Genomic DNA, 57,671 nt, shown 5'->3' with positions numbered 1-57,671 from the left:
TGCGCGTGAGCGTGGCGCCGGGATAAGCGGTCACGGTGCCGCCGGAAGCCACCTGCAAGCCCGGCAGCGCGCCGAAGAATCTGCCGTAGCCGTTGGTCCACGTCTGCGTGGTTTGATTCAACACCACGGTGTTGTGCGCAATGCTCTGGCGATACCAGAGCTGGAGATTGGGATTGAAATAGGATTCATTCAAGGGATCGACGATCCAATTCTCCGCCAGCGCATAGTAGCCCATTTGCAGACGATCGGGATGACCGTGCTCGCCGCCCATCAAGCCGTAGTCGAGATAGAGATAGCGCCGGTTGTCGCCCGCGCGATTGCGCAAAATGGCAAAGCCATTGCCTTCGAGGTTGAAGCTTGCTTCGGGATAGATGCTGGTGGTGTCCGCGGGAAAGGGCAGCACCGGCACGAGGTTGAACATCGAAATCGGCGAGCGTTTGCTGCCCAAACCGGATTCTTCGCCGACTACCTGGGTGCCGCGCTTCACTTGCGTGAGATGGAGCAGCGCCAGATAGCGCGGATCGCGGTAAACCGCGTAGCCGATCTCATAGAACGTCGCATATTCCAGAATATTGCCGCCGCCGCTGTCTTTGATGCGGGGGAATTCATAGTTCGGTTTGATCAATTCGAAGGGCACGTCGAACATCTTTTTCATCGTGCGGCCGGCGATGCTGCGGCGGTACAAATCCATGCCGTTGTGGCGCGCCATTTCAGCGAGATGAATCATGCCACGTAAGGCGACATAATGATAACCCGGGCCCTCGGCCCAAAAGCCGCTTTCCGGCGTGGCCGAGCCTAATTGCCATTCGAAGCCGTACTGGCCTTTCATCGCAAAATCGATGAGCGCCGGATCTTCATACAAAAAGCCGACTGCCGCCGAGACGTTGTTGTACCAAAGCTGGCGGTTCGAAGCGGACTCCGGAAATTTCTGCGTAATCTCCGCCAGGGGATAGAAGAACTTCTCCTTGAGCTTGCGCCGATCGGCAGGCGTGAAGCCTTCATAATCGTAGAGCAGGTCATAGCCGTAAGCCATGTCCACGCCCCAGAAGGATTCCGACAGCGTGCCGAAGAAAACATGCGCCGGCCCGAGAATGGTGTTGGTGGTGGGATATTTCAGATAGAGATCGGCGAACTGCATGAGAATCTCGCGGCCGGCCTCGGCGTATTTCTTTTCGCCGTGCACTTGATACAGCATTCCCATCCACACCAGATAGGTGGCCAGCTCGCGGTTGTACCAGCCCGACCAGGCGGAGTCGTATTTCTCGCCGCGATGGACTTCGGTGGTGTCCACCGGGCAGCGATGATCATGCGGCCGGAACAATTCGTACTTCAATTCGACGTCGTGCTTGGGGCAGGTGTACATTTTGTACTGATACGTCTGCTTCACCGGCGAGACGTAGATCGGCCGGCGCTTGAGAAAACGGTCGAGCTCCGCCTGCTGACTGTCGAAAATCTTGCGATACCAGGCATGTTGCTGATACCAACGCCGGGCCTGCGCAATGTCAGCGGCATCGGCCATCAGACGGGGATGAGAAGGTTTGGCCATGAGAGATCCGAATGAGAACAGAAGCAGGAGCCACCAGAAGGTGGCGCGGGAAAGAGGTAATGGTCGCATGAATCATCCGTGGATTGGTTGGTTTCCGGTTTGGCCAGGAACGCTTATGGCGCTTTTCGTGTATTTCGAGTTACAAGTTCAAATGCGTCTCGATGGAATTACAGCCCGGTCAGAAGCCAAATTCCACCAACGCTGCGGCATTCGCGATCGGTTGAATCATCGGCTGCGGTTGTGACCAATCGATCACACCGAGAAACAAACGAAAGCCGTCCGAGCGATGCCCCACGCCCAGACGAAAGTAAGCCACCAGCCAGCGCGCCCTCGCGCGCTTGATGACTTCCATTGCCGTCATGCCCAAGCCAACTGGCCGCGGCGTTTGCTCCGGCCAGTGCGCCGGGTCGTCCGAAATCACATACGACCAGGATGCGAGGTGGCCGCCGAAGAAGAGCAGGTACTGGTTGCGCCATTCCTGCACGTTGCATGATTCCGGGTGGGTCAAATCCTTTTCGAGATAGGCCGGGCCTTGATCCTGCCAATCGATCAGATTGGTGGAAGTGGCGCGTGCGATGCAGGCACGGCCGGTGTTGGTGACCGCGGTGTAGTAAAGCCAAAACTCATTGCCCCGTTTGATCACATGGGGATCGCGGCAGGCCGCGCCCTTTGCGGTGGGACAAAACGCCCAGCCGAATTCTTCCGGCCGGATCACCGGCCGCTGGCCCACGCGCTGCCAGTGAAACAAATCGTCCGAAGTCGCCAGCCCAATGCGCTGCGTGTTCTCGAGGGTGACGCCGGTGTAGAACATCCAATAGCGGCCCTGCGCTTCGATCACAAACGGCGCGAACACATGGCCATTGTCCCAACCTTCAGGATTGAGGTAGAAGCAAGGCTCATGCGTCTGCCAGGTTTGGAAGTCGGCCGTGGTGGCGTGGCCGAACCAGATCTCGTTACCGGGCAGGCAGCAGCTCACATTCGGCACGCCGGCGATGTGAAAGAGATGGTAGAGGCCGCCGCGTTGGATCAAACAGAAGTCTTTCAGATAAAAACCGCGCGGCGCATAGCCCGTCCTCAGCCAGTCTTCCTGATGATTGCGCTGGCTGTTGACGGCCTCGAGATAGCATTCGTAGTCGAGATTGCGGATGGTCATGGCGTGCGGTTCAGCAGGAAATTTGTGAATCAAAGAGAACGGCACTAGTGCTTCACCGGATTGCCAGCGGCAATCTTCTGACAAGAATTGAATTCACCGTGTTTGCAGTGCAAATCGTGCAAAAGTCCAAACGGCAATCATCGCCCTTCACCACCTATCGTCTCGAGGAGTCGAGCGAGGTTATTGCGGCCTGCGGCCACGCCCAGGCGCAGCAGGGTTTCGCACGTTTCACCCGGGGCGAGGTGGCGCAAGGTGCCGCGTTCGCGCTCGGCGGCGCGGCCCATCACCAGACAGTTGGCCGGCTCCAGGCCCAGCGCGTACGTGCCGCTGCCCATTTGCTTCCATTCGATCAACTCGGGCAGTTCCCGCTGGCGATAGGAAACGTATCCCGCCAACTGCAGGCCGTCATTGATCAGCGCCGCGGTCACCATGCCGTCTTGTGCTGCCTTTGCGGCGTGAAAGAAAACCTGTTCCGCATAGCCGGCTTGCGGCGCTTCCATGACCAAATGCCGGTCGAGTCCGGCTTGGGCCGCGGCATCGCGCGACCGGACGGATTCTTGGTTGATCACCACTCGGCTGCCCTCCGCCAGCAATGGAAATCCGAAATTGCAGTGATAGAGCAGCATGAACGGCGTGGGCTTATCGCCGAGATTCTCGATGGTGTCGGCAATCTCCAGCATGCTCTCGCCGAGGCGCGCGGTCAGCCGCCGCGTCAATTGCAGATTGCATCCGAACACCGAGGTCTCGCGCACGCTCGCCGCGAGCCACAGCTCGTAGTCATCACCGCGCCAGCGGCCGCCGCAACCGAGGAGTTGCGCCGGCAGATTCGAAATTCGGCCGTGCAGGCCGTACTCACCCAGCTCATCGCGGCCAGGCGAGCCGGCGTTGGTCAGGCCGCAGGTGTTCAGCCAGCCGCCGTGAAACGTGCGCAACCAGCCCAGGCCCTCCGGCTCGAACAAAGACGGTGCCGTGATGCCGCCGGCGGATTGCCACGCCAGCGCCATGCCTTGGTAGTTGGCGTCGTGAATATCCAGGCCGCGATCGAGCAGCACGGTGAAGCTGAAGCCGGATCCGGTTTTGAACTCCGCCAGGCGCACGCCGCGGCCCGGGCCGTCGTTCAACTCGCACAAACGAATATCGGCGAGCTGGCGAATATCGCCGACATGTGCGAGCAGCTCGGCGCGCGTCCAGGTTTTGCCGAAGAGGGTTGCCATGGGGTGATCCCAATGCAAGGCAAAATGATTTGACGGGAGAATTCTCTGCGCGTGGCAATGATGGTGTCGCCGCGCGCCTGCACCCGGGGGACGTTGCTGCTCAGAGAAGAACACAGACAGAGACGACCATCAGCATTCCTCTGCGTCCAAAGAGAGCTAGGCCGGGTATTCGTTGCACAAATAGTACAACGGCGGCTCATCTTCCTCGATCGTCGGAAAGCGGCCTACCGGCGCGAGAAAGCGATTGTCCTTGTCATCATCATTCACGCGCGACACCTCGCCGATCAACACCGGGCCTTTGCCCGCCGCGGCATAGAATTGATGATACATGCGGGGCGGCAGCGTAATGCTTTCGCCGGGCCGCAAGATGATCTTGCCCTGCGCCGCGACGGTGCGGGCGACGCCATCGGTGAGCACAGTTACCGGCGTGTCCGCCAGTTGCTCCTCGGGCGTGGCGTTGCAGACTTCGACGACCAGGTCGCCGCCGCCGCGATTGATGATGTCTTCCATCTTGTGCCAGTGAAAATGCCAGAGCGTCACCTGCTCTTCTTGCGCGATCATGGCTTTTTCACAATAGTCTTTGCCGCCCACCTCGCCCAGTTTGCCGTTGCGCAGGGTGAACATCACCAGGCCCATTGCGCGAAACTTGCCCAGGCCGAAATCGGTGAGGTCCCAGCCGAGCTTTTTGTCCACGACTTCCTGTGCGTGGCTGCGGTTCTTCTGCCAGTCGGCCGTAGTCCAGAATGCCCACGGCGGTAAATGAAAGTGATGTTGCTCGAAAAAAGCAACGGCCTCGCGTTGCAGCGCGTTGATTTGCGATCGTTTCATGGCAGGTATCTCCCTGGGCCGGTCGAGCCGGAACCGAGAATCAACCGCGGAGTCGCAGAAAACGCTGAGCGGCTATTTGAGGTGACGGCGCTGCGCTCACCACGTCTGCGCGGTTGAAATGTTTGCTTTGTGATCAAGACTCTCTCAGCGTTTGCTGCTGAGCACTTGCAATAAACGAGTTTGCCAGGCCAATCACCATGTCATACCGCAACGGCATTGCCGGTTTTGCCCGAGTGCAGCGCCGCGGTGAGAATCTTATGCTGCAGCAGGGTTTCTTCCGGCGTGATACAGCCGAAGGGCATGTTCGGCCGCGGCTCATGAAGCTCGTCGATGAAAGCGGCCCACATCTGCAGAATGGCATCGGTGAAGCCGAATTCAAAAATGCCGCCGGTCACCGTCGTGTAGGCCGAGGCATAGCCCAGATCCTCGTGCTGCCAGACTTGCGGTCCGCCGTTTTCGTAGCGCATGGTCTGCAGCGTTTTGGTGAACTTGGTGCTGTAGCGCGCGCTGAATTTGGTGCCCAGCACTTCGAGGTACCAGGTATCGGTTTCGCCCGGCGCGATGCGATAGGTCTTTACCGTCATCGGAAAGGTATAGCCCTCGCTCGGGTGCTTGACTTCGCAGTGCAGCGTGGCATTGTCCCAGGTTTCGCAGGGCGCCATGCCGCCTTTGCCGTCCGGCCGGTGGGTGACGATCTTGGTGAGCGCAGCATACAGCCGCGTGGGAAGCCAGCGCGCGCGCAAAGGCAAATGCAGCGCGTGCATGCCGAGATCGCCCAGGCAGCCGTACTCGCCGTTGATCGCCAGCGTGCGTTTCCAATTGATGGCTTTGTTGAAATTCAGATCGGAAGAATGCAGATAGCCGCTGTTGACTTCGATGATGCGGCCCCAGGGATTCTCGAGAATGTACTTGTGCACCTGATGGCCGCCGGGGTAGAAGGGATATTCCGAGGAGCAGCGCACGAACAGTTTCGGATGCTGTGCGATGGCGGCGAGGATGCGTTGATTGGCGGCCAAATCGATGCCGAAAGGCTTCTCGCCCAGCAGATGCTTGCCGGCGGCGAGAATGTCACAATAGAATTGTTCGTGCAAGTGATGCGGCACGGCGCAGTAAACGGCGTCCACCTCTGAGGCGGCGAGCAAGTCGTGATAGTTGCGCGTGGCCAGCTTGATCGAGGAAAAATTGCCGGTGTACCAGTCGAACAATTTTTCGTTGAGATCACAGATCGCCACGATTTCAGGCCGGGCTTTGGTCTCCAACAGGGCGGGCCAGCGGCCACAGGCCACCGCAAATTCACGGCCCATCAGGCCGCAGCCGATGACGCCGAAGCGGATTTTGCGTTGCGCAGGCATGGGGTCTCACGAGGGTTTGGGTCAGTCATTTATTGGAAAGGTCATGCAGCAGCAGTTTGTCCGTCTCGCATTGAGAACATTTTCATCTGCTGGCAATCTACTTTGCGTTGCGGTCTATCCCCATGGGGATTTGGGCGTTGTGCCAAGTGACTCACAAAATCTGCTCACGCTCGCAAGCTGTACTCAGAAACAAAGGCCAGAATCCAGGCGCTGTGCCAAGTGACTCACAAGATCCCTGCGGGACGACACCGGGCAACAGAGTGCTCGCGGCGTTCTGCAAGGCAACGGCGCCAGCGGCGCGTTGGGAGCGCTGCCGGCAAGCGCCGGGAAGCCGCGAGCCGGCGCAACAGACCGCGCAATTTTGCGGCGCTAATCTTTCAGCAGCGCGAGCGCCTGGTTGACACTGGCGCCTTCGTGCACGATCGCCATCAGCGCGCGCGTCATCGCCACCGGCTTTTCGTGCTGGATGATGTTGCGGCCGTAGACAATGCCGCTCGCGCCCTGCTGGATGAGATCATAGGTGCGCTGCAAAACCTCACGTTCGGCGGCCTTGCCGCCGCCGCGCGGCAGCACCGGCCGGCCGGCAATCGTGATGACGCGATGATACTGGCTGACGTCGTCGCAGGGGTCGGCCTTGATGATGTCCGCGCCCAGCTCGCTGGCCTGGCGCACCAGCGGCAAAATCTTGTTGAGATCGCCGTCGACCTGATAGCCGCCTTTTTTCTCGTTGGGCTGCATCACCAGCGGTTCGACCATCAGCGGCATGCCGTAGCGTTCGCAGACCGGTTTCAGGCGCGCGACGTTGGCCACGCACTGGCGGTGCAAATCCGGCTGGTTGGGCAGGATCAACAAATTCACCACCACGCACGCGGCGTCGAGCACCAGCGCCTGCTCGACCGCATCATCGATGACGTAGCTGAACAGCACGTCGTGGACCTGCGGGTTGTAGCAATTCGCGACGTCGGTGCGCAACACCAGTGCCGGCTTGTGCTTGCCGGGAATGCGCTGCAGGATTTCCGCCTGGCCGACGGTGAGTTGAATGGCATCGGGCTGTGCCGCCACCAGCGCATGAATGGCGTGCTCGAGGTTCTCGATGCCGCTGAGAAAGCTCACTTCATTGAAGAAGCCGTGGTCGATGGCAACATCCAGGCATTTGCCGGAGGTGCCAAAGAGACGGTTGAGACGGAATTTTTTGTTCATACTCATGCCAAGTCTCCGTTGGATACACATGCGAAGTCGGACTTGGACGCGGAGTGAGGAGATTTCTCTGCCAGCCCTTGTGTCCAAGTCCGGCCTTGCGCCGTTGTGCTAAGCACCGAGATTGACCACAATCCACAACAACAAAACGATCAACCCAACCAGTCCCCAGGTGCCGAAGAAGCCGAGGTAATCCATCTTCATCGGCTTGTGAAACTCCCATTGGGTTCTGGGAAAGAGTTTGCGCGATTCGAAGTGCTGCATGTGTGCCGCGTTGGCCAGCACCAGCCGCGTGTCTTCTTCGTGCGTGGGCTGAATCGGCGTGTGCACTTTGGCGAAGAAAAAGTCCAGCGTCTTGCGGCTGGCGGGCCGGGTGAAATAGCTCAGCACAATCAAGCACAGCAGCGGAAACAGGGCATCGAACGCGAAGCGCGTGGCTTCGAGCTGGGCTTTGTTGAAGCCGGAAAAATCGAGGCCGAACCAGCTCAGCACCCACAACTCGGCATTGAACCGGCCGATGCCGATCAGGCGGGAATTGGGATCTTCGGGATTCTCGCGCGCCATTTTGTCGAAGAAAATCGGGTAGGGCGGAATGACGCGGGTTTTGGCGATGCGTTCGCCCACTTCGCGGGCCAGGCCGGCATCCACGTCGGTCTGCAGCGCCTTGGTGTGAACGACGATTTGCCGTTCTTCCGTTTGCTTCAGAAACGGCGCATGGCCGCGCGTCACGCCCCATGTGGTGAATAGATTGGGGATGATGACGATGATCAGAAACGAAACGAAGACTTGAATCGTCACCGCCTTGGCGCTCAGCCGGCGCCACATGAAGCCCAGCCAGATCGCGGCGCCGAAAATGGCCGGCATGCTGATGAAGTATTTGAACAGCTCCAGCAAGTTTTTGACGTAGAGCGCCATGCCGATGCCGCCGAAAATCGTGAGAAAGATCACCACGCGGCCCACGGCCATGTAGTGCTGTTCGGATTTGTGCGGCGCCAGTGGCTTGTACACTTGATTGACGAACAACGCGGCGAGCGAGACCGACTGCACATCCAGCGAGGACATGTTGGCAGCCAGAATGCCGACCATCATGATGCCGATGAAGCCCGGGCCGAGAAGCTGTTGCGTCATGTAGCCCCAGATGAGATCGGGATCATTCAATTGCCCGGCAAACAAGCCGATGGCGAGCAGGCCGGCGAATGCCCAAAAAATCATCATCACCCGCTTGAACATCATGCCGCCGATAATGCCGAAGCGCGCGGTATTCTCGTTGGTCGCCGACCCGCTCACCTGCATACCGGTGGCTACCGCCGTGATCGAGACGAGATTGGCGAACGACATCGCCGCGATGGTGTACCAGGCATATTCGCTCAGCGCCTCGGTGCCGAACAGCCAGAACATGTGTTCCGGCACCGCGGCGTGCAGGCCGGAAAATCCGCCGATCTTGATCAAGCCGAAGGGGATGAGCAGGCAGGAGAAAAATATCATCAGAATGCCCTGGATGACATCCGTCATGGCGGCGGCGGTCAGTCCGCCGAGCAGCACGTAGATGCAGACGATGGTGCCATAGGCGAAATAGAAATACACCGGCTTCACGTGGGAAATGAAAGCGCCCAATTGGCCCTTGTTGTCCATGCTGCGCAGTTCTTGATAGCGTGCCTGCTTTTCTTCCGGCAGTTTGCCCTCGGTATAGAGGACTTTGAGTTCACGATACTCGTAGTAGGAATCCACCTTCAGTCTTTCCGCCGCGGTGTAGGCCGACGCCGGCTTGGGCGTGAGCGCCATGAACGTCTTCGCCGAGACCAGATAACCCACCGCGGTGCCGAACAGCGCCATGAAGATCGTGAACACGGCAAAGGCACCGCCCAAAAACTTGCTTTCGAAGCGTTCGGTGAAGAAATCGCCGAGCGTCACCAGCCGGGCGCGGCGAAAGAGCATGGAGGTGAACCAGTAGAAGGGCGTGAGGAAGAGAACGAGGTATTGAATCCACATGCCGGCAATGCCCTGGCGGTAGATTTCGCGCGAGACGGCCGCGGCCTGGCTGGCGTCGGTGGAGCCGCCGAAATTGAGAAAGAACTGATACAGCCGGCCCATGCGGCGGCCGCCCATGAAATAGTCTTCGGTGCTGTGCATGCGTTTCTGGAGGATCTTCCCGATCCAGATCATGACCGCGAAGTAGGCAACAATGATCGTGGCGTCAAGTACGTGCATGCCGATGATGTGCATTCCTGACCTCCGGTGGGGGTGAGAGGTTCGAGTAGGTGGAGGCGGCCAGTGCGTTGAGTTGCCGGCGCTGGTCGCCGTGTCATGAATCCTCGCGTCGTGCCAAATCCGGAAGAATCCGCCGGGATGGCATAAGCAAATATTCTACAAAATGATAAGGCCGATTCACCGGCACCGCCGGCAAAGATAATCTGTCGCCTCTGCCCAGAAATGAAGAAACCGCCAAAGCGCTTGACTCCGAAGCTGCACAAGTCGATTAAAACTCGCTCTTGTTCATGACGAAGCGCCCGGGCGGTGATGCTTTTTGACGGACACTAATCTAACCGCGCCGGCGCAAATTTCATTGCCTTTCCGGTGAATTCTTTTTTGGCATCTGGCATTGAGCCGGCGGCAGGGGAGGGAGCGCGAATTCCCCTGCGCTGATCGGGCGCAGTGGCCACACGGGCGGCAAACTGGTCGCGAGCGGGCGTCCTGCGGGCGGAGACTGCGCAATGGTAACAGAGTTCGCCTCGAATAGCAAGCCGCAAATCGCTGCGATGGCCCAAAAAGCAATGCGCCAAAAAAGCCAATTTTTTCCGCAGCGGTAGCAAAGATATTGGCGGCAATAATGATTGATTTTCAGGCCACTTGGCTGATTTCCCTCTTGTTCTCCTTGTGCCGTCTCGCAGTGCCGCGGTCGAGGAAGAGCGCGGCAGTTCCTCCATAATTCGTTGAACTGGTTTTGGTCGAAAACACTCATGCAGACGAAACGGTTCATGCTCCAATCTCGACTCTTCCCCAATTCGTCAGCCGCTCCCCCACGTCGCATTTGTCAGTTCGGTGAGCAGATTCTCGCAGACCCGGTCCGGGGTGGACAGCTTTGCGGACCGGTGCGCTGGTCTTGAAATCAGTGCCCGGTCGCCGGGCCGTGTTGCCGGCTCAGGCGTCAAGAAGTGCTTCGCGTCAGGAAGCGTAACCCACGCAGGATCGAAATTCCAAAAAGGAAGGAGGTGACGGCCGGCTAAATTCTTGCGCTTCGGTAAAAGGACGGCGGTACCCACGAAACGATCTGATACTCATTTATCCCCTGGTTTCTAACACGGAGGGTCATTATGCATGATCGAACGTTGAGAAGTGTGGTTGGCGCCTTGCTGCTTGCCTTCGTTTTCCTGGGCGCGACGAGCGCCTTGGCCGGCTTGGGCAAGATAGCCGGCACGGTGAAAGATGCGCAGAACGGCGCGCCGTTGCCGGGAGCAAACATGGTGGTGGTCGGCACCACCCTGGGCGCCAGCAGTGATGCCAACGGCAACTACTTCATTCTGAATGTGCCTCCGGGGGTTTACAGCATGCGGGTCACCTACATCGGTTATGAGACCGTCACCATCAGCAATATCGCAGTGAGCCTGGATGTCACCACGCCGATCGACATTTCGCTCACGCAAACCATGGTGGCCGGCGAAGAGGTGACCGTGGTGGCGGAGCGGCCGCTGGTCGACCGGACGCTGACGGCCTCGCGCTCGAACATCGGCATCGCCGAGTTGAACAATACCCTGCCGACCTCGAGCATCGCGCAGATCGTGGAAACCACGGCCAGCACTTTCCGCGGCTACATTCGCGGCGGCCGCAAGTATGATTCCCGCACCCTGGTGGACGGCATCAACATCTCCGACACCTATTTCTCCGGCGGCACGGGCAGCAACCAGGTCTACCAGACCTACAGCGGCGTGCGCCGTTCGGAAGGCAACGAAACCAACATGGTGGAAGTCAACGCGCAGTCGGTTTCGGAATTGGCGGTGTTGGCCGGAACCTTCAATGCGGAGTATGACGCTGCCTCCGCCGGCATCATCAACATTGCGACGCGCGATGGCGGCCGCAAGCTTTCCGGCAAGCTGTTCATGCGTAGCAGCGCCGGCGGCCTGGATTATGCCGGCCCGAAGCTTTATAACGACCTGCCACGTTATCTGGCGGACAAGCAGTCCCTGCTCAACAACCGCAAAGCGGCTGACAGCGTGAAGGCCAACCTGATGACGTTCAATCAGGCGAGCGTCGATCATTACGGTTTGGCCAGTGATCCCACCGTCGACGCCGAGCTGTCACTGGGCGGCCCGTTGACGAGCAAGGGCAACTTCTATTTCACCGGCCGTTTGCTGAACTCCAATGGCCGCTTTCTCGATGAGTTCAACCGCGAAGCCAACGCCTCGCTCAAGTTGAACTACAATCTGACCAATACCCAGAAGATCACCGCCAATGCCATCGTCAACGACGGCGGCGTGCTGGGAGGCTGGAAGAATCGTTCCTTCACCAGCAAGTATAAATTCTTCCCGCTCGGCAATCCCCAAAACGAAAAGCTCGGCATTGTGAGCTACCTGGCGTGGACGAACAACATTTCGCCCAAGACCTTCTTCGACGTGCGCGCGAGCTACACCGGCCGCACCTCGCGCTTCGGCTATTCCGATGACGACGGCGACGGCATCATCGAAGAGGGCGAAAACGGCGAGTTTCTGATTCTCCGCAGCAAGGAGCAATCCGAGAAGTACCTGGGCGTGGGTGGCAACGGTGTGATCGGCACTCGCCGCACCGCCTTCACCGGCGACCCGGGCAACGACCGCTACTTCGACGTGCCCTTCAGCTCCGGCCAGTATCGCTTCGGCCAGCCCGGCTGGTACTACGAAGAATTGAAGCGCAATGCCCTGCAACTGAAAGGTGATATCACCAGCCAGATCAGTTTCCACCATCAGCTCAAAGCCGGATTCCTGTACCGTTATCACACGGTGGAGAACTTCCAGCAACGCACCCAGGTCATCAAGACCTTCGACAAGAGCTTCCCCTTCGAACAAACCTCGTACAAGCTGCATCCCAAGGAATGGGCCTTCTACGCCCAGGATCGCATCGAGTATCAGGGCATCATCATCAACGCCGGCGTGCGCGTGGATGCGTTTGACACCGGCGCCGAGCAGTTCAAAGATTTCTACAACGTTTCCCGCACCGACACGCTTGCCAACGGCGCCCTGCAACGCACGCAGTTGCGCGCCGCCAATGTACCGGTGGAATGGTTCATCGGCCCGCGCCTGGGTATTTCGCACCCGATTTCCGACAACGCGGCCATGCACTATTCCTGGGGCCGTTTCTTCTCCCCGCCGCCGTTCGGCTTGCTGTTCGAAAACTACGGCAACTGGGCCAATCCTTCCCTGCCCGTGCTGCAAGACGTCGGTTTGGAGCCGTCCAAGGCCACAGCCTACGAAATCGGCACGCAGTGGTCGTTCCTGCCGGACTATTCGGTTGACGTCACGGCCTATTACCGCGACATCAGCAACTACGGCACCGCCGGTTACACGATCAATCCGGTGGCCGGACAAGGCTTTGGTTCTTACACCTATCTGACCAGTTTTGGCTACGCCGATTCCCGTGGTATCGAAGTCACGCTGGAGAAGCGGCCTTCGGGCTGGTTGTCCGGCCGTTTCACCTACTCCTACAGCTACATCAAGGGCGCGGCCAATGCCTCTTCGATCTCCATCAACAAGAACTCCTTCTCGGTGGTGGATGGGCCGATCCCCTTCGACGATCGCTATCAGTGGAATACCTATCCGGTGAACATCACCGGCGGCGGCAACGCGCTGGATTCCGGCTTCGACCGGGAACACCGCCTGTCGTTGACCTTCCTGCTCGATCTGCCGTTTGACATCGATGTGACCGGCATCAGCACGGCGCAAAGCGGGTTCTGGTATTTCCTGACCAACACCACCACGGATCCGCGCGGCCGTGAACAAGACCGCTCGCCGTGGAGCTATCGCACCGACCTCCGCTTGTCCAAGGGCCTGAATCTCGGCGGCACGCGCTTCGCCCGGCTGTTCGCGGAAGGGCGCAACCTGTTCAACCAGAGCAACATCCTGACCTGGGACAGCTACAATATCCCGAGCTCGACCCTGTGGGAGAAGAATCAGGATCCCACCGGCGATTTGAACCGGCCGACGACGCAGGATGGTCTGCCGCTCTACGACATCGCGCGTGAGATCTATGTCGGCATTGATTTCTCGTTCTAAGCGCCGCCGCCGCGCGGCCCGCTTCAGCCGTGATTCGAACTTTGCGTTCTCCACTCTATCGTGAGGAAACCTATGAAATCAACCAAATTCCTTGTCATACTTGTCGGACTCCTGGCCGGAGTGCTGTTCCAGCAGGATCTCCTGGCTCAGAGCCTCGCCAAACCCAATGACCCCTATCCCAAGGTCGGCGTCATCACCGCCGGCGATCTCTGGGATACGTTCGCGCCCACTTGGGTGAGAAAGACGTATTACGAGCAACAGGACAATCCCAACCAGTCCTGGTATTTGGTGCGCGTCGGTAATCTCGAGCGGCAATGGACCACACCGACCCAGAACATCGCCGGCACCGACATGCATATTCCGTGGAAGCAGGCCATCGAGATGATCGAGTACACCCCCGGCATCAACAACTTCACTTCCTCGACCGATCCGCGGGCCAAGGATTATCTCTATGCCTTTGAGACCAGCAAGGTGAGCCTGCCGGCGCCCTACAACCAGCGCCTGGCGGACAATGCGGCGCAGTGGGTCGATCCCAATGCGCGCAACCAAATTCTCTATCAGGCCGAAGGCCCGACCAACATGGGCGTCTATGTGAAGATGCGCGTGCGGCAGTACGCAGTCAACCACGCCAACATGAACGACTTCATCGCGGTTGAATTCGAGTTGACCAACACCGGTGTGCTCGACGCCGACGGCAACGGCACCCCGGAGAGCACCAACAACCGCATCAACTGTTTGGTGCTCAACATGCGCAGCGAGCCGATCAACAGCATGACCAACAGCCTGGCGGGCACGCGCGGCACTTCCGGCTGGTTCACCGGCGTCATTACCGGCTACGATGCCACGCCGGACGAAAACGGCAATCCCTGGGATGTGCCGGTCAATTTCAGCGGGCCCTCGCCTGGTGATCTCACCACCACCCGGACTTTTACCACGGCCTCAGGCAAGCAGGTCACCATCCCGTGGGCGGTGGACGGCAAGCGCACGCTGGGCAATACCATGAACCCGCGGCGCTGGTATCAAGATCTGTACGTCGGCCACCAATGGATCGCGGCGAAGCAAGGCGCGCTGCCCGCCAACGGCAGCAGCGTGGCGCAACCCGACAAGAAGACAATTTACGACAGCCACCCGGTGGGCACCGGCGCGCAACGCGGCTGGTTCACCTCCGTGAGCAAAGGCTACGGCAACAACGATCACAATGCCTGGGAAAACCACATTCTTTCCATGGGCACCTGGTATGCCAACGGCGGCAAGATTTGGGACCGCACCAAGTTCGAGCTGAAACCTGATCCCAACTGGTTTGACACCAGCAAACCCTATGTTGAAGGCGATCCGCTCTCCTTCGTCGGCATCGTCAAGCCGGAAGGCCAGCGCGGCCGTCCCGATGGCAGCATGAAGTACAACAACTCCTGGGTGCAGAACTGGGAATTGGGCAACCCCAACGCCAAAGATGACTGGACCGAAGGCTATTCCTACTCCCACGGCTTTGACGGCGACTTCTACGTGGGTGTCGGCCCCTTCTCGCTCGAAGTGGGTGAGACCATCAATATCGTGATGGTGGAGTACATGGGCTTCCGGTTGCAGGGTGCACGGCAGTCGCGCAAAGCGGCGCAGTGGGCCTATGACAACAACTGGAACGTGCCGACCCCGCCGCCGACTCCCGACATGAAGATCGAGCCGAGCGTGGGCGTGAAGGTCAACGTGAAGTGGGACAACCGTGCGGAAACCGCGGCGGATTTTGCGGGCTACAAGATTTACCGCACCACCGCCTTCCCGCGGGTGAATTCGCTCGAGGTGGGCACCCGCATCATGGAGACCTATCATCAGCAGACCAAGGCCAACCCCACCGATGCCGAGCTGGCAGCGCTGGGCCGGCCCAACAATCCCAACATCAGCACCGCGGCCGATTTCTACCGCGTGCAGGATCCCAACGCCTGGGGCCCGTACAAACTCGTGCGCACCATCCCGAAGGCGGAACTGGCCAACTTCCTCAACACCGGCACCGACGCCGGGCAGTACAAGTACGTCTTTGAAGACATCAACGAGTTGGTGCAGTTCGGCTTCAAGTATTGGTACTATGTGGCCGCCTACGACAATGAAAGCGGCAACATCGCCGGCCAGCCCTTCACCAGCCTGGAGAGCCACAAGAACAACTGGAATGGCGCCTCGGGTCTGTGGGAAGGCACCTATCACTTTGCCACCGGCAACTCCTTCTTCCCGAAGACGCTGGATGGCCTGAAGAAGGTCGGTGCGGATTTCATCTTGAAGGCACCGCTGGCGGATGCGGCCAAGATTGCGTCAGGCGACTTGAAGATTCGCGTCAAACCGAATCCCTACAAGAAACAAGCCCTGCATGACACCGGCCTGGAGCACAAGATTCTGTTCTTCAATCTGCCCACCGGCACGAAGATCACGATTCTCGATGTTGCCGGCCAGGTCATCGATGTGCTGGAATTCACCGGCACCAACCCGAATGACGGCACGCTGTTTTGGGACATGTTCTCCAAAGACGGCATTGAAGTCACGAGTGGCTTGTATATCTACGTGGCGGAGTACCCTGGCGGCCAGCAAACCGGCTACTTCTCGATTCTGAGATAACCGCTGCGGTTGATTCGCGTCCGTTTTGAATTTGCGCAGTTTTCCACTTTTTTGGAGATCAACTATGAATCACATACAACGCCTCATCGCAGCGCTGTTGGTGGTGCTCGTGACTGCCGGCATGGGCTTCGGCCAGGTGAAAAAGACCGGACTCACGGGCGCGGCGTTCTTGAAGGTCGGTGTCGGCGCGCGCGCCGTAGCCATGGGGTCGGCCGCGACCTCGGTCTCCGGCGACGTCAACCAGATGTTTTGGAACCCCGCCGGCATTGCCTTGAGCAACAACCAATGGCAGGCCACGTTCACTTACAACCGGTGGATTGCCGACCTGACCCACAACGCCGGCGCCATTGCGCATGATTTTGGCGATTTTGGCACCCTGGGCATTGGCTTTGTGACCCTGGGCGTCTCCGGGATCACCGCCGATCGCGATGCCGTGCCCAGCTTCCTGCTCAACACCTTCAAGCCCTATGACACCGAAACCGCCTCAACCTATGATTATCTTGATCTGGCGGTGCAGGTGACGTACGCACGCAACTTCACCGACAAATTATCGCTCGGCGCCACGGTGAAGTTCATCCGCCAGGGCATCGATGATGTCAGCGCCACCAGCTACGCCTTTGATTTCGGCTCGCTCTACAAGCTCGGCTTCCGGGGCGCGGTGATCGGCGCCCGCATCAACAACCTGGGCCGTGACCTGAAGTTCTACGACATCGGCTCGCCGCTGCCGCTGGTGTTCAGCGTGGGCGGTTCGATCAACGTGGTGCAGGCGGAACAGTACACCGTGGCGTTGCTCGCGGATGCCACCAAGCCGCAGGATTCCGATCAACTGATCTTCGCCGGCGGCGAGTTTTCCTTCACTGACAAGCTGGCGTTCCGCGGCGGCTACAAGTTCAACTACTCCGGCGTGACCGACTCCAAGCGCAACGAGTTCGATCAGCGCAAGATCGAAGCGCGGCGCACCGAGGAAGGTTTCTCCGCCGGTGCCGGCCTCAAAGTCCCGATGGGCGACAACCGGGTGGTGCTGGATTATGCGTTCACGGAATTCGGCATTCTCGACACGACGCACCGCTTCTCGCTGAATTTGACGTTCTGAAGCCTGCGTCGCGCCCATGCGTTGTGAATGCTCCCAGGGACGAGCGCCGCCTTGGGAGCATTTTTTGTTCGCAGTGACTGCCGCGGTCGGCTCCGGCCGGGCGGCAGGGCAATGTTGCGAAAGTCGCCGAAGATGCAGTTCGCGCTGTCACCCTCCGGTCTTTGGCGACTTTCATGATCTCTGCTCGAAGTTTTGTCATCTTGAATATCTCCGCGAATCTGCCCCCGTGCGCTCGACGGCAGAGGCGCGGATTCCCCCTGCGACCACACTTGTATCGACTTGATCTTTTGGCCAACGCAATGACCCGAATGACCATCCTTCCCATCCGTTCCATTCTTTTGCTGCTCATGATCCTCTCGCTCCCGTTCTCGGCACAACCGCAAAAATCGCAGTACCTGGATTACATCAACCGGGCCGTGGCCCACGCCTGGCAGAAGCATCCGGAAGTGATTGCCGCTTGGCAGGCCAGAGTCAATCCCAGCGAGCTGTGGGGCTACAACTCACCGGCGGAACCGATTTACCTCGCCGATGCCCTGGGATTCCTGTATCAGGAGACGCGCGAGAAGATTCATGCCGAGCGCGCGGCGCAATTGCTCGCCGAGTATGGCGATTTGCGCCAAGCCTATCCCAAAGACTACGCCAAGACGCGCGCGGAATATGTGAACGGCATTCCGGCGCTGGCGAATTTCTTCTTTCTGCCGCCCTACGTACGCGCCTACTTGCGCGTGCGCGACAGCGGCGTGCTCACCGACCAGAGGCGGACGAAAATCGAAACCGACTTGGCGCACAGCCTGGACTTCGTGTTTCACTTTCCCGAATGGGGCGCGCACAATCGCGCCATGCTGCGCGCCGAAGGGCTGTATTACGGCAGCCTGGCGCTGCCGAGCCATCCGCATGCCGCGCGGTGGAAGCAAATGGCCGAAATCATCGCCGGCGACAATCTGCGCCAGTGGGAAGTCGAAGATGCCAGCATCTATCATCCCATTTGGCTGCTGTCGCTGTTTACCTATGCCGAGATCAGCGGGCGCGAGGAGCTGTTCGATTCGCCCATGATGCGCTATTATGCCGAGTATTTCAAACGCCTCTTCACCCCGGCCCACAATATTCCCGACTTCGGCGATGCCAACTGGAATCCCACCTGGGATCGTTACATCGCAGTGTGCGAACGGCTGGCGAGCCGCTATCGCGATCCTGAGCTGAAGTGGGTGGCGGAGCGCATGTTCGCGAAGATGACCGCGCTCTATCCGCAAACTGGCACGGGCGCCGCCTCCACCTTTGCGCTGGCGCAGCAATGGTGCGATAGCACGCTCACGCCGCAGCCGCCGCACTCGCTGAGCCAGGAAGTGCTGGATGACGTAGTCGGCAAGAAAATCGTCTTTCGCAACGGTTGGGATCCGGCCAGCACTTATCTTCTGCTCAACTACCGCGACGAAGGCGAGGGCGGCTTTGTGCATCGCGAGTTCTTGCGCCACACGCTGTCGGTGGAAGAGGAAAAGATGCACCACGGCCATTCCGACGAGAATGACCTCTCCCTGCTCATGTCCGGCGGCGCGGTGTTGCTGCATGACGGCGGCTATCGCGACGGCCTGCCGAGCGGGCCTTACGGCCAGTTCCGCGCCGACTATTTCCACAACCGCCTGGTGGTGCGCAAGAACAAGCGCGACAACCGGCAATCGCTGCAGGAATTCGTGCGCAACTCCGGCGCCTACCGGCCGGTGCGCACGCAAAAAATCGACTTTCTCACGCTGCGCGAGGTGGACATGAGCCGCACGCGCCTGTATGATGACGCGCTCGGCTATGCCTGGGACCGCATCGTCACGTATCTCAAGGAGCAGAACCTGTTCATGGTGATCGATGCGGTTGAGGTCAAGCAGACGGATTACTACACCTTCACCAACTTCTGGCACACGCGCAAGATTCACGAGCAAGGCGAGAATTATTTCGTGACCACCATCGATTCCATCGGCAATCTCGCGCTGCCGCAGAACGAGCGGCTGCTCATTCGCTTTTTGGAGACGCGCGCCAAGACAATAGGCACCTACGCCGAGACCCGGCACTATCAAGACGAGATTGCGATCTATCAGACGCAAGCGAGCCATTATCGCGCCGGCGACTATGAGATTTTCGTGACGGCGCTGATTCCGCTAAGAGCCGGCGAGCAGGCCGCGGCTAAATTGCCCGAGCTGCGGCTGCTGCCGCTGGCGGCGTTCCCGGCGGCGGTGGGCCTCGAGATCAAGGACCGCGACCGCGTTTCGTATCTCTGTGTCAAAATCGATCTGCACGCGGAGTTGGTGCGCGAGAACATCCGGCCGCGCTACACCTGGGAGGCGGGCCGTGTCGCCTACGGCGATGTGGAAACCGACGCGCATTTCGCGTTCGTTACGCGCGCAGGCGGCACGCTGCGCTACTCGGCTTCCGAGGTTTTGAAAGTGATCTACCAAGGCAAGGTTTTGATGGAAGCTTTGCCCAACACCCACGGCCTGCAGCTCGACGGCAGCCCTGATCGCGTCGGGTATGTGAAGTGGCGGTATTGGGAGGATAGTGTGTCAATGAGATCGAGGTAAGGAAAATCTCATGGACGGCGGGATTCGTAGTCGATGAAGTCCGTTGGGGAGAGAATGTCGATCGTTTCGAGACGTTTCAGGCCGGTCAAGTCCTTGTCACCGGTAATGATACAGGCGGCGCCCGCTGCCAGCGCCGTTGCCAGGATCATGTCATCCTCCGGGTCGCGACAAATCGGCGTCTTTAGTGCAACTGGCGTAACCGTCTGCATTTTGGATTGCAAGAGATCGAGGGCTGCTGCAACATCATTCGGATTCACGTGAAACTTACCGACGAGATTATTGCTCAGCTCATCCATGATGAATTCTGAGGTGAAGAGTTCATGGCGCTCAAAGCAATGCTCAAGCAAACGGCTGCACAGCCCTCGAGCAATGAAGGCTGCTATCAGGACGTTCGTGTCGAGGACTATCCTCATGAGACCCGGTCGAAAACGTCTTGATCGGCAAAAATGCCTTGAGCCTGCACCTGCTTGATCATGCGCTCGCGCAGCATCCGGAACCGGCGCACAAATAGATACTCTTCGAGAGCGGCGCTCACGAATTCGCTAGGGGTAATACCCTCTTCCTGCAGGGCATTCTTGAATTCCAGATCGAGATTCGCAGGTAAGGTGATGCTTATCTCTTCAGGCATGGCGGTTGACTCCTTGGCAGTTTGAACTCAGCAAGATGCGCCGGAAATATAGCAAAAGCGTCTGCAAATGCAAGACGTTTGATCGAACCTGTAGATCGCAAACCTGACTTCGCCGATTCAGCCAACAAAGGGACGCCCATGCCTTCTCGCCGAGAATTCCTTCAGATCACTACTCTCAGCCTGCCCGCGTTGTACTTGTCGAGCTGGCGTACCGGCTTCGCCACTCCCGGCGCGGAGCTGCGCTTTGCGTTGTTTTTCGCGGAAGACCGCCTGCCGGACATGCGCCGGCATTACGCCGAGAACCCGCTGTTCGCGCCGCTGCGCACCCGTCTCGCGGCATTTGACCGGGCGAAAGAGCGCCAGTTTCTCAAGAAAGAAGTGCGCTACAACGATCACCTCTATCACATTGTCCGGCTCAGTGACGCGGCCCAGCAACTGGCCTTTCATTATTTGATGACCGGCGACAAAGAGGCGGCGCGCTTGTCCGCCGATTGCCTGCGCACCATGATGCGCTTCCCCAAGTGGGACTATTTTCTCGAAGCTGGCAAGGAGGTCATCGGTATTCAACGCGCCTCCAGTTCGGTGATTGCCGCTGCGTTGTGCGCGGACTGGCTGGGCAAATCCGTGTCGCCCAACGAGCGCGCCGAGTGGCTCGCGATCATGGGCGAGCGCGGCTGTGAGCCTTGCTTCCGCAGCTTGTACGGCATGCGCCATCCCGAGGCTGTGGTGGGATGGAGCATGGATCCCACCAGCACCTACTTCGAGCATCGCCCCGGCGATCGCGTCGATCTCAGCAATTGGCCGCACATTCTGGACAAGACCAACCTCAAAGCCGTGCCGGCCTCGGCGCTCGCCATCGGCGCGGTGGTGTATCAGCAACACTTCGGCAAAAGCGCAAACACCGAGCGCTGGCTGGAGCAGGCGATCTTCAGTCTGCGCAGCTTCGCTGAAATTTTCAGCCGGGACGGCTCCTACAACGAAGGCGTCTCGTACGGCAACTACACCGCCCTCAACCTCGTGCAGGCGACCGCGGTGCTGCAGCGGTTTCAGGTCGCCGATTTGATCGATATGATCAACTGGCCGGGCCACGTCGATTATGCTTTCGGCATGGCGATGCCGGTGCAGGATGATCCTTACGAAATCGTGAACTTTGGCGACAACGGCAACGCCAAGTCCGGCGAGGCCGGCAAGCCCAAGCGCAGCGCGGTGCCCATGTGGGTGGCGGCGCAATTTCACGATGGTCGCGCCTTGTGGTTTGCCGAAAACCTGGGCGGTGAGTTGGATGAATGGTCGCTCGCCTGGCATCCCGCGCAACTCAGCGCCGAAGCGCCGCCCGCCGGGCCCCAGCTCTGGCACTCGGATCTCGATTGGATCGTGGCGCGCACGGGTTATGCGCCCGCCGACTTGGTGGTGGCGATGCGCAGCGGCGGGCCTTCGAATCATGAGCATGCCGATCGCAACAGCCTGATCGTGAAATGCTTCGGCGAAACGCTGGTAGCCGATCCCTATCGCCCGCCCTACAGCTTCAGCGACCCGAGTTGGATGATGCGCACCACGCTCGGTCACAGCGCGCTGTTGATCGACGGCAAGCCGCATCAGTATCACGATGGCTCGCAGGGCACGAATCCCTCCGAGGCGGTGGCGCGGGTGGTGCGCACGGGCGAACGCGCCGGTTATTTTCACTGGACCAGTGACGCCACGCCGGCTTATCAGTTGGTCATTCCCGAGGTGCAGTCCGTCACACGCACGGTGGTGGTGCTGCATCAATTTCCGGCGGTGTTGGTTCTTGACAAAGTCAGCAAAGCGGTTCAGCCCGCGACCATTCAGGCGCGCTTCTTCGCCTACAATCTCGATGGCAAGGGTAGCGTGAATGCGAACGCGGACGGCTTTGTCACGCTGCGGCCGTTGGCGCGCCTGCTCGCGGTGACGGCCAGCGGCCAGGGCATTCACACCGAAGCCGGCCGCTTGCCCATTCCCGCAGAGGTGGCAGCCAAACATCCCTTTGCGGAAGTCTCGACGCACACCCCGGCGCTGGCGCCGTTTTTGGTGACGGCTCTGCTTCCTGCCAGCGCCGTGGGCGCGCTGCCCTCCGCTCAAATCACTCGCGCGGGAGAGAATATCCTCGTCATTCGCCTCGCACAAAACGATCGCACGCTCACCTGCCGCGTTTATGATACCGGCACGATTCCGGAGTTTGAGATTCATGGTTGAGAGGAGCGCATGAAAATTATTGGCATGTTGGCAGCATTGCTGACCATCGCGGTGGCCGCGAGCGCCCAAACCAAAGCGGTTACCAAAGCCGAGTATCTGGCCTATGCCGTGCCGGCGGCGGAAGAAGGCTGGCGCAATGTCGCCGCCGAGGCCGCGCGTTGGCGCCAAAACATCGACACCAACAACGTCTTTGGTTACCTGCCGCCCAATAATGAAGTCTATCTCGCGGCGTTGTGCGCCAATCTCTTCGAGATGACGCGCGACCAGAAGTATCTCGAGCGCAGCCGCTCGCTATTGCGCAACTATGGCGAGCACAAGCAGGCCTATCCCGCCAATTACTACAAGACCCAGGCCCAGTTTGCCCGCGGCTTGCCGGCGCTGCCGAATATCTTTACGTTCAGCAAATATGTGCATGCTTACGCCGTGCTCAAGCAACACGCGCGGCTGAGCGCAAGTGAGCGCGCCACCATCGAAAACAACATCGCAGAGAGCGCCGACTACTTTGTGGATTTTCAGGAATGGGGCGCGATGAACCGCGCCATGCTGCGGGCGGAGGGACTGCTGTACGCGGCCAAAGTCCTGCCGCAGCATCCGCGGCAACCGCATTGGGCGACCATGGGCAATGCCATTGCCAATGACAATTGGGGCCAGTGGGAAATCGAAGATGCCACCGGTTATCACGCCGTCTGGCTCTATTCGCTGCTGGGCTATGCCAGCGACATACGCGCAGACGAGAGCCTGTATCGAACCCCGGTGATGAATTACTACTTCCACTACTTCCTTGCCTTGATGAGTCCCGCGGGCCTGGTGCCGGATTTCGGCGATGCCACCTGGGGCGGCGGCTGGGAACGCATGATTCCTTTCTTTGAAAAAGGCGCGGCGGTATATCGTGACCCGCGCTTGCGTTGGGCCGCGGCGCAATACTTTCGCAAATTCCTCACGCCGCTGCCGGAGCGCAAGAGCGTGTTCATTGCCCTCACCCTGGCCGAGACTTGCCGCTGGGCTGATTTCTCGCTGCCGGCAGAGGCGCCAACCGGCGGCAGCCAGGAAGTGCTCGAAGACATCGTGGGCAAGAAGATGGTCCTGCGCAACGGCTGGCAGCCGCACAGCACCTACCTGCTGTTCAACTATCGCGATGAAGGCGAGGGCGGCTGGCTCTTCCGCGAGTATTTGCGCACCACCATCCCGGTGGAGGAAGAGAAGATGCACCACGGCAATTCGGATGAGAACAGCATTGTGTTGCTGATGAAGAACAACACCGTGTTGCTGCACGACGGCGGCTATCGCGACTTCATGCCGAGCGGGCCTTTTGGCGCCTATCGTGCCGATTATTTTCACAATCGCGTGGTGGCGCGCGACGGCAAGATCGCGCTCGGGCAGAAAGCGGGTGAGTATCGTTATGCCTCGCCGCAGCGTGCCGCGGTGCCCGGCCAAAGCATGCTCGATTTCTTCCGCACCTCCGGCGCCTATCGGCCGGTGCGCACACAGAAGATTGATTTCCTCACGCTCAAGCATTACGACTTGGGCCGTACGCGGCTCAGCGACGATCATCTCGGCTATGAGGCCGATCGCATCATCAACTACGTCAAAGAGCTGGACTGGTTCGTGGTGTTCGACGTGGTCCGTTTCAAAAAGGACACCTATCTCACCCTCGCCAATCTTTGGCATACGCGGCAGATTCTGGCGCAGGGCGAGGGTTGGTACGACACCGCCTATGACTCTCTACAGACTCTCTCGGTGGCAGGGGAGGAGCGGCTGTTGATTCATTTCCCGCTGCGCCACACGCTGACTGAAGGTGTGGAAACGCAGCAGCGCTATTGGCAACAGGAGAGAGTCATCTATCAGATGATCGGCCGGCACGGTTATCCCAACGACCTGCAGGTGTTCGTGACGGTTTTGATTCCGCATCACCAAGATCAAGCGCCGGAGCAACTCGTGCAGCAGGTGAAGATGCTGGAGGTGGAGAGCTTTCCCGAGGCCGTGGGATTGACCATCACGACCCCGCAGAAGAAATATCTCATCGGCGCCAAACTCGATTTGCAGGCGGAGCTGGTGCGCGACTGGCGCCGGCCCAAGTACACCTATGGATCCGGCAAAACACGCTATGGCGATTACGAGACCGACGCCTATCATCTGTTCGTGGTGGAAGATCAGGACAAGATTCACTATGCCGTCACCGGCGCGGTCAAGATTCAGTATCGCGATCGGGTTTTGCACGAGCAGGCGCCCTCGCAGTTCAATCTCAATTTCGACGGCAGTCCGGACCAGCCGGGCGTGGGCAAACTGCGGTATTGGGAAGAAGAAGTCGAGAAGTAGCCTGCAGTTGAAGCCGCAGGCTGAGAGGTGTAAGCTGTTGGAGACTCATCGGTGTCAAGCCTTGACTTGTAAACCGCTCCGGCTGTTGCGGGACGCGCCGAGCGGAGTCCCGTGGGGACACTCGAGGTTAGGTCACCAATTCACTGGTGGGAAAACGAGCCCCAATTTCTTCAAGAGTCCCGTAGGGATGAATGAAGGATGAGCCCTCATCTCAGGTTCAATCGTCCCCAGCGGAATTACAGCATTGTTCCTATGCGTGTGCAGGTTCGCAGTCATGCCCCCTCGTGGGGCACTGTTGCAACCGCGAATGCATTGGCTGCAAACGTCGCCCACCAGGGGCGGAGATTGCAAGCCTTTTCATTCAATTGAGAACGACTGTAAAGCATGGCAAAGTCTCTTCAGCTTTCGGATGTCCCTGCGGGACAAATTCACGATTTCTGGCTGGCGACGAATGGTCCGAAGACGGCCGTTGTTCCACGCGCGTTGTTGACGCATACAAGAATGACATACCCATGAACGACTTCCTCAATTTCGCCAGACTGCCCCTGATCACCTCCGGCCGCACGCGCTCCATCTCGGCCGAGAATCCCTCCGGTGAGAAAGGCAGCGGTGCGCAGGCCGTGCCCGAGGATTCCAAGAACGCCGCCTTCACCCTGGGCAAAGGCTGGAAAGTGCGGCCCTGCATCGCACTGCCGCCGCAGCAAACCACGGTGCTGGCCGACCTCGCCGGGCCGGGCGTGCTGCAACACATCTGGATCACCACCGATGCGAAAGCGTATCGCGATTGCATCCTGCGTTTCTATTGGGAGGGTGAGGCCGAGCCTTCTGTCGAGGTGCCGCTGGGCGATTTCTTTGCGCTGGGCCACGGCTTGCGTTACACCGTCAATTCGCTGATGGTGGCGGTGAATCCCACCGGCGGCTGCAACTGTTATTGGCCCATGCCGTTCCGCCAACGGGCGCGCGTGACCATCGAGAATCAGCGCGAGGAAGAAGTGCCGCATTTCTTCTATCAGATCACTTATGCGTTGGAAGAAGTGCCGGATCAGGCCGGCACCTTTCATGCGCAATGGCGGCGCAGCATGACGCAGCGCGAGCATCCCGAACACGTCATTCTCTCGGAGGTCAGCGGCCGCGGCCATTATGTGGGCACGTTTCTCGCATGGGAACAACTTTCCAACGGCTGGTGGGGCGAAGGCGAGGTGAAGTTCTATAGCGATGGTGACGGCGAGTATCCCACCATTTGCGGCACCGGCACAGAGGACTACTTCGGCGGCGCCTGGTGTTTTGGCGACACCTATTCCACGCCGTTTCTCGGCTATCCGCTGTGGCGCAAGGAAGCCGGCGAAATTCCCAAGCATGCCATGTATCGTTGGCATGTGCCCGATCCCATTCGCTTCACCCAGGATTTGCGCGTCACCGTGCAGGCGCTGGGCTGGTGGCCCACGCGGCAATATCAACCGCTGACCGATGACATCGCCTCGGTGGCTTATTGGTATCAAAGCGAGCCGCACCAGGCCTTTCCGACCATGCCGCCGCGCGCGGCGCGGTTTCCGCGATGAAGTGGGAATTCATTCAAGCGGAGTGACGCGCGGAATGGTTTCATGAAACGAATTCTTTGTGTACTGTTCTGTGCCGCCGGCTGGGCTCAGGCCCAAACTTCCTTGCGCGCTGCCGTTCACCGCACTCCCTGGTTGCACGAGCAGGAGGAGAATCGCATTCTCACCACGAGGGCTTTTGCTTGCGACACGACCGGCCCGGAGAAGCCCGCAAAGAAATTCTCGACGGTGGACAAGGTGGTCAGCATTTCGACGGGTATTGCCTTTGGGGCGGTGCTGGGCGCGGTGGTGGGCGCGCCCTTCGGTGATGACGAATATGGCAGCGCGATAAGGGGCGCGCTGATTGGCGCGAGTGTTTTCCCGTTCGTGAACTACGAGTTCCTCGCACGCCGGCAAGGCGCCATTCGCGGCCTGCACGGCCTCGGCCTGGGAGCCGGAGTCGGATTGACCACGAGCAACCATAATTCCGGTGTGAACAGCGGAGTCGTGTTTGGCATCAGGCGCGAGTATCGCTCCGGCAGGAAATTGGGCGTGCGCGGCGAAGTCAGTTATGCGTTTCGCCGCTTCTCCTTGCCCGCCCAGAGTCTTTACTACTCCAGCCCGGTGCCAAGGAAGCTGCTCGCTGACGTCAATTTCGGCGTTGGTTACGTGGATATCGCCCTGCTGTTCTCCCGCCGCTTTCCGTTCACCGGGCAACGGCACTTTGTGCTGTCACTGGGTCCGGCACTCTCTGTCGTGGCCGTCGACAAGACAGATTACACGATATTGAGCAATGAAGAATTTCGTGGCGGTGATTTCCCGCATGATTTCGTCTATGTCGGAGACGAGCCGGCGCGCATTTGGTTCTATCCCGGTTATGATTTTGCAGCCGGCGTTGCCTTCGCGCATTTGAGGTTTGAAATCAAGTTCAAGCTGCCGCTGGCAAGAACACATCAGATCTTTCCGCTCCTGGATAAAACAGCGCTTCACTCTTTGCATTTCACCGCGGGATACAGTCGCTAGTTTTCGCTTGGGAGCGCTCATCCACTCACACGTTGCTGAGAAGGCGGACCGTCATGCAAATCAAATACTGCTGCAGCCTGTGGGGCATGCCATTGCCGACACTCGCCGCAAATCTGAAAAAGATAAAAGCCGGCGGCTTCGCGGCCGTGGAAATGAACGCGCCGGTCGAGGTTGATCAACGCCAGGAGCTGCGCGCGCTGCTGCGCGATCTGGATCTCCTCTTCATCGCGCAGCAATGGACGCAGGGTGCCACACCACCGGAGCATGCGCAGAGCTTTGCAACGCAGTATCGCCGCAACGCAGAGTTGCATCCGGTGCTGGTCAATTCCCACACCGGCAAAGACTATTTCACCACCGCCGAGAATATCGCGATTTGCCGGCACGCGGCCGCTCTCGAACGGGAACTCGGTGTCTTCGTCACTCACGAGATCCACCGCGGTCGCATGACGTTTTCCACGACTGCCACGATGGGGCTCTTGGACAGCATGCCGGACTTGAAACTCACCGCGGATTTTTCGCACTGGTGCTGCGTGCACGAGTCGTACTTGCAGGATCAAACCGCCGCGGTCGAACGGGCGATCGCGAACAGCCATCACATTCACGCCCGCGTCGGGCATCCGGAAGGTCCGCAGGTGAATGACCCACGCGCCCCCGAATGGCGCGAGGCACTCGCCACCCACCTGCAGTGGTGGCAGATGATCGTCGATCATCACAAGCAGACCGGCACGAAGTTGCTGACAGTCTGTCCCGAGTTCGGTCCGCCCGATTACATGATGGCCCTGCCCTACACTCGGCAGCCGGTGGCCGACCTTTGGGAGATCAATTGCTTCATGCGGGATCTGTTGGCGGAGAGATTGGTGTATTGACACGCGGTTGAGACCTGCAATATGGTGTCAGCCCTTGCCTCCTGGATGATGTCATGCAGCCAGCATCCTTTTCACCAAAAAGTGCACCAGCCGATATGACCATGCTTCCGGAAATCGAAAACCTGCGCCCTGAGCCGGCAGCGCGCGGCCAGGTAGAAACGCGCAACGGCGCACCGCGGCTGCTCCTGAACGGCAGGGAAGTGTTCCCCTTGCTCGCCTGGAGTTGGGGCTTGGAGCACAGCACGCCATTTTTCAAACAGGCGGGCATCAACCTGCTGCATCCCATTCTGGGACTCAACGCCGCCTGGCCGGCGCCGGGGCTGTATGACTGGTCCGCGTTCGATGCGCTGTTTGCCAAATTACTGGCGCAACATCCCCAAGCCTTTTTTCTTCCGCGCGTATTGCTCGATGTGCCGGATTGGTGGAAGGATCAGCACGCCGACGAATTGATCGTCTGTGCGTTGCCGTTGCAACCCGAGGATCAACGCCAGTACCGGCCGGTGATTCGCAGCGAAGACGGCGGCTGGTTGTGGGGCATTCAACTGCGCGAGCCTTCGCTGGCTTCGGAGCTCTGGCGGGCGGATATGGAAAAGCTGTTTCGCGCCTTTTTGCAGCATATCGAAGCCTCGCCGCTGCGCAGTCGCGTGTTCGGCTATCAAATCGGCTGCGGCATCTACGGCGAATGGCATTATCATCTTGCGGAATTTGTGCCGGACTTGCATCCCGCGATGCAGGAAAAGCTCGGTTACGTTCCGGCCCTCGAGGCGCGCCTGCACAACACTTTCGGACTGCTGCGCGACCCGGCGCGCGAGCAGGAGGTGATCACCTATTATCAGCGCTTTCATGAGTTCAATGCCAACACGCTGCTGCATTTCGCCCGCCTCGCCAAGGAGGAAACCAACGGCCGGGTCTTGTGCGGCGCTTTCTATGGCTATCAACTGGAGAACGTGTGGATGCAGGAGGGCGGGCATCTCGCACCGGAGGTGATTCTCAACAGTCCGGAAATCGACTTTCTCGCCAGCCCGTATTCCTATCAAACCACCAACCAGGAAGAACGGCAGTGGTGGGAACACGAGATCTACGACGAGGCCGGCAATTGGCTGGGCCGCACGCGCGGCCTCGGCGGTGATGCCGGCTATCGCGTTTTGTTGGAATCGCTGAAGCTTCACGGCAAGCTCTATTTCGCGGAAATCGATCCCACGACCTTTCTCGAACCGCCGCCGATCAATCCCGACGGCAGCGGCGGAACGCAGGTCGAGAAGGAGCTGTGCATGGTGGGCGGCGTGGGCTGTACCACGTGGGAGGGCACGCAGCGCATCTTGCAGCGTGATCTCGGCCGCCTGCTGGCCAGCGGCAACGGCGGCTGGTTGTTTGATTTTGGCCCGGTGTTACGCACCCGGCGGAGTTGGTATGCGGACGACAAAATCACTGCCGAGGTGGCGCGCCTGATGAAATTGGGCGCGCAGCGCGAGCAGTGGGATATGCGCTCGTGCGCGCAAATCGCCGCGGTTTACGATGCCAAGAGCTTGTTTGCCACCCGTCATTGGCGCGCCGAGGCGCCCTTTACCAAAGGCGGCCATTGCCTGGACTATTTCACCCGCTGGTTCATGGATTCCCAAGCACGCGCGTTGCATCGCCTGGGCGCGCCGGTGGATTTTCTCTATCACTTCGACCTGCAGCCGGCTGACCCGCACAGGTATCGCCTGCTGTTGATGGTGAATCTGTTCGCGCTCACCGACGCAGAGATGGTGCACTTGCACGCACTGCTCGCAGACAGCCACGCCACGGTGGTGTGGTATTATGCCCCGGGCTTTCTCGCCGACGATCGGCTCGATCTCGGCCGCATGGCGCATCTCACCGGCTTTCGCTTCAAGCTGCTCACGACGCCCGGTCCGATGCTGATCCGTAGTGCCGCGCCTGCTCCTGTGCTGCAGTTTGGCGTGCAGCAGAAGGAGTCGCCACGCTTTGCCGTTCGCGACGAGGCTGCAATGGCGCTCGGCTATTGGAGTGATTGCGAAGAAGTCGCTTTCGCGCGCAAACCCTGCCGGGGCTGGCATTCCGTCTATCTCGGCAGCGCGCCGCTGCCGGTGGAGATTCTGCGCTGGCTGGCGCAGCAAGCCGGCGCGCGTTTGTGGAGCACGCAATCCGATATTGTCGTGGCAGCACAAGAGGTGGCGATGCTGGCCGCCACTTCGCCAGGCACGCGGGAACTCACTTTGCCCAAAGAGATGAAGCGTTTTGCCACCGGCGCCATCGCTCACCAGCACAAGCTCGACCTGGCGCTGGGCGACGTAGAGTTCTTCATTCCGCCGCAGGCAGCCGGGAGGGGATAACCGGAACGGCAACGCCAAGTTGTCCGCCAATACCCCTCCTGATGTCATCCTGGCCAGGAGCTCGTGCAGATTCGGGCGCAGTGCCAAGTATTTCACAAGATTCGTTTGAATGACACAGCGAGCGACTGCTTCCACGAAATCAAGTAACCGGCCACGGGTGGCCTGCACTTCGATTTGTTGCTCAGGAAAGATCCAGAGCGCGCACCCGGGACTGAACCCCGGCAAGAACCGACCTCAGTGCCTACGAAGATTCCTGCGGAATGACAGGCCGAGGGCAGGCAGAAGACAACCGGTGTCATCACCGACTGACCAATGAATCATCTTGCTTTCTCGGTTTCAGAAAGTGAGATGAGAGATGCCGAGAATATGAACCCCACATGCCGATGCCGCACGCGCCATGCCTGATCTGAAAACCGTCAATGCCGTTGATTACGGCCTCATCGGCCTGTATTTCGCCATCATCATTTGGGTGGGATTCTATGCCGCGCGCCAGAACAAGAACACCACGGAGTACTTCAGCGGCGGCGGCAAGATTCCCTGGGTGCTGGCCGGCCTGTCCAACTGGGTCTCCGGCTATTCCGCCTTCATGTTCGTGGCGGCGGCCGGTTTCACCTATCGCAACGGCATCGGCGCGGTGGTGCTGTTCACCTCCGCGGTGTGGGCCTATTTGTTGGGCTATTTCTTCTTCAGCACGCGCTGGCGCCGCGCCCGCCTGGGCGCGCCGCTGGAGTTTCTCAATCGCCGCTATTCGCCTTCCACCACCTACTTCTATTCCATCACTGCCGTGATTCCGCAAATCGTCGGCATTGCGCAGGGCCTGTACGTGCTGTGCATTTTCGTTTCCACCGCGCTGGGCTTCAACGAGCGCTCATTTGCGCTGGGCAGTCTGACCATTTCCGGGTTCCAGCTCGCCATCATCCTGGTCGGTTCGATCATGGTGATCTACTCGGTGATCGGCGGCTTGTGGGCCGCGGTGCTCTCCGATGCGGTGCAGGCGGTGATCATCACCATCATGACGTTGATCATCTTTCCGGTTTCCTATCTCTATCTCGGCGAGGGCCAGGGCTTGCTTGCCGGTTTCGAGCGTTTGCTGCGCGAAGCGCCACCGGATTTTTTTCGCCTGCGAGATGAAACGGCCGATATCTGGTTTCTCTTCGCCTATTTGCTCAATGTGATCCTCGGCTACAACGTCGGCTGGGCGTTGGTGCAACGCTATCACAGCGTGCCGGATGAGCGCGATGCGCGCAAGATGGCTTTGCTCTGCGCGGTGCTCGCGCTGGTGGGTCCGCTGTTGTGGATTTTGCCGGTGATGGCTTCGCGTCTGGTTTTTCCGGACATCGCAGCGCTGTGGCCTTCGTTTGCGGTGCCGGCCGAAGCTTCATTCGTCAGTCTCGCGTTGCTGCTGCTGCCGCACGGCATGATCGGCTTCGTGGTTTCCGCCATTCTCTCCGCTACTTTGGGCCAGGCCAACGACAGCTTCAACTGGCTTTCGGCCACGCTCACGCGCGACATCTATGCGCCGCTGCACCAGCGCGTGCGCAAGACCGCGCCTTCCGATCGCCATCAACTCGTGGTGGCGCGGCTGGCGATGTTGATCGTCGGCGTGCTGGGCATTGCGGTCGCGCTCTACATTCCGAAGCTGGGCGGCGCGTTTCAATTTGCGCTGGGATTCTATTCACTCAGCGCCGCCTTCATGATGCCGGTGGCACTCGGTATTCTCTACACGCGCACGCCGTGGTGGTCGGGCATTGCCACGTGCAGCGCGGCTTTGGCGGCGGGCCTGGGCTTGATGATCGCCGGCGTGTGGCCGGAACACGCGTTCGTGCGCAACATGCTGAGCGAAGCGGTGGCTGCGGTGATCGTGTTTTTCGGATCAGCCTGGTGGTACAACCGGCATGATCCGCGCCACGCCGAACTGCTCAAGTTCGAAGCGGATTTGCGCACGCCGGTGCTGGTGGAACACCAGCAGGTCAAGCTCAGCAGCTTCGGTGTCTATCGTTTGCTGGGCCGGATTTGCCTGGTGCTCGGCGCGGTGCTGGTGGTGTGCACCGCGCTGCCCGCGACGCCGCCGGCCTCCTCCGCCACCAACCTCGTTGCCGGCGTCATGCTGCTGCTGCTCGGCGGCGGAATTCTGTTCGCGGTGAAGGAGTAGGCTTGCGCGTGATTTTTCTCGGTAGGACTGGCAGGATTCGGATTTGTGCTTAATACTACATCGTTAGTACTACAACGTTCAGTCGAATTCTATTGCGCAGACAAACAGCCCCAAGGGGGCGAAAGGTAGCAGCGAAGGGCATCGCCCTGGGAAAGCTGTAATCAGGAGAAATCACCAAGCCCCGCCGGTGCGCCATAGAACCACGCCAGGAATACCGCCCTTGCAGGGCTAAATGCGACAAATCCTATTTGCTCCCGGGGCGCTGCCCGCGGGCTATTCCATGCGACCCCGTCGGGGTCGAGCTGGCCTTCTGAAGAAGACAGAGTATACTTGACGTTGTAGTATTAACGGCCACCACAGAAACGCAAAGTCCGCCGGGAATTTTGGAAATCTCACTTTGCGATCACCGCGTCCCGGCGGTGAAATGATGAGGTCCGATTTCGTTTTGGAACATCGATGCAACGTCTGTTGAAATCTCTCTCCTGGCAGCGCGCCAACTGGCGTGCGACACTCGAGCTTTACCGCCGCGCCGCGTGGCCGCAGGCCCGCCGCATTCGGCAGCTCAGCCGCCGGCCCATCGTGATCGGCGGCTGCGGCCGTTCCGGCACCACCTTGCTGCTGTCGATCCTTTCCTGCCATCCCCGCCTCTTTGCGATCGACATCGAGACGACCGCCCTATGCCGCGACGGCTATGGCGCCGACGGGCTTTACAATCGCACGCCCGATCTCGACGCGCCTTTCGAGCTTGGGCGAATCTACGGCTACTTGCGGGAACACGAGATTCCCGCGAGCTGCACGCGCTGGTGCGAAAAGACGCCGCGCAATGTGATCTACTTCGGCCGCATTCTGCAGCATTTCGGCAAGGGCGTGCGCTTGATTCATCTCGTGCGCGACGGCCGTGACGTGGTCACCTCGGTGCATCCCAATGACCCCACGCGCTATTGGGTCACCCCGCATCGCTGGGTGATGGACGTTGCTGCCGGCCGGCGTTGGGAAGACCACCCGCAAGTTCTCACCGTGCGCTATGAAGAGCTGGTACGCGACTATGAAGCCACCCTGCGCCGCCTCTGCCGTTTCATCGAGGAAGATTTCACCGCTGCCTTTCTGCAATATCCGGAAACCGCGCGGGTGAAGGAAAGCATCGCCTGGTTCAATCCCGCCCAAAAAATGAATGACCGGTCGATCGGGCGTTGGCGCGAGGAAAAGCATGCGGCGGCCCTCGCCGCCTTCGAACGCGAGCCGGGCGCGCTCGAGTTGTTGCGGTATTACGGCTATCTCGCGTGAGCGCACCGGAAGGGAAGGAGATGAAGATTCCCGGCGCTGCAAAACGGCGGGCAATGGCTGAAGCACGACGAATCAGCCTGACGATGAAGCGGCGGGAACGACAACGTGAGGAAGGTTCCCATCGAAATGACAAAGTGATGAATGGCCAAAAGTCCGGCGGTTCACGGTGCCTCAACATTCGGCATGCGTAGGTATGCGCGTTTCCAACGATCGCAAGCCTCTTCGTTCTCTCAAGGTGATTTTGTATGACGATGGATTTGCTGCAGGCGGCGGATCACACGCCGCCGATGGGTGATTTGTTTTCGCATCCGCGCCTCTCGTTTTGCCGCGCGTTGTGGACCGCGCCGCTGGCGGGCGAGGCGCAGGCGCCGGTTCGCCGCATCATTCACGCGCGGGTGCTGCAGTGCCACGGTCCCGCCAAGCTGCAGCGTCTCGGCGTGCGGCCGGCGCAGGGCTATCACAAATGCGGCAGCTATCAAGACCTGGATTGGGTGACTTCCTTTCGCGTGTTGCTCTGGCAGGAGGGCCGCTGGCGCGTGCATCTGCAAGCAAGCGAGCTTGCTTCGCCCGCGGCTGGCGAGGTGCTGTGGTTCGATCTCGGCGATGTGATCACCTCGGCCGCAATGCTGGAAGTGCGGCGCTGCGGCATCGACAATTGGTGGCCTTCGTGGAATTTGGTTTCCGGCGCGTTCCTGCTCGAAGGCGAAATGCCCACCGGCCTGGCGCCACGGCAGGAACGCACGCTCGCGACCGAGAGGGTTGCCCTGACAGGTTTGCCGCCGGGCGTGACCGCCGAGCGCAGCCATGGTGAAGTCCGCTATCGCACACGCTTTCTGCAAGTCGGTTTCTATTTGAATCGCGCCGGCTTTTCTCATCTCGGCATCGATGAATACGGCGGCGGCCTCACCTCACACAGCATTTTGTTCCAGCAGGCGGGAAGTTTTCCGCAAGGCGTGATGCTGCATCCGCTCGCTTCCCGGCCGCTGGCCGCGCCCACGCTGCGCTATGAGGTGCAGGGTGTCACGCGGGTACAGGGCAATCGCGTGGAGTATGAGCTGGCGCTGCCGGAGGCGGGCCAGCAGTATCGTCTGTGTTGGGAAATCGAAGAAGATCGTCTTATCCTGTACGCTTCCCGCTCGGCTTCACGCGAGATCCATGCCTGGTACAGCAGTGCCTGGCTCATGAGCTTGCGGCCGACGGTTTCCCCGGCGCATTTTATCGGCAAGATCACGCGCGCCGGAGAAACCGGCCTGCTGGAGTTGCCCGCGTTGCTGCATGCTCCGCGCTTCGGCACGCTGCGCCTCGCAGCCAGCAACGGCCACGCGCTGTGGCGCTGCGATGCCTTTCGCCCGCTGGACATGACCACCGGCGAGCTCAAGCTCGGTGAAATTCCCCAACCCGAAGGCCACTATCTTTTGCCCGCCGGAAAATTCGAATGCGAGCTGCACTTCGTGCTCGCCCGGCCTGATCTGCCCACGGCAGAAGACACCCCAATCCCGGTCGTGGCGGCGCTGCAGAAATGCGCCTTCACCGCACTCACCTACCGCCCCGACACCGCGACTTTCAGCAACAACGGCGCCTCCATGCACTGCCCGATTTGTATGGACAACTGGTCGGCTCTCACGACGCGCATGCCAAAGCTGCTGCCGCATTTGCACGCGGTCGATATGCTGCGCGATTCGCTCGAACGCTGGCTCGACGGCGGCCAGGGCTACACCAGCGGCAACATGCTGCAACACGGCGTTTTTCACGAAGCCGAAGACGAATATCTGCTCACCGGCGCGGCTTGTTTGCTGGGACTCGGGGAATACCTGCAACATTCCGGCACCACAACCTGGTTGCGCGATTATCGCGCGCCGATTCAGCGGCAATTGGCAAAGATGCGGGGCCGCGACCTCGATGGCGACGGCTTGATCGAGAGCCGCTATCGCACCGGTGTGAGCGGCACGAGTCAATGGAGTACCTGCTGGTTCGATGTCGTATCCTTTGGCTGGAAGGATGCCTTCTCGAACGCGATTCTCTATCGCGCGTTGATCGTGCTCGCCGAAATTCTGCCCAAACTGGAAGCCGCTGAGCTTGGCGCCGGCCTCGCGGAATGGGCTGCCGAGCTGCGCCAGAACTTTCGCCCGGCGTTTTACAATCCGAAAACCGGCTGGCTGGCAGGCTGGCGTTGCGCCGAGAACAAGCTGCATGATTATGCTTTTCTCTTTGTCAACGGCGCGGCGGTGAGCTGCGGCTTGCTGGATGTCGAGGAGGCGCGCGTGATCATGGCGCGCTTGTGGCAGGAAACCAAGCGCGTGGCCATGCCTGATCCGCTGCTGGGCTTGCCGGGCAATCTCTGGCATATTCCTGACGCCGATCTCGCCGACATCATGCAGGGCTATCCGCTGGGTTATTATCAAAACGGCGGCCGCACCATGGCGCAGTCCCGGCATTTCGTCAACGCGCTCTATTGCGTCGGCATGAAAGCCGAGGCCGACGAGCTGCTCAGCCGCTTGTGCGAAGGCCTGGCGCGCGGCCTGGTGTTTGGCGGCAACAAAAGCGGGGTGGACTGGCGCTTCTGGGACGATCGGCCCTGCGGCTATGAAGGCTTGTTGACCGATCAATTCGGCGTGCTCGCCAGCGCGTTGGCGCGCTTCGGCGTCTGACGATTAATCGTCTGGCCAAAACATGCAAGCCGTCTAAAGACAGCTAATACCCAACTCGAACAGGCCGGAACCAAATCTTGCCCCCAAGACACGAAAGCACTACAGCGTTTTTGAAATGCGTGTGCAGGTTCGTCGTCCTGCCCCCTGGTGGGGCAGTGTTGCAACCGCGAATCCATTGGTTGCAACAGCCGTCCACAAGAGACTACGCCAGATCTCAAACAAGCTGAATTCTGAAGCCCGCGGGCAGCAATAAGCCCGATTCGTACACGGTTGTCTCGCACGAGGTATCCACCACCACCACCACCGTCATCCAGTGAGGATCTTGTGAAGATTTGGGCACCCTGCCGTGTCATTCACCTTATTGATGTTTGCAAAAGTAAAAGGCAAATGTCTTGCTGGAAGCATCTTTTTGAAATTGAGTACTATGCTGGATTGAAAAGAGATTCCTCCTGAATGACAGCAAGCCAAGTATTGCGTTACGGTTCCATTTATTTATACAAAACTCAATAAAAGCTCATCGCGAAGACACGGAGAACGCCGAGAAGGACTCTCTTGATTTCAAAACTCCGCGCTGCTCCGCGGTGCAAGCGGTTGCTTTGTGGTCAAAAATCTTTCAGAATTTTATTCTGACTTTGCGCGCCCTGACCTGACAACTCTCTTCCCCCAGCCCCAGCTCTGGAGAGAGAGGGAAGAAAGCGAGTCAGAAGATTGCCCGCAACTCCCCTCTCTTGATCAGGAGAGGGGAAGTTGGCTGCTGCAAAGAGAAATTGTTGCCTCAAAAGCAGAGAGGCTTTCCAGCCGATACAATTCTATTCCATCGGTTGGGTTGTTTCTATCCGTTGGCGATTTTCTTTGAATCGCAAACTGATGCGTTACGGCGTGAGTTTTCTAACGTAACGTTGTCTATCCAAAAATTCTTTGGAATTCTGTTCTGACTTCGAGCGCCTCATGACCCAACGGGCGAGAGTCGCATTCATGCGATTCTCGCATCTTCGCCTGTGGATTCAGTCGCCGCGCTTTTGATCAACGGCCGCGCCTCGCGGTACCGGACAGATACGATTGCTGAATGATGATTTGAGGAATGCCATGACCCCTGCGCGAATTGGATCGCTGCTTGCTTTCCTGCTTTGCGCTGCGATCCTGCACGCCCAAGAACAGACCGTCGATTTTCGTTATTCTCCCAGCCGGCATTACACTGCCATTTGCCTGCCTTATGATTGGCTGAAAACCGTGGTTACGCCCGGTGGCGGCTTGGGTTATGATTTCGGACCCGGTGGTCCCTATGCCGTGCCGCTTACGGAAATCACCTTCGGCGTGCAGGATACGCTGCTGCCGGTGACGCGCCAGTATTTTGCCGACAGCCGCGCGCCGATCGCGACCACGGAGTTGGGCAGCGGCACGCTGCGCTTCCAGCAACATGCCTTTGCGCTGGTGCCCGAGCCGTTTGAGATTCCGTCGAGCGCTTATGATGACGGCACGGTGCGCCGGCTGCACGGCATTGCCGGCGGCGCGGGCTGGGCCGCCCCGATCGTGCCGGCGGACCCCGCATTTCGCAATGTTGCCTGGGGCACCATCCGGCCGGTGCAATACCGCGTGCGCGTGGCTGCCGGCGCCAGCAAGACGGTTGCCCTGGGCATTTGCGAAGGTGGAAAGAACAAAGGCAGCCGGCTGTTCGATCTGCGCGTCGAAGGCGCTGCGCTGCGCACGATCGATCCGGTCGAGGAGGGCCGCAAGAATCAGCCGTATGTTTTCCTGTTTGCGGCTGAAGATGTGAATCGCGACGGCGAGCTTGCCATTGAAGTCCATGCTTCCCCGAACAGTCCCGACCCGAACGTCTATCTCAACGCCTTCTGGATCTTCCCGGCGCAGACGAATCCCGATCCGCAGGCAATTCTGCGCGGTGAGCTTTCCGCGCAGGCGGAGGTTTATTTCGATTGCGGCCGCGAATTGCAGGCGCAGAAGCCCAGCCCGCGCGTGGATGCCCTGCTCGCTGATTTCGACAGCGCTGAGCGGCCGGCTCTCATTGCCATTCACACACCGCGCTCGCTGACTTTTGATGCAGCCGCAGGCATGCTGCGCAACGAGGGCCGTCCTTATCTGATGTCACGTCCCGCAGCAATCTCCGCCACGCAGAAGGACAAGCAGTGGCTGCTGGAACTGCCGCGGGGCACGCGCCACGCCGAGTTGATCGTGCTGCATGGCCAAGTTCCCGGCGCCGCGACGCCGGCCTTTCCCGATTTGGAAGCAGCCCGCCGGCGCAGTGCCGCGTGGTGGCCGTCTACTGATCTGATTCCATTCGGAAAAATCAAGCTGGCGGACGCGGGCCTGCAGTATGTGCTCGAGGCCAACTTGCGCAATCAATACCAAGTCGCTGAGATCATCGACGGCCGGCCGCAGTTTCAGCCCGGCCCCAGCGTGTATCGCGGTTTGTTCACGTTCGACCTTTTGCTCATGGGGGAGCCACTGGCAACGTTGGGCGACACTGCCACCGTGCGGCGCTTCATCGAAAGCGTGCTGCCGTATCAACAAGCCAACGGCCAGATTCGCGTGATGCAGCCGCATCCGCAACTCTCCGAAACCGCGTTGTTCGTCTACACGCTGGTCTGGCATGCGCAATTGACCAACAATCGGGAGTGGCTGGCGCGGCATTTTGACAAGATCGAAAAAGGCATGGCTTGGCTGCAGGCCGCGCGCGCACAAACGCTCGCCGATCCCACGGCCAAAAACCACGGCCTGATGCCCGGCGGTTTTCTCGATGGCGGCATCTCCGGCACCATCTCCGACTTCAGCAGCGTGATGTTCGCTTTCCTCGGACTGGAAAAGGCGATTGCAGCCGCCCGCTGGCTCGATCAACCGCAGCAAGCAGAGGCGTGGCAGCGCCTGCTGGATGAGTTCATGGCTTCGTTTCAGGCCGCCGCGCGCCGGGACCTGCGCCGCGATCGACTCGGCAATTGGTATTTGCCGGTGACGGTGGCTGATACGGCCACGACCGCGCCACCGCAGCGCGGCCAGTGGGGATTGCTGGTGCCACTGCGTTATGGCCGCTGCTTTCAAGCGCGCGGAACTTTTTTGGATTCGGTGATCACCGCCAATCTCAACCTGCTGCAGCACACCCTGCAGCAAGGGCTGGTGGTTGACACCGGCTGGCTGAAGAACGGCGTGTGGTCATGGTTCGGCGGCATGCACGCGCTGACGCTCATTTGGCGGCGCGACTATGCCGGCGCCCACGCCATGATGTATGCGCTCGCCAATCACGCCAATCCCCTGGGTGTGTGGGTGGAAGAGCAGCATCTCCGCAGCGCCGGCACGGGCACGACGGGCGACATCTCCAACGCGGAAGCCAGTGCCTACTTCGTGAATCTGGCGCTGCATCTGCTCATGTATGAACGGGAGAATCACGTCGAGCTGCTTGCCGGTGTGCCGCCGCAATGGTACCGCGCCGGCGCGCACCTCGCATTGCGCGAGGCCTTGACCAGCTTCGGCACGGTTTCGGTCGCGGTTGAAATTTCGCCGGCAGGCAACACCGGCGCGGTGCAGGTTGACTCGCGGCGCGGTCCGCAAGCGGGTGATCTCATTTTGACGCTGCACGGCTTGCAGCAGCAAGGCTTTCACGACAGCCGCGGCAAGCCTTTGCCCGCGACCATGAAGATACCCTGGGGCAAGCCAATGCGAATCGTGCTGCGCAAACCATGACCCGAAAGAGCCGGAACCAAAGAAGGCAAAAGCGCTTGCAGAAACGCCAAGTCGCAAAGGCAAGCAAAGAGAAGGTTTGACTTCAGTCTTCTCATCCGCCTACGCCAGATTTCAGACAAGCTGAATTCTGAAGCCCGCGGGCAGCAATAAGGCCGATTCGTACACTTTCGTCTCGCACGAGGCATCCACCACCACTGTCATTCAGTGAGGATCTTGTGAAAACTTGGGCACGCTGTCGTGTTATTCACCTCAAAAACTCACCGCCGAGACGCGGAGACTGCCGAGAAGGACCTTCTTGATTCTAAAACTCCGCGCTCTCCGCGGCTCCACTTGAACTGCGGCTTGACCGCATTCGGCATAGCAGGGTAACAATGCATCAGCTTGGAGAAGGCAATGTGTTTGAATCATACGGGTCGCGTGTTGCTTATCGGGATCATGGTCACCAACGGGTTGGCCCAATCGCCGGTGATTGACTATCGCTATGCGCCGGCGAATCATCTCAACGCCATTTGCCTGCCCGATGACTGGCAGAAGACTCTAATCAACGAAAAGGGCGAGCTGGCGTATGATTTTGGCCCCGGCCCGTATGCCAAGCCGCTCACCACCATCGGCGTGGGCGTCGCGGACCGCGAGCTGACTGTCATCAAACAACAGTGGGAGCATCCACGCGTTCCCCTTGCGCAGACCGAACTGGCGGGCGAGGGCATTCGCGTGCAGGTGGAGAGCTTCGCGCTGGTGCCGGAGTCGTGGCCGGCGGGGCAAGCGCAGGAGACGACGGGCGTGCAACGGCGCAACGGCCGTAATGGCGTCGTTGCCTGGGCAACGCCAGTGGGCGTTCACGATCCCGCCTTTCGCAACGCCGCCTGGGGCGTGAATCGCCCGATTCAATATCGCGTGCCGGTTGCTGCCGGCAGCGCCAAGCAGGTTGCGCTGGGCATTTGCGAGCCTTACAAGCCCCGGCCCGGCATGCGTGTTTTGGAATTGCGCGTGGAAGGCGCTGCGCCGCGCCTCGTCGATCCGCGCACGGCGGGTGAACTCAATCAGCCGCATGTCTTTCTTTTTAACGGCAGGGACGAAAACCAGGATGGCCTCCTGGCGTTGGAGGTGCATGCGGCGCTCACCAGTCCGGATCCCAATGTCTTTCTCAACGTGTTTTGGATTTTCCCGGCTGAGGCCGCGCTTTCCGCCGAAGCGGTTTTGCGCGGCGAGCTGTCGGCGCAGGCGGAGATCTATTATCCCTGCGGCCGCGAGAACGAAGAAGCTGCACTCGCGCCGCGCCTCGATGCCATGCTGGCGACCTTCAGCGGCGACACCGTCACGCCGGAAATCATCGTACGAACCAACCGCGAGCTGACCTTTGATGCCGCCGCCGGCATGTTGCGCTGGAATGGACAGCCTTATTTGCTCAGCCGGCCGGCAGCGTTGCGTCTCACGCAGGAGAAGGGAAGCTGGCGCCTGGCCTTGCCACGTGGGACGCGTCAGGTTGCAGTGATGATGGTGCACGGCCAGCGCGGCAGCGAGAGCAGCAATCGTGTTCCCGATTTGCGGCTGGCACAGCAACGCAGCCGCAAATTCTGGCGGCAGGAAGCACATCTGCCTTTCGACCGCCTCCGTGTGCCCGATGCTGCGCTGCAAAATCTCTTCGAGGCCAATATCCGCAACCTCTACCAAATTCGCGAAGTCGTGGACGGGAGACTGGAATTTCAGCCCGGGCCTTCGGTGTATCGCGGCTTGTGGATGCACGACGTGGTTTACGCCATCGAAGCCGCGGCTTTTCTGGGTGATCTCGCGGCCGCCCGCGCCGTCGTGGAAAATGTCATGCGTTTTCAGGGCAGCGATGGCCAGGTGCGGGTGATGGCGCCGCATGCGATGCATCGCGAAACACCGCTGCTGATTTACCTCATGTGCCGCTACAGCCGCCTGGCCAATGACGCCGGCTGGTTGCGCACGCACTGGCCCGCGGTCGCGCGCGGACTTGAGTGGATCCAAAGCACGCGCGCGCAAACCCTGGCGGACTCCACCGCCACTTATTTCGGCTTGATGCCGCCCGGTTTCACCGACGGCGGCATCGCCGGCGTCAATGCCGAATACAGCAGCGTCTATTGGTCGTTGATTGCGACGCGTACTGCCGTGGCTGCCGCGCGCTGGCTGGGCGACGAAGCCGACGCGCAGAAATGGCAGGCTTTCTTTGATGATTTCATGGCTTCTTTCCGCCGCGCCTATGAACGCGACAAACGCCGCGACGCGCATGGCCATTGGTATTTGCCCATGCGCATCGCCGACACCACCAAATCGGAGGTGCCGCAGCGCGGCCAGTGGGCGCCGCTGGAAGCTATCTTCCGCGGCGGGGTCCTGAACTGCGCTGAGGAGTTGGCCGCTGGCACGCTCGCGGTACTCGATGACAGCTTGAAGCAAGGCCTCACCGTGAATACCGGCTGGCTGCAGAACGGGGTCTGGCCCTTTTTCGATGTTCAGCGCGGCATCGCGCATTTGTGGTGTGGCAACCGCGAGCGGGCCGTGGCTGCGCTCTACGCCATCGCCAATCATGCCTCGCCGCTGGGAACCTGGGTGGAGGAGCAGCATCCGCGCGACGTTGGCCGCCGCACCACCGGCGACGCCTCGAATGCCACCGCCAGCGCGTTCTTCATCGGCTTGGTGCGTCATCTGCTGGTGCTGGAGCGCGGGCAGGAGATCGAATTGCTTGCAGGTGTTCCGCCGGCGTGGCTGTTTTCCAATGCGACGATCGAGCTAAAAGAGGTTCCCACTGAGTGGGGAACGCTTTCGTTGCGCGTGCACGTTTCCCCGGATGGCCGCAGCGCCGGCATCGCGGTGTCGACGCCTCGAACCTCGCCTGCGCCGGGTGAATTGGTGATCAGATTGGAGGCGTTCAAGGAAGCGGGTTTCACGATGAAGCGCGGCGGGAGCCTGCCCGACACCTGGCGCGGCAAATGGGGCGGGGAGGTGAAGCTCGAAATGGCACGATGATTTGGGGCAAAATCATTTGACAAAATGCTGCGGGTCAAAACTGTTTGACAGAACCATCTGAGACAGAATAATGTGATGTTTTTGCCCAAAATGTTTTTGCCAATTGAATTGCAGGATTTCTTCGCGAGAATTGCCCATGACTTCAATGGACTTCGTTGCCCGCTGGCGCGCGCTTGACGGGCAGATCAAAAACTGGTGGCAGGCTGATTTGCGGCAGGCGCGCGAGCCGGAGCTGCGCGATCCTGCTCTGAATCAAATCTGGTATGCGGATGAAGAACACCGCCAGCGCGAGCAGCAGGAGGGCGAGGCAGAAATCCCGACGCTGCTCTACCTGCCCTTTCCCTTTGTTGCGCCCGGCGGCAGTGATTCCGCCTTTCCGGAGATGTATGCTTGGGATGCCTACTTCATCAACTTGGGACTCGCGGCGCACGGCCGCTGGGATCTCATCCGCAATCACATTCGCAACCAGCTTTTTGTGATTGAGCGCTACGGTTTCTTGCTGACCGGCAACCGGGTTTACTATCTCAGCCGCTCGCAGACGCCGTTGCATCCGGAGAGTGTCAGGCTGTGCCACGCGCATGCGCCTGATCGCGACTTGCTGGCGCGCGCTTATCCGGTGTTCAAGCGCGAGTACTTTGACTATTGGTGCGCCGGCCATCATCAGACACCCACCGGCCTGGCGACCAATCGCGATCTTTCTGATCCGGCACTGGGCATGCGTGATTTCGCCAAATTCAGCTTGAGTGCGACGCGGCTGCGGCCGGAGCTGGCAGCCGAAGCAGAAACGCTGGATTTCACGCCGATCTACGCCGGCGACGCGCGCGCCTGCGTGCCGCTGCAAACGAATTGCGCGCTGGTGCGTTATGCCAAAACCCTGGCCTGGATGGCGGCCGAAATCGGCTGGCCCGAGGAGGCCGCAACCTGGCAGGCGGAAGCCGAGCGGCGCGCCGCCTTGATTCAGAAATACTGTTGGAATGAAACGGAGGGATTCTTCTTCGAATATCAGTTTCAACGACAGCGGCAATTGCCCTTCTGGTCGTTGTGTGCCTACTGGGCCATGTGGGCGGGCGTGGCCACTGCGGCGCAAGCCGAACGTCTGGTGCCTCATCTCGCGCGCTTCGAGCAGGAGCACGGCTTGACGCAGACCGACCAGCCCTATCCCAGTCCCCATCCCGAGTTTCAGGCGCTGCAGTTCAACTATCCCAATGGCTGGCCGCCGTTTCAGCTCATGGTCATTGACGCGTTGACGGCTTACGGTTATCATGCAGCGGCGCGCCGGCTGGCGGGGAAGTTTTTGCGCTTGCAGCTCGAATTGTATCAAACCACGGGCAAGCTTTGGGAGAAATACAACGTCGTGGCCGGCAATCTCGATTGCCCGCGCGAACGCTACCCGGTGGTGCCGCTGCACGGCTGGTCAGCGGCGACAGTGGCGCATTTTGGAAGAATGCTGTTCGAAACGAGGTGAGCAGGATCATGAGCACAACCACGACCGCGCTGACCCCGCGCCAGCGCATTCTCACGGCCATGCGCCGGCAAATCCCCGATCATGTGCCGGTCATGCCGGACATCTCCAACATGGTGCCGTGCCGGCTGCTGGGCAAACCCTTCTGGGAGGTTTATCTGCACGAAGATCCGCCGCTCGATGAGGCTTATCTCCAGGCGGTGAAATACTACGGCATCGACGGCTGGTACATCTACGACAATCTCACCATGTATGAAGCGCCCAAGTGGCAGGAACGCATGCTGCAATCTTCAGAAGAGGAGCTGCAGGTCGAACGCTGGCTGGACACGCCCTTCGGCCGGCTCACAGAAGTCGTGTGCTATCCCCGCGCCGACCCGCCCTGGCACATGAGTGCGATGATCAAGGACATTGCGCAGGATTTTCCCAAACTGCGCTGGTATCTGGAGCAGCGGCCGCTGGAGGATCCTTGCCGGAATCGCGGCAAAATCGGCGAGCTGGGCATTTACGGCCTGGGCTTCGAAACCTTCATGGGATTTTGGGTGTGGCTGCGAGAAGGCGGATCGATGCAGGCGTTGCGCGATTTCTACGAGCAGCCGGAGCTGATGGGCCAGGTGCAGGAGTACTATTTTCATTTTGTCGATCGCATGCTCGATCGCGTGCTGCCCAGCCGGCCCGATGAGATTTTGATCAATGGCTCCTCCTCGTCGCTCAGCCTCAGCTCGCCGGCGATCTATCGGCAATATGATTTGCCCATCATTCAACGCATTGCCGGCAAGTGCCGGCAGGCCGGCGTCCTTTGCCACCAGCACACCTGCGGCCGCTCCCGCTTGATCGTCGAAATCAACTACCACGAAACCGAAATCAACGTCATGGAGCCGCTGGAGCGGCCGCCGGGCGGCGACGTCGAACTCGCCGAAGTGAAAAGAAAATTCGGCGACAAGTTTTGTTTGAAGGGAAATGTCAATACCTTCGAAACGATGCTCAACGGCACGGCGGCGGATGTCATGCGGGAGGCGCGCGCCTGCATCGACGCGGCGGCCGCGGGCGGCGGATTCATCCTCGCCACCGGCGATCAATGCGGCCGCGACACGCCCGACGAGAATCTCTTTGCGCTGGTCGAAGTCGCCAAAACCTACGGTCGATATGTTTGAGCTGCGCCGCGCAAGTAGTCTCACGCCGCGCGAAATCCGGAATGCAACTGCATGCCGCAACTGTGAACCCATCAGGAGTTCTGTCCCATGGACGCAACCAGTGATCTCAAGCGAATTGCCGAGCTGCTGCAAGAAGGCAGCGTCACGCCGGTGAAGCAACTGACCCAGGAGCTGCTGGACGGTGGCGCCTCGCCGCAAAGCATACTCAACGAAGGCCTGATCGCCGGCATGGCGGTGGTCGGTGAGAAAATGCGCAGCGGCGAGATGTATTTGCCCGAAGTGCTGCAATCCGCCAGTGTGATGAAAGCCGCAATGGAAATCCTGCAGCCGCATCTGCTCAGCAGCGGCGTGGCACCGATCGGCCGGGTCGTGCTCGGCACGGTGAAGGGTGACATGCACGACATCGGCAAGAATCTGGTCGGCATCATGCTGCGCGGCGCGGGCTTCGAAGTCATCGACCTGGGTTTGAACACGCCGGCGGAGAAGTTCGTGGAGGCGATTCAAACCCATTCGCCCGCCGTGGTCGGCATGTCCGCCATGCTCACCACCACCATGCTGCAGATGAAGAAGACCATCGAGGCGATCGCCGCGGCGCAATTGCGCGAGAAGGTCAAGATCATGGTCGGCGGCGCCTCGGTGTCGCAGCGCTTCGCGGACGAGATTGGCGCCGACGCCTACGCCAAAGACGCGGTCACGGCGGTCGAACGCGTGCAAGCAATGCTCGCTTGAAACGGGAGATGATATGACTTCGCGTGAACGCATCCGCGCGGTATTCGCCGGTGACAGGCCCGATCGCGTTCCATTGAATGTCTTCGCGGGCTGGAATCCGGAAGTGCAGACGCGCATGGCCAACCGGCACGGCAGCCTGGCGGCGTTTATGGCGCGCTATCATATCGATGCTGTGACCGGTGTGCTGCCGCGCTTTCCCTTCGGCGGCCCGGCGCGCCACGCCGGCAGCATGGAGCTTGATCACTATTTGGAACTCGAGCCCGACAATCCCACCTCGCCCGCCATTCTCACCACGCCTTGCGACGAAGTCCTTTCCGTGACCGTGCAGCAAGCGCTGGCTGCGCATGAACAGCAGCTCGCCGTTTTCTGCCATGCTTGGGGCGTCTTCGAGCTGTCGCAATTCCTGTTCGAGAGAAACGGCCTGCCCGGCACGGAACAAGCGCTGTTGAATATGGCACTGGAACCGGAGAAGACGAAGCAAATGTATTTCAAGCTGGCGGCGTGGACCGCGGACTGCGTCGAGTCCGCCATCAAGGCCGGTGTCGATGTCATCGAGCTTTCCGATGATTGGGGCCAGCAGAGAACCATGCTCTTCAGTCCGGACATGTGGTGGGACATGGTCTATCCGGCCATGAAGATCATTCTCGATCGTGCGCGTGATTTTCATGTGCCGGTGCTGCTGCACAGCGACGGCGATGTGACGCAGATTCTCGACGGCATCCTCAAGCTCGGCGTGTCCGGGCTTCATCCCGTGCAGGAGTCCGCGGGCATGTCGCCCAAACACGTGCGCGAGTTCTTCGGGAAAAGCGTCTGCCTCATGGGCGGACTTGATACGATCACCGCGCTGCCGGTGATGAATGTCGCGCAGATCCGCGGCGAAGTGGAGCGCGTCTTCGCGCTGCTCAAAGGCGACGGCGGTTTCATCTTCGCCGGCTCGCACATGTTTCAGAATGACACGGATCCGGCGGTGATCGAAGCGGCCTACGACCGCGCCGCGGAACTGGCGCCATATTGAACCTCCCCGACTCGTGCACGGTTGCCCTGGAAAGTAAATCGGCTATCGTTGTCCTCCTGCAAGGGTCCTGTGAAAACTTGGGCACAGTGCCAAGAATTTCACCAGATTCTTCGGAATGAGATCTTCACGCAAGCGCAAAACGCTGTAAGGCAACAGGCCGCCAGTTCAATCGTCACGAACGTTCTGAACCGGGAAAACGGGGAGAAAACAGGTTTGGAGTTTTATCTGTCTTCGCGGTCCTAACTTGATTGCGGCTGAGTCCGCGGCCGGCTCGCGCCTTCCACCTGCCGCCTTGCCCATCACCGCACGAAAGGTCTTGCATGTACGTGCTTCAAAACGCTCAACTCAGTGCCCATATTCTCGATCCCATTGCTGATCAAGCGCGCCTTGGGCCGCGTTATTGTGTCGGCGGTTACATTTATCAAGTGCGGGATGCCGCCGGCCGGCCGCTGCTCAGTGGGCCGGAGTTTCCGGCGGAATTCCCGGCTGTGATCAACGGTCAGGGCTTGCCGGAAGTGTTTCAGTTCACCTTGTATCACGCGGAACAGGAAGTGGAAGAACGCAAGCTCATCATCGGCGTCGGCTTGGTTGACAAGATTTCGCCGCAGCTTCCTTACCATCTTTTTACCAATGCCAAAACCGTAGCGTTTGCGCAGTGGCAGGTGGACCATCGCGACGCAAGCCTGCGCATGACCACGGCACAAAGCTTCAAGGACTGGTCGTTTCGCCTGGTGCGGGAGATACGGCTGCAGAATAGAAGCCTCAGTTCCAGCACCCTGCTGCACAACACCGGCGCCGCACCGGTGCCGTTTCGCTGGTTTGCCCATCCGTTTTTCCCATTAACCAACGATGGGCGCTGCTGCCAGCCGGCCGGACTCACGAAATTGCCCGAAAATCCCGGCTTCAGATTGGAGACGGATGGCTTCATCGCGATGAACACCGGACACCACTGGCCGGAGGGCTGTTATGTCAAAGTCGAAGAGCTTAACGGCCGGCCGCTGACCGTGCGCCAGGCGCATGATCTCTGCGGCGAAATCCGCGTGACCTGCAACTTTCCGCTTTCTGATCTTGCCCTGTGGGCAAATGACCGGACTTTTTCCTTTGAGCCGTTTTATCAGCGCACCGTGCTGCCGCAGCAGGAGGCGGCGTGGACGACCGTCTATCACTTCTGAAGGCCGGCGTGCGCGCCATTCGTTGTTCGTCTCTTTAACCAGAGTGAGCCCATGAGTCGAATCGTTCGGGTCAGCACCGTGCAAATGGCAACCAACATTGCCGGCCGCTCGTTTGCCGAAAAGCAGGCGCGCAATCGCCGCCACATTCAAGGCCAGCTGCGGATCGCCGGCGAGCGCGCCTCTGATCTCGTGCTGTTCGGCGAATATGCCAATTTGCATCACCGCACCTGGTCGAATAACAAGCGCGAGTATGTAGCGGATGACATTCCCGGCCCCTGCACCCGCATGATTGCGCGGGCGGCGCGGCAGTACAAGATGAACGTCGCCTTTCCGATGTTGGGAAATCATCAGGGCGTGGTGGCCAGCTTTGTGGTACTCTTTGATCGTGCGGGAAAAATCGCGGGCTGCTATCAAAAGGCGCACACCACCGAACCCGAGCAACGTCTCGGCATGCAAACCGGTAATGAGTTGCCGGTCTTCAAACTCGATTTCGGCACGGTGGGCATCATGACTTGTATGGACATCGAGTATCCTGAAGTCGCGCAGATCTTCATGCTGAAAGGAGCAGAGATTCTACTGTTTCCCCATGTGCAGGCAGGTTGGGGCGAGGTGGACTGGGAGATTCGCTATCGCGCGCGCGCGGTTGACACGGGTTTGTATCTGGTTTCGGCGTGCTACGGATATCCCGAGGGCGAATGGAAACCCGGGATGATGATCGGCCGCAGCGGCATCGTCGGGCCGGATGGTTTGATTCTCGCGGATATGGGACGCAGCATTGGCGTTTTGACGCATGAGATCGATTTAGCCCAAAAGCGTGTGACGCAATTCTTTTTCGAGAAAATGCTGGATCGCACCTCCGCCGTCATTGCCTCGCGCCGGCCGGAGATTTATGGGGAGTTGGTTGAACGCGCTTTTAAAGAGAAGGCTTTGCGGAAACTGGAGAATCAAAAGAAAAAACGCAGCCTGAAGCAAGAATAAGAAATGCTCCCAGAAGATTCACCTCTCGTTTCGTCAGAAATTTTCTGTTGCCTTTTCCATAGTTTAGTCCGTATTTTAGGGACAAAAACTGATACCCAGTTATAGTTCCAAAATTGGAGTTCAATTATGATCCAGGCAAAATTCAGTCTCGAAGAAAATCACGTAAACTTCCTGAACCTTTTTAAAAAATATGGATTTAAGGACAAAAGTGCGGTCATACGAACCGCACTGGAGCGCTTAGAAAAAGAGCTGGAAATGGAAAAGCTCAAGTCAAGTGCTGAGATGTATGCCAGCCTTTATGAGAGTGACAGGGAGTTGCAGGATTTGACCAACTCAGCCATAACGGAGTGGCCGGAATGAAGCCTTTGCAGCGCGGCCTTGTCATTGACGTTAATCTCGATCCGACATTGGGTTCTGAAACGGGCAAAACACGTCCCTGCGTGATTGTAACGAATGACGTTTACAATCAGCGCGTGCCGGTCATTCAAGTTGTGCCGATCACGGAATGGAGCGACAAGAAAGGCCAAATCATAACCAATGTCGTGATCGAGCCGAATTCAACCAACGGGCTTTCGAAAAAGTCCGTGGCCGATTGCCTGCAAACCCGCCCGGTCGACCATCGTCACCGGCTGGTCAAGATTCGCGGCAAGCTGGATGATGCCGCGCTGCGAAGAATTGATCAAGCGCTGAAGATGATTTTTGATTTGGGGTGAAGTTTGGCGATTTGAACGAGGTCGTTGACTTCACAAGTAGACTTTCCTACATTCCGTCCCATTTCATCTGGGAGCAAATATCAATCTCACTTCTTGCTCCAATTCTGGCGGGCCGGTGAAATATCCCGTTAAACCTGCCTTCAATTTGGCACTGAATAAACTCGTTTAGTCTAGCCGCGTGTTTCGCAGACAAGGTTGTTTTCGATCCGGTGGAGATTGGTGTGAAAACGAAATAGTGAACTTTTGATCATTTCGGTGACATCACCGAAATGATCAAGCTATTGATTATAATATTTTAATGTATGATTTTCTACGCGCAATAAGGGTAATAAATGCCAGTGACGAACGTAAAATCAATGGGTTAGCTGCTTTCACAAAAATAGGTGCAACAAAAAATCAATGGTTTAACTGCATCTTCAAATGGAGGAAACGTCATGAAAACTGAAATTCAAACAACTTCTTCCAGCCATGTATCTCCATTCGAAAAAATCCGGCGAACGAACGATGCTGGAGTCGAGTATTGGTCCAGCCGTGATTTCGCTCAAGTCTTGCAATACAATGATTACCGGAATTTCGAGCAAGTGATTCAAAAAGCGCGTGCCGCGTGTTTCAATAGCGGTCAGCGTCTTGAAGACCATTTCGTTGATGTTACCGAAATGGTCGAACTGGGCAGAGGCGCGCAGCGAGAGGTAAAAACGGTTTACCTCTCGCGCTATGCCTGCTATCTGGTGATTCAAAACGCGGATCCGGAAAAGGACATTGTGGCGCTGGGGCAAACTTACTTTGCCGTGCAAACGCGGCGGCAGGAGCTTTCCGAGCGGGCTATCGAGGACGAACGCCGTTTGTTGCTGCGCGATGAAATTTCGCAACACAACCTCAAGCTCGCCGATGCCGCCAAACGCGCCGGTGTGGTGCAGCCGATTGACTATGCCATTTTCCAAAACCACGGTTACATGGGACTATACGGCGGTTTGACGGCCAGGGACATTCATCAACGCAAAGGCCTGAAGAAGAGCCAGCACATCCTCGATCACATGGGCAGCACCGAGTTGGCCGCCAATTTATTTCGCGCCACACAAACGGAGGAGAAGCTGCGCCGTGAAAATATTCAGGGAAAGGACAAAGCCAACTTGACGCATCGCCAGGTCGGCGCCAAGGTGCGCCAAACCATCAAAGAGCTTGGCGGCACCATGCCGGAAGATTTGCCCTCGGCGGTTAGCATCAAAAAGTTGAAAGCAAAGAAGCCAAGAGAACTGAAATGATCACGGAATGGAGCGACAAGAAAGGCCAAATCATCACCAATGTCGTGATCGAACCAGACTCAACCAACGGGCTTTCGAAAAAGTCTGGAGTCGATTGCCTGCAAACCCGCCCGGTCGACCATCGCCACCGGCTGGTCAAGATTCGCGGCAAGCTGGATGATGCCGCGCTGCGAAGAATTGATCAAGCGCTGAAGATGATTTTTGATTTGGGGTGAAGGTGGGCGATTTGAACGAGATCGTCCTCCTGAGCAGTCTGCTAACAAAAAATCGTTGAAATCAATCAGCGGAATCCGTATTATTTTGCGCTCAAGGGAGGGAGAATTCGAAAACCTATCTTCTAACTAGGCAATTTGGGAAACCCCCACTCCGTGAGAACACTCCTGACATTCACTGGTTTTCACGATCCTTACTCTCCAGGCTTAGTAGGTGAAGAGCAGCAAAGCGGCCCGATTTTATCGCTGGTCGCAGCAAGACCTTTTGACCGGGTCGTTCTTTTTTCGACGCCAAACACCGAAAAGAATACCTCGGCAACGACTGAGGCCTTGAAAACTCTTCACCCGGCTATTGGTGTTGAAGTAAGAGATCTGCCTCTGGACGATCCCACCGACTATCTTGCCATTTTGCGTGGCTTGCGACGACACCTTGCGGAAATCAGTGAAAGCAACTCCGCGGCAACCTACTACATTGCCGTTGCTTCCGGCACTCCGCAAATGCACGCTTGTTGGGTACTGTTGGCCGCAAGCGGTGAAATTCCCGCGCATATTCTGCATGTGCGGCCTCCGCGATTTGTTACACATGAGCGCCCCCTGGTTTCAGAAGTCGATTTGACTTCGCAGGATTTTCCTCGCGTGCGGGCGCATTTGGCACTGCTGGGGGATCTCGAAACGCCAGCACCCGATTTGGATGCCGCCCTTCAGCTTTTGGGTATCGTTGGCGACCACCCAAAGACAAGAAAAGCTCTTGAAATGGTAGCGGCTCTTGCCCCCTCCAATGCGCCGCTCTTGATACTTGGTGAAACCGGTGTCGGCAAAGAAGTCTTTGCCCGACTGGCTCACAAGCTCAGTGATCGTCGAGAACAACCCTTTGTTCCGATTAACTGCGCGGCGATTCCCCACGATTTGGTTGAAAGCATTTTGTTCGGACATAAGAAGGGCGCATTCACCGGCGCAACCAGCGATCAAACCGGAAAGTTTGACATAGCGAACGGCGGTACGCTTTTTCTTGATGAATTGGGCGAGTTGCCGGTTCCCCTGCAAGCGAAACTGCTCCGTATTCTGCAAGACGGACTCGTCGAGCCTTTGGGAGAAAAGAAGCCGCATCAAGTCGATGTTCGCATCATCGCTGCAACGAACCATGACGCCAGCAAGATGATTCGGGAGGGAAAATTTCGCCAGGATTTGTATTATCGCCTGAACGTCGGCGAAATTCACCTGCCACCGCTGCGCGAGCGTCGCAGCGACATTCCAAAATTGGCCTTGCACATTCTGGATCGTCTCAACGCCCAGCTCAAGAAGCCGAAGCGGCTTACGCCCGGGGCCTTGACGCGTCTGCAAAATCATTCCTGGCCGGGCAATGTGCGCGAGCTTGAAAACGTTCTCGAGCGTTCCCTCCGGCTCGCGAGGAATATGGTGCTTGAGGCCGATGATCTGCTCATTGCCGAGCCGGTGACCTATGCCGATCCGCTGGCCGCTTTGCCGGAACCTTATGATGGTTTTTCTCTCGAAGCATATCTCACCAGCGCCCGCAAGCAATTGATGTTGCGCGCGCTTGAAACATCAGGCGGCAATCAAAGTAAAGCAGCGAAGCTGTTGGGCATTTCGCCGCAAGCCGTGCATAAGTTTTTGCAGAGCCCGACCTCCCAATAAATCTGCAAAGGAATATCGGGGAGAGTGATTTCAACCAAAGTTGAAAATGCTTCAACTGCAGTTTAACTGAAGCGAGGACATAAGTTCTGCAAGCCATTGTTCTATCGTCAAACGGAATGGCCATTGTCGCTCTGGCACATCGCTTGCCTATTACTGATGCGAACCTCTTTTGTGAAAGGAAATCGACAATGGCAACATTTAAAGTTGTTCGCGTCATCGACGGCGACACGTTTGAAGTGAGCCCCGAATGGAAATGGAAAGAGCAAACCGGTACGCATGTCCGTCCCACCGGATATGATGCGCCGGAGTTGCATGAATTTGGGGGTCAACAAACGAAGCAAAAGCTGGAACGGCTCATTCTTGGCAAAAATGTCGAGTTGGGCAACGCCTATCGTGTCGATCGCGGCAGGTTAGTTTGCGACGTATATCTCGGTACGAAAAATCTTGCTGATTATTTTCAGGGATATCATTGAAACGCTGAACACATTGGGCGAACCACGAGCTTGTCTCTTAAGGTGTTCAGCCGTTATTGGTCTATTTTGAGGAATCCCCAAGCTGGACACCTATGAAGAAATACACCACCGAAACCGATGCCAGGATCATCATCGATGACATGCTCCGCCAGGCGAGCTGGGATCCGGCTGACAAATCGCAAGTGTTGACCGAGAAAACCATCCAAACGATTGCTGAGAGGCAAGAGCCTTTTGGCGGTCGCTCTGCTCCAAAGCTGGTAGACGGGGACGAAATACCTGCCGGGCGAGCGGACTACGTTTTGCTCAACCAACGCGGCCATCCTCTCGCCGTCATCGAAGCCAAACGCTCCGCCATCCAACCGTACACGGCCAAGCAACAAGTTCTGCCTTATGCCAAGCAGCTCGGCGCGCCTTTCATTTTTCTCACCAATGGGGAGCTGATCTACTTTTGGGACTACACCAACGACGATGCCCGCATTGTCAACTCTTTTTACTCGCGCCGGGATTTGGAGCGGTTGCTGTACATGCGCGAAGAACGCAAGCCGCTGGCGACGATTCCCATTCCCGAATATTACCTGCGCCAGGGCGAGCAACGTGAAGTTCGTCCATACCAGAAAGAAGCCATGCGCGCGCTCGATCACGCCTTCGAGCTGGGCAAGCGCCGCTTCTTGATCGAGCTTCCCACCGGCACCGGCAAAACCGATCTCACTTGTCTTTACCTCAAGCGTTTGATCGAAGCGGGCCATGCCGAACGCATTCTTTTTCTGGTTGATCGCGAACAACTCGCCAAGCAAGCGCTCGAAGCGTTTCAGGACTTGCTTGGCCAATACGGCAGCTATTGGTTAAAGCCGGCTATCGCGCGGCAAGAGCAGCAAATTACGGTGTGCTTGCTGCAGACCATGATCAGCCGTTATCAGGAATTCACCAGCGGCTATTTCGACGTCGTGGTTGCCGATGAATGCCATCGTTCCATTTACGGCGCATGGCAAACGGCGCTGACGCATTTCGATGCGGTTCATATAGGATTGACCGCAACGCCGGCGGCCTACATTGAACGTAACACCTTCCGCTTTTACCAATGTCAGGATGGCGAACCGGATTTCGCCTACCCGATCTTGGAAGCGTTCAAGTATCAGTATCTGACTCCCTACAAATTTGCCACCGGCATCACGGTGATCTTGGCCGAAGGCGCGGAGGTGGATGACGAGCATTACGACCCCGCCGAGTTTGAGCGCAAATGGACGAATGAAGACACCAATCGCAAGATGATGGCAGAGTTTGATAAGCTGGCCTGGGAGAATTACCAAGAACTGGCTCCTGGACAAAAAATCGGCCCAGGCAAAAGCATCGTCTTTGCCATTACGAAACGCCACGCCGCATTTCTGGCAAAATATCTCAACGAATTGCATCCCGAACAGCAGGGACGTTACGCCGAGGTGATCACTTCCGACGTCACCGATGCCGACGATTTGATTCGCAAATTTAAATATGAAGATTACCCGCAGGTCGCGGTGAGTGTGGGCATGTTGGACACCGGTTTTGATTGCCGCGAGGTTTTGCATCTCGTCATGTGCCGTCGCGTGCGTAGTCCGATTCTTTACCAGCAAATGCGCGGCCGCGGCACGCGCACGGCGCCGCGCATTCAGAAGCAAAAGTTCGTTATCTACGATTTCTTCGGCAATCACAAATACTTCAATGATAGTGACACCGATATTTTTACCGGCACCGGAGCAGGTCGCATCGGAATTGGCGGTCCAGGGACAAGGCCGGAGCAAAGACCCGAACTGCCGGAGCTTGGCCTGGAAGATGAATGGCTCGAAGCCGTCACCTATGTCGAAATCGGCCCCGAGGGCGAGCGCGTTGACAAGCGCGAATACATCACCATTTGGGAACAGACCATCCGGCAAGCCGCGAAGGATGATCCTTTGGTCAAAAAGATTCGTGAAGGGAAAGAACTGACGCCGGAGGAAGAAGACAAGCTGGCAAGATGGTTAAACAGTCCGGAGATGTATTTCAACCAGGACAACTTGCGCCGCGCCTATCGCCGTCCGGACCGGACTTTGATCGATTTCATCAAAGTGGCGTTGGGGAATTTCAAGCTCAAGAGCAAAGAAGAAGAGCTGACGGAAAATTTCCACGCCTGGTTGGTCACCAAGAATCTCAGCCCCGAACAGGCGCAGTATCTCGGCCTGCTCAAAAATCGCGGCATCGTGCGCGGCAAGCTGGAGATTAACGATCTCTTCCAGCCGCCGCTGTCGATCTTGAATGCCGCCGGATTGGGGGTTGAGTTGTTCGGTGAAAAGGGCTTGCAGGAAATTTTGCAGGAGATGAATGAGTCGGTGTTTTTGAGGAAAACTGCGTAGTGTTATCACAAAAACTGAACTATCGAGGGATAGAAAAATGACTCAGGATAGAGTACAACCTGTTAAAGTGTTTATTTCATATAGCTGGTCATCCACTGAGCACGTCGAATGGGTTTTAGAACTGGCTAAGAAGCTCGTCACAGATGGCGTTGATGTGGTCATAGATCGGTGGGATTTGAAGCCAGGCCAAGACAAGTATCACTTCATGGAGTCGATGGTTAAAGATGAAGCGATAACCAAAGTCCTTGTGATTTGCGATAAGGTTTATACGCAGAAGGCCAATGACCGCGCTGGGGGTGTTGGGACTGAGACGCAGATTATTTCTCGTGAAGTTTACGATAAAGTTTCGCAAGAGAAATTTCTCCCAATAATCAAAGAAAAGGATGAAGTCGGCAAACCTTTCATTCCTCTTTTCCTACAAAGCAGAATCTATATAGACCTGTCAAACCCTCAAACTTTTTATGAGAATTATGAAGAACTATTGAGAAACATCTATAATGCGCCTCTCTATACAAAACCGCCGTTGGGCGAGCCGCCGGCATTTATCACGACACAAGACAAATCACCGTTAAAGACAACGCATCGATTGCAATCCTTTAAAGATGCTGTATTGAGAAATCAAGGGTTCGCAACAGGTTTAGCAGAGGATTATCTAAAGGCTCTTATTAGTTCGTTTGCAGATTTTGAGCTTGAGCAGAAACCCAATGAACCCTTTGACGAATCAGTTTGGGCGAGCATCGAAGAATTTACACCATACCGAGACGAATTTATTGAGTTTGTGGTTTTTATCAGCAAGTATTGCTCTGACGTGAAGTTTTTTGAGGCAACTCAAGGTTTTTTCTCTGAAGCTTTGCAGTTTGTAAAACCGGAAAACTTTCTTCATGAAAGGAGACACGACAACTACAAGTTTGTAGTCTATGAGTTGTTTCTATACACCATTGCCGCCCTAAGGGTTTGTTAAAAAATAAGCTTTACAATTAAATATTTTGTGTTATCTTGTAGACATGCACAATTTAAAGGCCTACAAAAA

Annotated in this window: 39 protein-coding genes (1 of these 39 running past the window's edge); 29 read left to right on the top strand and 10 right to left on the bottom strand. The window is 58.4% G+C overall.

Annotated elements, in window-relative coordinates; all coding sequences use genetic code 11:
• The 8 genes from L6R21_13425 to L6R21_13390 all read right to left on the bottom strand — a co-directional run.
• Window positions 1–1,546, bottom strand: the 5' portion of a protein-coding gene (locus L6R21_13425) for a heparinase II/III family protein (protein ID MCK6560191.1). The gene continues 2,183 nt to the left of window position 1, outside the view; 1,546 of the gene's 3,729 nt are visible here — the first part of the coding sequence; its start codon is at window positions 1,544–1,546; its stop codon lies beyond the left edge, outside the window.
• Between the two features lie 178 nt (window positions 1,547–1,724).
• The gene (locus L6R21_13420) at window positions 1,725–2,699 is read right to left on the bottom strand and encodes a hypothetical protein (protein ID MCK6560190.1); all 975 of its coding nucleotides are present in this window, start codon (window positions 2,697–2,699) and stop codon (window positions 1,725–1,727) included.
• A 137-nt stretch (window positions 2,700–2,836) separates the two neighbouring features.
• The gene (locus L6R21_13415; protein MCK6560189.1) at window positions 2,837–3,913 is read right to left on the bottom strand and encodes an aldose 1-epimerase family protein; all 1,077 of its coding nucleotides are present in this window, start codon (window positions 3,911–3,913) and stop codon (window positions 2,837–2,839) included.
• Window positions 3,914–4,069: 156 nt separating this feature from the next.
• Complete coding sequence (locus L6R21_13410; GenBank protein MCK6560188.1) at window positions 4,070–4,741, bottom strand: D-lyxose/D-mannose family sugar isomerase; 672 nt, start codon at window positions 4,739–4,741, stop codon at window positions 4,070–4,072.
• Between the two features lie 200 nt (window positions 4,742–4,941).
• On the bottom strand, window positions 4,942–6,093 hold the full coding sequence (locus tag L6R21_13405) for a Gfo/Idh/MocA family oxidoreductase (GenBank protein ID MCK6560187.1): 1,152 nt from the start codon (window positions 6,091–6,093) through the stop codon (window positions 4,942–4,944).
• A gap of 369 nt (window positions 6,094–6,462) precedes the next feature.
• The gene (locus L6R21_13400; GenBank protein MCK6560186.1) at window positions 6,463–7,293 is read right to left on the bottom strand and encodes an aldolase; all 831 of its coding nucleotides are present in this window, start codon (window positions 7,291–7,293) and stop codon (window positions 6,463–6,465) included.
• Between the two features lie 108 nt (window positions 7,294–7,401).
• Entirely contained in the window at window positions 7,402–9,513 is a 2,112-nt protein-coding gene (locus L6R21_13395) for a sodium:solute symporter family protein (protein MCK6560185.1), read from the bottom strand.
• 337 nt (window positions 9,514–9,850) lie between these two features.
• Complete coding sequence (locus tag L6R21_13390) at window positions 9,851–10,267, bottom strand: hypothetical protein (protein ID MCK6560184.1); 417 nt, start codon at window positions 10,265–10,267, stop codon at window positions 9,851–9,853.
• 334 nt (window positions 10,268–10,601) lie between these two features.
• Here L6R21_13390 and L6R21_13385 point away from each other — a divergent pair, with 334 nt between their 5' ends.
• The 4 genes from L6R21_13385 (at window position 10,602) to L6R21_13370 (ending at window position 19,784) form a co-directional block, all read left to right on the top strand.
• Complete coding sequence (locus tag L6R21_13385) at window positions 10,602–13,529, top strand: carboxypeptidase-like regulatory domain-containing protein (protein MCK6560183.1); 2,928 nt, start codon at window positions 10,602–10,604, stop codon at window positions 13,527–13,529.
• 72 nt (window positions 13,530–13,601) lie between these two features.
• Entirely contained in the window at window positions 13,602–16,127 is a 2,526-nt protein-coding gene (locus tag L6R21_13380) for a hypothetical protein (GenBank protein MCK6560182.1), read from the top strand.
• 64 nt (window positions 16,128–16,191) lie between these two features.
• Window positions 16,192–17,220, top strand: a complete 1,029-nt coding sequence (locus L6R21_13375; GenBank protein ID MCK6560181.1) for a PorV/PorQ family protein — start codon at window positions 16,192–16,194, stop codon at window positions 17,218–17,220.
• Between the two features lie 308 nt (window positions 17,221–17,528).
• Window positions 17,529–19,784, top strand: a complete 2,256-nt coding sequence (locus L6R21_13370; protein MCK6560180.1) for a hypothetical protein — start codon at window positions 17,529–17,531, stop codon at window positions 19,782–19,784.
• Window positions 19,785–19,792: 8 nt separating this feature from the next.
• Here L6R21_13370 and L6R21_13365 read toward each other — a convergent pair whose 3' ends face one another.
• Both L6R21_13365 and L6R21_13360 read right to left on the bottom strand, forming a co-directional pair.
• Window positions 19,793–20,197 (bottom strand): putative toxin-antitoxin system toxin component, PIN family, encoded by a 405-nt coding sequence (locus L6R21_13365; protein ID MCK6560179.1) that lies wholly within the window; start codon window positions 20,195–20,197, stop codon window positions 19,793–19,795.
• On the bottom strand, window positions 20,194–20,412 hold the full coding sequence (locus L6R21_13360) for a hypothetical protein (protein ID MCK6560178.1): 219 nt from the start codon (window positions 20,410–20,412) through the stop codon (window positions 20,194–20,196). Before L6R21_13360 ends, L6R21_13365 begins: the two co-directional genes overlap by 4 nt.
• A gap of 138 nt (window positions 20,413–20,550) precedes the next feature.
• On the opposite strand from L6R21_13360, the gene L6R21_13355 reads away from it, so the two are divergent.
• The 25 genes from L6R21_13355 to L6R21_13235 all read left to right on the top strand — a co-directional run bounded on the left by L6R21_13355 (window position 20,551) and on the right by L6R21_13235 (window position 57,602).
• A complete protein-coding gene (locus L6R21_13355) occupies window positions 20,551–22,623 on the top strand; it encodes a heparinase II/III-family protein (protein ID MCK6560177.1) in 2,073 nt (690 codons plus the stop codon).
• 9 nt (window positions 22,624–22,632) lie between these two features.
• The gene (locus L6R21_13350; protein ID MCK6560176.1) at window positions 22,633–24,939 is read left to right on the top strand and encodes a hypothetical protein; all 2,307 of its coding nucleotides are present in this window, start codon (window positions 22,633–22,635) and stop codon (window positions 24,937–24,939) included.
• A 512-nt stretch (window positions 24,940–25,451) separates the two neighbouring features.
• Entirely contained in the window at window positions 25,452–26,498 is a 1,047-nt protein-coding gene (locus L6R21_13345) for a DUF2961 domain-containing protein (protein MCK6560175.1), read from the top strand.
• Between the two features lie 42 nt (window positions 26,499–26,540).
• Window positions 26,541–27,497: a glycine zipper family protein gene (locus L6R21_13340; GenBank protein MCK6560174.1), complete on the top strand. Its 957-nt coding sequence runs from the start codon at window positions 26,541–26,543 to the stop codon at window positions 27,495–27,497.
• 53 nt (window positions 27,498–27,550) lie between these two features.
• Window positions 27,551–28,363: a sugar phosphate isomerase/epimerase gene (locus L6R21_13335; GenBank protein MCK6560173.1), complete on the top strand. Its 813-nt coding sequence runs from the start codon at window positions 27,551–27,553 to the stop codon at window positions 28,361–28,363.
• Between the two features lie 95 nt (window positions 28,364–28,458).
• A complete protein-coding gene (locus L6R21_13330; protein MCK6560172.1) occupies window positions 28,459–30,696 on the top strand; it encodes a hypothetical protein in 2,238 nt (745 codons plus the stop codon).
• A 397-nt stretch (window positions 30,697–31,093) separates the two neighbouring features.
• The gene (locus tag L6R21_13325; protein ID MCK6560171.1) at window positions 31,094–32,848 is read left to right on the top strand and encodes a hypothetical protein; all 1,755 of its coding nucleotides are present in this window, start codon (window positions 31,094–31,096) and stop codon (window positions 32,846–32,848) included.
• Between the two features lie 456 nt (window positions 32,849–33,304).
• Entirely contained in the window at window positions 33,305–34,132 is an 828-nt protein-coding gene (locus L6R21_13320) for a sulfotransferase (GenBank protein MCK6560170.1), read from the top strand.
• 245 nt (window positions 34,133–34,377) lie between these two features.
• On the top strand, window positions 34,378–36,780 hold the full coding sequence (locus L6R21_13315; GenBank protein MCK6560169.1) for a hypothetical protein: 2,403 nt from the start codon (window positions 34,378–34,380) through the stop codon (window positions 36,778–36,780).
• Between the two features lie 1,086 nt (window positions 36,781–37,866).
• Entirely contained in the window at window positions 37,867–40,473 is a 2,607-nt protein-coding gene (locus L6R21_13310) for a hypothetical protein (protein MCK6560168.1), read from the top strand.
• Between the two features lie 393 nt (window positions 40,474–40,866).
• Entirely contained in the window at window positions 40,867–43,458 is a 2,592-nt protein-coding gene (locus L6R21_13305; protein MCK6560167.1) for a hypothetical protein, read from the top strand.
• A 136-nt stretch (window positions 43,459–43,594) separates the two neighbouring features.
• Window positions 43,595–44,923, top strand: a complete 1,329-nt coding sequence (locus L6R21_13300) for an alpha,alpha-trehalase (protein MCK6560166.1) — start codon at window positions 43,595–43,597, stop codon at window positions 44,921–44,923.
• A gap of 8 nt (window positions 44,924–44,931) precedes the next feature.
• Window positions 44,932–46,071: a hypothetical protein gene (locus tag L6R21_13295; GenBank protein ID MCK6560165.1), complete on the top strand. Its 1,140-nt coding sequence runs from the start codon at window positions 44,932–44,934 to the stop codon at window positions 46,069–46,071.
• Between the two features lie 87 nt (window positions 46,072–46,158).
• Window positions 46,159–46,800: a corrinoid protein gene (locus L6R21_13290; GenBank protein MCK6560164.1), complete on the top strand. Its 642-nt coding sequence runs from the start codon at window positions 46,159–46,161 to the stop codon at window positions 46,798–46,800.
• A 13-nt stretch (window positions 46,801–46,813) separates the two neighbouring features.
• Window positions 46,814–47,815, top strand: a complete 1,002-nt coding sequence (locus L6R21_13285; protein ID MCK6560163.1) for a hypothetical protein — start codon at window positions 46,814–46,816, stop codon at window positions 47,813–47,815.
• A 320-nt stretch (window positions 47,816–48,135) separates the two neighbouring features.
• Window positions 48,136–48,987 carry a hypothetical protein gene (locus tag L6R21_13280; protein ID MCK6560162.1) on the top strand — a complete coding sequence of 284 codons (852 nt, stop codon included), beginning with the start codon at window positions 48,136–48,138 and terminating at the stop codon, window positions 48,985–48,987.
• A 51-nt stretch (window positions 48,988–49,038) separates the two neighbouring features.
• On the top strand, window positions 49,039–49,965 hold the full coding sequence (locus L6R21_13275) for a carbon-nitrogen hydrolase family protein (protein MCK6560161.1): 927 nt from the start codon (window positions 49,039–49,041) through the stop codon (window positions 49,963–49,965).
• Window positions 49,966–50,091: 126 nt separating this feature from the next.
• Complete coding sequence (locus tag L6R21_13270; GenBank protein ID MCK6560160.1) at window positions 50,092–50,325, top strand: hypothetical protein; 234 nt, start codon at window positions 50,092–50,094, stop codon at window positions 50,323–50,325.
• On the top strand, window positions 50,322–50,678 hold the full coding sequence (locus tag L6R21_13265) for a type II toxin-antitoxin system PemK/MazF family toxin (protein ID MCK6560159.1): 357 nt from the start codon (window positions 50,322–50,324) through the stop codon (window positions 50,676–50,678). The genes L6R21_13270 and L6R21_13265 overlap by 4 nt, the downstream gene beginning before the upstream one ends.
• 434 nt (window positions 50,679–51,112) lie before the next feature.
• Window positions 51,113–51,940, top strand: coding sequence for a DNA damage-inducible protein D (gene dinD, locus L6R21_13260; protein ID MCK6560158.1), 828 nt, complete (start codon window positions 51,113–51,115; stop codon window positions 51,938–51,940).
• Window positions 51,937–52,155, top strand: a complete 219-nt coding sequence (locus L6R21_13255) for a type II toxin-antitoxin system PemK/MazF family toxin (protein ID MCK6560157.1) — start codon at window positions 51,937–51,939, stop codon at window positions 52,153–52,155. The genes dinD and L6R21_13255 overlap by 4 nt, the downstream gene beginning before the upstream one ends.
• A gap of 153 nt (window positions 52,156–52,308) precedes the next feature.
• Window positions 52,309–53,805 (top strand): RNA repair transcriptional activator RtcR family protein, encoded by a 1,497-nt coding sequence (locus L6R21_13250; GenBank protein ID MCK6560156.1) that lies wholly within the window; start codon window positions 52,309–52,311, stop codon window positions 53,803–53,805.
• Window positions 53,806–53,993: 188 nt separating this feature from the next.
• Entirely contained in the window at window positions 53,994–54,278 is a 285-nt protein-coding gene (locus tag L6R21_13245) for a thermonuclease family protein (GenBank protein MCK6560155.1), read from the top strand.
• A gap of 92 nt (window positions 54,279–54,370) precedes the next feature.
• Complete coding sequence (locus L6R21_13240; protein ID MCK6560154.1) at window positions 54,371–56,641, top strand: DEAD/DEAH box helicase family protein; 2,271 nt, start codon at window positions 54,371–54,373, stop codon at window positions 56,639–56,641.
• Window positions 56,642–56,678: 37 nt separating this feature from the next.
• A complete protein-coding gene (locus tag L6R21_13235) occupies window positions 56,679–57,602 on the top strand; it encodes a toll/interleukin-1 receptor domain-containing protein (protein MCK6560153.1) in 924 nt (307 codons plus the stop codon).
• Window positions 57,603–57,671 lie beyond the last annotated feature (69 nt).

The sequence above is a fragment of the bacterium genome, assembly GCA_023150945.1.
Classification (GTDB): Bacteria; Zhuqueibacterota; Zhuqueibacteria; order Zhuqueibacterales; family Zhuqueibacteraceae; genus Coneutiohabitans.
This window is presented reverse-complemented; position numbering and strand designations above follow the sequence as displayed.

Coding starts and splice junctions, on each gene's coding strand:
- L6R21_13420 (MCK6560190.1), bottom strand. CDS start 2,699: ATGACCATCCGCAATCTCGACTACGAATGCTATCTCGAGGCCGTCAAC.
- L6R21_13415 (MCK6560189.1), bottom strand. CDS start 3,913: ATGGCAACCCTCTTCGGCAAAACCTGGACGCGCGCCGAGCTGCTCGCA.
- L6R21_13410 (MCK6560188.1), bottom strand. CDS start 4,741: ATGAAACGATCGCAAATCAACGCGCTGCAACGCGAGGCCGTTGCTTTT.
- L6R21_13405 (MCK6560187.1), bottom strand. CDS start 6,093: ATGCCTGCGCAACGCAAAATCCGCTTCGGCGTCATCGGCTGCGGCCTG.
- L6R21_13400 (MCK6560186.1), bottom strand. CDS start 7,293: ATGAACAAAAAATTCCGTCTCAACCGTCTCTTTGGCACCTCCGGCAAA.
- L6R21_13395 (MCK6560185.1), bottom strand. CDS start 9,513: ATGCACATCATCGGCATGCACGTACTTGACGCCACGATCATTGTTGCC.
- L6R21_13390 (MCK6560184.1), bottom strand. CDS start 10,267: ATGAACCGTTTCGTCTGCATGAGTGTTTTCGACCAAAACCAGTTCAAC.
- L6R21_13385 (MCK6560183.1), top strand. CDS start 10,602: ATGCATGATCGAACGTTGAGAAGTGTGGTTGGCGCCTTGCTGCTTGCC.
- L6R21_13380 (MCK6560182.1), top strand. CDS start 13,602: ATGAAATCAACCAAATTCCTTGTCATACTTGTCGGACTCCTGGCCGGA.
- L6R21_13375 (MCK6560181.1), top strand. CDS start 16,192: ATGAATCACATACAACGCCTCATCGCAGCGCTGTTGGTGGTGCTCGTG.
- L6R21_13370 (MCK6560180.1), top strand. CDS start 17,529: ATGACCATCCTTCCCATCCGTTCCATTCTTTTGCTGCTCATGATCCTC.
- L6R21_13365 (MCK6560179.1), bottom strand. CDS start 20,197: ATGAGGATAGTCCTCGACACGAACGTCCTGATAGCAGCCTTCATTGCT.
- L6R21_13360 (MCK6560178.1), bottom strand. CDS start 20,412: ATGCCTGAAGAGATAAGCATCACCTTACCTGCGAATCTCGATCTGGAA.
- L6R21_13355 (MCK6560177.1), top strand. CDS start 20,551: ATGCCTTCTCGCCGAGAATTCCTTCAGATCACTACTCTCAGCCTGCCC.
- L6R21_13350 (MCK6560176.1), top strand. CDS start 22,633: ATGAAAATTATTGGCATGTTGGCAGCATTGCTGACCATCGCGGTGGCC.
- L6R21_13345 (MCK6560175.1), top strand. CDS start 25,452: ATGAACGACTTCCTCAATTTCGCCAGACTGCCCCTGATCACCTCCGGC.
- L6R21_13340 (MCK6560174.1), top strand. CDS start 26,541: ATGAAACGAATTCTTTGTGTACTGTTCTGTGCCGCCGGCTGGGCTCAG.
- L6R21_13335 (MCK6560173.1), top strand. CDS start 27,551: ATGCAAATCAAATACTGCTGCAGCCTGTGGGGCATGCCATTGCCGACA.
- L6R21_13330 (MCK6560172.1), top strand. CDS start 28,459: ATGACCATGCTTCCGGAAATCGAAAACCTGCGCCCTGAGCCGGCAGCG.
- L6R21_13325 (MCK6560171.1), top strand. CDS start 31,094: ATGCCTGATCTGAAAACCGTCAATGCCGTTGATTACGGCCTCATCGGC.
- L6R21_13320 (MCK6560170.1), top strand. CDS start 33,305: ATGCAACGTCTGTTGAAATCTCTCTCCTGGCAGCGCGCCAACTGGCGT.
- L6R21_13315 (MCK6560169.1), top strand. CDS start 34,378: ATGACGATGGATTTGCTGCAGGCGGCGGATCACACGCCGCCGATGGGT.
- L6R21_13310 (MCK6560168.1), top strand. CDS start 37,867: ATGACCCCTGCGCGAATTGGATCGCTGCTTGCTTTCCTGCTTTGCGCT.
- L6R21_13305 (MCK6560167.1), top strand. CDS start 40,867: ATGTGTTTGAATCATACGGGTCGCGTGTTGCTTATCGGGATCATGGTC.
- L6R21_13300 (MCK6560166.1), top strand. CDS start 43,595: ATGACTTCAATGGACTTCGTTGCCCGCTGGCGCGCGCTTGACGGGCAG.
- L6R21_13295 (MCK6560165.1), top strand. CDS start 44,932: ATGAGCACAACCACGACCGCGCTGACCCCGCGCCAGCGCATTCTCACG.
- L6R21_13290 (MCK6560164.1), top strand. CDS start 46,159: ATGGACGCAACCAGTGATCTCAAGCGAATTGCCGAGCTGCTGCAAGAA.
- L6R21_13285 (MCK6560163.1), top strand. CDS start 46,814: ATGACTTCGCGTGAACGCATCCGCGCGGTATTCGCCGGTGACAGGCCC.
- L6R21_13280 (MCK6560162.1), top strand. CDS start 48,136: ATGTACGTGCTTCAAAACGCTCAACTCAGTGCCCATATTCTCGATCCC.
- L6R21_13275 (MCK6560161.1), top strand. CDS start 49,039: ATGAGTCGAATCGTTCGGGTCAGCACCGTGCAAATGGCAACCAACATT.
- L6R21_13270 (MCK6560160.1), top strand. CDS start 50,092: ATGATCCAGGCAAAATTCAGTCTCGAAGAAAATCACGTAAACTTCCTG.
- L6R21_13265 (MCK6560159.1), top strand. CDS start 50,322: ATGAAGCCTTTGCAGCGCGGCCTTGTCATTGACGTTAATCTCGATCCG.
- dinD (MCK6560158.1), top strand. CDS start 51,113: ATGAAAACTGAAATTCAAACAACTTCTTCCAGCCATGTATCTCCATTC.
- L6R21_13255 (MCK6560157.1), top strand. CDS start 51,937: ATGATCACGGAATGGAGCGACAAGAAAGGCCAAATCATCACCAATGTC.
- L6R21_13245 (MCK6560155.1), top strand. CDS start 53,994: ATGGCAACATTTAAAGTTGTTCGCGTCATCGACGGCGACACGTTTGAA.
- L6R21_13240 (MCK6560154.1), top strand. CDS start 54,371: ATGAAGAAATACACCACCGAAACCGATGCCAGGATCATCATCGATGAC.
- L6R21_13235 (MCK6560153.1), top strand. CDS start 56,679: ATGACTCAGGATAGAGTACAACCTGTTAAAGTGTTTATTTCATATAGC.